We start from the raw sequence: 57,671 nt of genomic DNA, 5'->3' as shown, positions 1-57,671 counted from the left end.
TTAAATAAATCCGATCATCTAGTTGTATTGGTTCTTTGGATTGCATATGAATTCCTCCTTTGTACTAAAGTAACTATTTCCATGATAGCATACTAACTATTAATCCTATACTCCGTAATAGAACCTCATTTTTTGAATGGAATAAATCTCAAAACAAAATTTACAAAATCATCATAGGAAGAAAAATAAGCATCCCTCTTGTTATACCATTTTCGAATTGTATCTAATAACCAAAATGGAACTGACTTCCCAGCAATGATATGGTAATACTCTTCATATGCTTCTTTTAAATGTTCCCACCGAAAATCATTCCCTGGTTGTATATACTCCGTAACATCAATTATTTTCGCTCGATTGTCTTGAAGTAAAATATTTTTCAAATGCATATCACGGGGATTCAACCCTTTTTGACGTACATATTTTCTAGCATCCTCCACATCTTGTATCACCTGTTTTGGTATATGAATACCTTGTAATAGGCAATCAAAGAGAGTTACGCCATCTTCATAGCTTAAAACAAGGTATTTATCCTTTGCAGAAAAGCATGTAGGAAAAAATGGAGAATCTCCGATCATCTTATAAATCTTTTGTTCAATTTTAATCTTGTATAATTTGTCTTCTGCAAAAAGTTTGAATGCATAAGCTGGAGCAGATGGTGATTGGAACACAGCTGCATCTGTACCTATTCCAATACAATGCAGTCCATCTGTATCACCACTTATTGTTACAGGTTCGTTATTGGGATTGGAATAGATAGTAATTTTTGAAAGTGAGTCCCCAATTTTTTCCCATTCGGCTGCCATATCATCTCTCCGTTTCTTCGTATTTACTACTATATTTATGCGAGATATAAAGATCCATTAACTAAATTGTACTCCGATTTAAAAACACATGACAAGTAACGATGAACTGTCATGTGTTTAGATAGATATTCATTTTCTAAAAGAATAGCGATACAAGCCAAGGTGCTGCATATAGTGTCATAAACTGCACCCCGTAGTTAACTCCTTTTCGATGTAAAAATCCTGCTACCAACCCAACAAGAAGGACACCAAGTATATTAATAACTCCTGCATCCATATATGAAAGCATTAACACTAGACCAATGAACAGGCCAAGCATTGCTTCGTGTGGGACATATTTAAATACAAAAGCACATATTTGTTGCGCATATTTAATCGTAATATAAAACGTAATACTAATTGCCACAACTGCACCAATGATGGTTGCTAAAACAAACTCTCCCATTGACAGCAAATGATGGATATTATGATCCGGTGTAAATACTGGAGGTGCATTGAAAAGTGCTCCACCTGGCCCAATTGCTGTTGGCGATAAAGGTAGTCCAATCGCAATTAGTGGAATGAGTGTTCCAGCAATATAACCGGCATTTGTTAAACCATCCATACTAGAAACAGCTCTTGCAGCCCGTTTCACAGGATCCTTTATTTTACTTGTTAATGTTTCCCCAAGGAAAATTGTCATACCAACCGGACTCATAAAAAAGGTTAACACACCTAAAAATGATGCTAGTGAAGAAGTTCCAACTTCTTTTTTATCTAATATTTTAAAAGGATTCGGGAACCCTTTTTCTGCTTTTCTTTTTATTAGTTTAATTTCCTTAATACCATATTTAGGTAGTCGTTCCCTTACTTTTCTACTTAGTAATTCTACTAATTTTAAAATAACCGGTCCTAACGTAATACCTAAGAAAAATGATGTAAATACAGTTGTACCCTCAGGAACAACTCCAATCTCCCAGTATAATTGCCGTAATCCTTGTATTAGAAATGCAAAGGGAATTATCGATAAAAGGGCAAACCAACGATTTTTAGTCATTAAAGCTAGAAAAATTGCTCCACCTAGGAATACTTGATTTGCATATTGTGATAACGTGTCACCAAACGGGAGAAGAAAGTTAGCTAACAGTAAACTTAGCGGTACTGCAATAATAGTACCTATTACAGAACCGGATGCCATTTTCCGTATACTTACTTCTGGCATACCATGCTTTTTCAATATCATGGCATGCTCTACCATCGGAGCTGACATAACTCCTCCAGGAATACCAGCTATGGCAACCGGTATCGAGTCTGTTAACTTTTTTGCAATAATAGCAGATATAAAAAATGTTAAAATGACAATTGGTTCAAACCCAGTTAATACCAAAACCATCGTAACAGGAGCTAATACAGCAGTCTCATCCGTACCTGGTGCAATACCAATAATTGTGTATAACACGGTTCCCACTAAGGAGGCTAATACCATTTGAAGAATTAATAATAAATCTAATTCCATGGTTTATTCCTCCTCTTCCACGTATTGAAATGTTCGTTTCGGTTTAATGGCAATACTACTAATCACAAAACCAATCACAGCTCCTACCAAACCATATATAAGTGGTTTCGGTGGTTCATTTGGAGCAATCAAGTAAGCTCCTAAAGTAGTAATACTACATATGATAAGACTTAAAACTAAATCTTTAATATGAACTAGATCTTCCCAAACCTCTATATTTTCATCATCTTTCACATGACTTTTATTAATCTCTTTACCAGACATAGCCCTCTCCCTTTAACCTTATGTAATTAACTGCTTATAATTATACAATGACACATAATATTACTAAAGAATTTTGTGAAATAAATTACAAAGTAATGGAAAGTTTTAGGATGTTCCTGATGCATAATTTATGTACTTAGGATAAAAATATTTATGACTAACATTAACTAGGAGGTAATCAAGTGAATAATCAACAACAAAATATGCAGGATTCTTCTCAAATGCCTGCACAGCAAAGTCATGGTGGTCATGAGCTATTTGATGCGCATGAAGCAATTAGTGGATTAGTAGGTGGAATGGAACAGTACCTGTTATACGATCAACATGTACAGGATCCAGAATTAAAAACGATGCTTCAACAGCATAAAACATTTTTGAATCAGCTTTATAATACATTAGTGGAAACATTAAAAACCGGTCAGGAACCAACTGTTCCAACTCAAACTTATAACATGACACAAAGCAATGATGTGGTGTATGGCATGCAACCATCACAACCAAAAACTCCTGCACAAACCGTAAACGAGTTAAATGATCAATGTATTTCTAGCTTTATGATGGGTTGCTTAAAATCTGCTGCATCATCATTTACAATGGCTGCTCTCGAGTCAACAAACCCAGTTATGCGAAGAGTATTTCAGGATAGTATTCCAAACTTAATCGAGATGGCTTATGAAGTATTCTTGTATCAAAATAAAAACCAATATTATCAGGTTCCTCAATTAAAACAACAGGATATGCAAAATTATATGAACAGCTTTGCACCACTCCAAGGTAACATGCCACACTAATTAGTAAAGGGTGCCCTTATTATGGGCATCCTTTACTTTTATTTTTTTGAAGCTCCTGCTTCTGTGTCCGATGTTCCGCTCCTGTGTCCGATGTTCCGCTCCTGTGTCCGATGTTCCGCTCCCGTGTCCGATGTTTCCGCTCTCGTGTCCGATGTTCACGCACTCGTGTCCGATGTCCACACTCTCGTGTCCGATGTCCACGCTCTCGTGTCCGATGTTTCCGCTCCCGTGTCCGATGTTCACGCTCTCGTGTCCGATGTTCACGCTTCTGTGTCCGATGTTTCCGCTCCCGTGTCCGATGTTCACGCTTCTGTGTCCGATGTTCTACCGCAAGTGTCCGATGTTCACCCCCCTGTGTCCGATATTCACGCTCCTGTGTCCGATATTCTACCGCGCCTCCCTCCCGATCTTGCAGCCGATGCCCTCGCTACCCTAAAACCTACATAAAAAACAAAAGGTGTCCCTATAGGAACACCCATTTATAAGTCAGTCTAACAATCGATTGTTTTCATCTACATCCATTACACGTGAAGTGGTTGCAGCGTCACTTTGGTTATATATTCCATCTCCGTTACAAACACTGCATCGATATTGCCATCCTTCTTGGTCAGCTAAAATACCACTACCATCACAAGCCTTACACCTTTGTTTTCCATCAACCATGAATTAATCCTCCTTACGATTAAGATTTAACTCTTCTGTCTTTCACCCAATTAATGATTCCGCCTTTTAACATAATGTCAATTTGGCGTTCGGATAATGCGTGTCTTACTTTAATTTCTTGATTTTTACCCTTCACACTCATATTAAATTCTGTTCCCTGTTTTATTTTTTCCCTAAGACCAGTAGCTTCGAGCACATCTCCTTGTTCCAGTAAGTCAAAGTCTTCTTCATTTACAAATGTTAAAGGTAATACTCCAAAATTTACTAGGTTTTGCCAATGGATTCGGGCAAAATCCTTTACCAAAGCTACTCGTAAACCAAGATATCGAGGTGCAAGTGCTGCATGCTCTCTACTTGACCCCTGACCATAGTTGAAACCAGCTACAACCGCATGCCCACCTTTATCTACCGTATCTTTTCCTCTTTGATAATACGTTTCATCAATAATTTCGAAGGTAAACTTACTAATTTCAGGTAGATTACTACGATAAGGAAGCACACGTGCCCCACCTGCTAGTATTTCATCGGTAGATATATTGTCACCCATTTTAAGAAGAATAGGTATTTCAATATGATCTGGCATTTCATCCATTTCAGGAATCGATGCAATATTTGGTCCTTTTTCCAGTTTTACATTTTTTGCTTCCTCATATGGTAATGGCTCATCTAACAAATTAACATCAATAGTAGGATTCTTCGGATCGTTTACTTTTGGATATTTCATATCTAATGTTCTAGGATCTGTTATTTTCCCAGTTAAAGCAGATGCTGCAGCTGTTTCTGGACTACATAGAAAAACACTATCTTCTCTCGTACCAGATCTTCCTGGGAAATTTCGTGGCGTTGTCCGTAAACTATTTCTACCTGATGCTGGCGCTTGCCCCATTCCAATACATCCATTACACCCAGCTTGATGTAACCGTGCTCCAGCTGAAAGCAAGCTAGCAATATGACTCTCCTTAACAAGATCGGTTAGCATTTGCCTAGAAGTCGGATTAATATCAAATGAAACTCCATGTGCAATATGCTTTCCTTTTACAATTTCAGCTGCGATTGCAAAATCACGGTATCCTGGATTAGCAGAAGAACCAACATAGGATTGATAGATAGGGGTACCCGCTACTTCACTAACAGGAACAACATTACCTGGACTAGAAGGTTTAGCTATCATTGGTTCAATCTCTGATAAATTTAACTCCTCATTAATGTCATACGTAGCACCGTCATCTGGAACCAGCTCTATCCAGTCATCTTCACGTCCTTGCTCTTTCAAGAAACGTTTAATCTCCTTATCGGAAGGAAAAACAGTTCCAGTCGCACCAAGCTCTGCTCCCATATTTGCAATTACATGACGATCCATTGCACTTAAGGATTCTAACCCTGGCCCATAATATTCAATAACTTTTCCAACGCCACCTTTTACATCATGGCGACGTAGAAGTTCTAAGATAACATCCTTTGCACTTACCCAATCAGGAAGCTCTCCAGTTAACTTAATTCCCCAAACCTTAGGCATCTTTACATAGAATGGTTCACCAGCGATAGCCATTGCCACATCAATTCCGCCAGCCCCCATTGCTAACATACCCATACAGCCATTTGCACAAGTATGGCTATCTGATCCAAGTAGCGTTTTACCCGGCTTAGCCAATCGTTGCATATGCACAGGATGACTTACACCATTACCGGGGCGGCTATGGTATAGACCAAACCTCCTTGTAGCACTATGTAGGAATAAGTGATCATCAGGATTTTTACTATCCTCCTGAATGAGATTATGGTCCACATATTGGGCTGATGCTTCTGTTCTCGCTCTATCCAATTCCATAGCTTCTAACTCAAGCATCACCAACGTACCGGTTGCATCCTGGGTCAACGTCTGGTCAATTTTCAACCCAATTTCTCGACCAGGTGTCATCTCCCCTGAGACAAGGTGATCCTTGATCAGTTTTTGGGTAATATTTAACGCCATCAAATTTCCTCCTTTATAAGAACATATTTATTCTCCTTATTATTCTATGGAGAAAAGCGAATAATTATTTGGAACTATATATAATTAACATGAATCTTTTCGGAAACCTTATTCGTACTATTAGAAAACGAGTGAGAGGATTGAGAAAATTGAATAATCATGAGATTGACTACAAACTTTATGGTGACGACATGCAATTTGTAGAAGTAGAGCTTGACCCTGAGGAAACAGTTATAGCTGAAGCAGGGAGCCTTATGATGATGGATGAACATATTCGTATGGAAACCATTTTTGGAGATGGTTCTAACCAAAGCGGAGGACTTATGGGAAAACTACTTGGGGCAGGAAAACGTGTACTTACTGGGGAAAGTCTATTTATGACCGCTTTTACCAATGAAGGTTCAGGCAAAAAGCACGTATCGTTTGCTTCTCCCTATCCAGGAAAAATAATTCCAATGGACTTAAGCGAAATTAACGGTAAATTGATCTGCCAAAAAGATGCGTTTTTAGCTGCAGCAAAAGGAGTTTCTGTTGGAATTGAATTTCAGCGAAAAATTGGTACTGGTTTTTTTGGTGGAGAAGGATTTATTATGCAAAAGCTTGAAGGAGATGGAATGTCTTTTGTACATGCTGGAGGCACAATTCATAAACGAGAGCTTGGTGTTGGTGAAACCATACGAGTTGACACAGGCTGTCTAGTAGCCATGACGGGTGATATTGACTACAACATTGAGTATGTTGGTGGTGTTAAAACAGCTCTATTTGGCGGTGAGGGTCTATTTTTTGCTACGCTACGTGGACCAGGTAGCGTATGGATTCAATCTTTACCTTTCAGTAGACTGGCCAGCAGAGTATTTGCAGCTGCACCTGAAAAAGATGTTTCTAAAGGAGAGGGTAGTGTCGCTGGCGGTTTATTCGATCTGTTAGGTGGCGATCGACGTTAACTACCAAATAAAAAAATCGCACCCACTTAGGTGCGATTTATCTTTAAAGTTTTTGACCATAGTATTTATCCAATGAAAATCCTCTTCCTAGAATTTCAGATGCATTAATAAATACAACAAATGAATCTGGTTCCTCTTGTTGGAGTATTTTTTTTAGGTGTACTGCTTCTTGTTGTTCTGCGACGCATAAAATCATCGTCTTATCTTTATTGGAATAGCCACCAACAGAACGTATTTTGGTTAAACCACGATCAATTCCGTCACGAATAAGCGTTTGAATTTTTTCTTCATTCTCTGTAATGATTAGTATTAATTTTGAAGAAGATGTACGTAATTGAACAACATCAATTGCTTTACTACTAATATAAATAGTCATAAGTGCAAATAACGTTAACTCGAGATTAAAAACAATAATTGAACCAATTACAACGATTCCATCGACGATTAGCTGAGAATATCCACTGGATATACCAGTAAATCTCTTAACTATTTGAGCAATCGCTGCTGTACCACCAGTTGAACCGTTACCTTTATAGACAATTCCAAGACCAACTCCAAGAACAATCCCACCATAGATTGCACCTAGAATGGGATTGGTTATCGTATATGGGATATTTGCAGTTAATCCAATAACAAAAGGAACCCAAAATGTACCAACTAATGTTTTCCCACTAAAATCTTTTCCCATCGCAATCCAACCAATTATAAAAATTGGTACATTTATCATAAATTGTGTAAAAGCAGGACTCATTTCGTACAGTTCAAATAATATTGTACTTATCCCTGAAATCCCTCCCGCGGCTAGCTTAGAAGGTAATAAAAATATATTATAAGATAACGCTACTAAAGTAGCTCCAATTAGAATATACATATACTCTTTGGTTGTTTTGTTTAACCTATGCATTAATTTTCCCATGATGTAAAAATTCCTTTCACATAAAAAATACACACAAATTATATTTTAACATAGGAAATAACGTTTTAGGTCTTTTTATTTAGAAAGATAAACTAGATTCATAATCACCAATGGTAAATAATGTAAAAACACTTGCGTTAGGGGTAAAAATAGGTTAAAATGATAACTTGATAATTTAATATTACAAGCAAAATTATGGGGTGAATACGATGAAAAAGATCTTTACAACAAAAATGAGTTTCTTTTTCGTGGCAGTTATTTTACTTTGGATAAAATCGTATTTTATATATTCAATTGAATTTAGACTAGATATAAAAGGTGGGATACAAGAATTTCTATTATTCTTTAATCCATTAAGTTCCGCATTAATCTTTCTCGGACTAGCATTATTTGCTAAGGGAAAGCGAGCTGGTATATGGATCATTGTAATCGATACGATTATGACTATTCTCTTATATGCCAATGTAGTATATTATCGAGTTAATAACGACTACATCACGCTACCTACCCTTACCCAAACAAGCAATTTCGGTAGTCTTGGTGGAAGTATCGCAAGTTTAGTTACTTGGACGGATATACTATATGCAGTCGATATAATTATTCTGATTGCGTTATTCATGTGGAGCAAACGTTTTTGGTCAACTAGTAGAATGAGCTTTAAAAAGCCATTACTAGTACTAATTGCAGGAGCAATTGCTTTTTCTGTTAACTTAAGTATGGCAGAAGCAGATCGACCTCAATTATTAAAAAGAACATTTGACCGAAACTATATCGTCAAATATCTTGGAATATACAATTTTGCAGTATACGATGCAATTCAAAACGTAAAAACTTCATCACAACGTGTCCTTGCGGATAGTGATGATATTACAGAAGTAGAAAACTATACGAAAAATAAATTTGCTGAACCGAATGATGAATTATTCGGCACAGCGGCTGGAAAAAACATTATTAAAATCCATTTAGAGTCCTTTCAAACATTTCTAATTGATTATGAACTTCATGGTGAGGAAGTAACACCATTCTTAAATTCATTAGTTCATGACCAAGAGGAAGACTTTACGTATTTTGATAATATCTTCCATCAAACAGAACAAGGTAAAACAGCAGATGCAGAGTTCTTATTAGCTAACTCTATTTATGGGTTACCACAAGGTGCAGCATTTGTAACTCGTGGAAATAATACGTACCAAGCTTTTCCAGCAATTCTAAATCAAGAATTAGACTATACGTCAGCAGTATTCCACGGTGATTATAAATCATTCTGGAACCGCGATGAAATCTATAAGCAATTTGGTATCGACACGTATTTTGATGCAAGCTATTACAATATGATCGAAGAAAATGTTATTAACTATGGATTGAAGGATAAACCTTTCTTTGAAGAATCCATGCCATTATTAGAATCAATTGATCAACCATTTTACGCACATTTACAAACATTAACACATCATCATCCTTACTTAATTAGTGAAGAGGATGCAACAATCGCTCCCGCTGAAACTGGAGATGCTTCTGTTGACCGATATTTCCAAACAGCTCGTTATTTGGATGAAGCGTTAGAACAGTTCTTTACGGACTTAAAAGAAGCAGGTATGTATGATGATTCCGTTATTATCCTTTATGGGGACCATTATGGAATATCTCAAAACCATAACCGTGCAATGAAAGAGTTACTTGGAGAAGAAATTACAGCATTTAAAAATGCTCAATTACAACGAGTACCACTCTTCATAAAAATCCCTGGAGTAGATGGCCAAGGCACAAACCACAATTATGGTGGACTAATTGATGTAATGCCAACTCTAATGCACTTAATAGGAATTAATGGTCAAGACTATATTCAATTTGGTACGGATCTATTCTCTGATGAGCATAATCAAGTAGTTCCATTCCGTAATGGAGATGTTGTTACTCCTGAATTCAGCTATGTTTCAGGAACCTATTACGATACAACAACTGGTGAAGAACTTGAACCTACTGAGGAAATGGAAGAAATAAAAAATACCGCACAACATGAGCTAGAGCTTTCCGATAAATTATTAAATGGAGATTTATTACGCTTCTACCAACCAACGGAGGCATGGGAACCTGTTGATCCTTCCATTTATAAATATGGAAAAGAAGCTTATGATCCATTCGAATCTGAATATGAAGAACCATTTGATGATGTTATCGAGTATGAAGATTATAATAAAGAAAAAGAAGAAACAAACGAAAATTAAAGTTGAAGTAATCAGTGGAGTGATTCCATTGATTACTTCTTTTTTACATCTTTCATGCTAATTGGGTACATACTAATGAAGAAAAATCATGAAAAGAGGTGCTTACATTGGGTGGAAGAGATGATCATAACAAATCAAAAGGCCATAATTATCTTGCACAAACTCCTAAGAATCAAAAATCTGATGGTAGAGATATCGAGTTTTCTGAAGAGTTGGCTGACCATAATGATAAAGAGGCACAAGCTAGGAGTCGTGCAGCAGACCAACGTGCAAAAAGAAAATAATGATCTCAAGGTGGCGGTTCTTATAAGAATCGCCCTTAAAAGTAACGTTACAATTGCACCAATTCCCTTTCCTACATACAATGAAGGTATATCATTATAAAGTGAGGAATACATATGGCTAATAAAAACGTCGAGGACTACCTTACAGAGGGCATTCATGGTACTCGCCTACCCAAACAAGGAGAACGCGATTATTTTCTAGGAACCCTTCGAGAACGGATCGTATTAGCTCTAAAGATTGGGCAAATTATGACAAACAAGGGATTAGGAAAGTTAGAAGAAGAGATGCAAAAACATAAGGATGCAAAGCTTATTTTTAATGGTCATGTAGCTAGTAAATTTTTAAAAGCTGAAAAAGAATTGGCTGATCAATACAACATCCCCTACACTGTTGTAACAAATGAAGAAACGGATACCGATATTGGTGCAGTACTAACCTATGACTACGCGATTGACAAAGAGGATATTTTTCTCGATGAGGAAGAGGAATTAGATAGTGAGGAGGAAGCAAACGAAGCACCTACATCTTTTCTATCAAAAATAAAACAATGGTTCGACCCTTCCTAAAATGAGTTATAATCCATCCTATTCTAACCAATAATAATGGTGGAGGTGTTTGAAATGACTCGACCATATCGATGTCCTAATTGTAAAACAAACAGTTCACGATTTAATCTTATTGAACAAGTAGCAAAGCCCGTAAAAATAGATTCAAAAACCGGTGAGGTACTTAACGATTATACAAACGATTCTGTTGAGGTTTACCATGTAACATACAAAGGACCTGAATACAGAATCCAATGTGGTTCATGCGGTCTAGTTGAAGACGAAAACGCATTTGCAAAATTTGCCGAACACTATCAGAACAAAATATAGCTTCTACTTCAGCATCATTTTCCTAAACATCACTTACCATAAGTGATGTTTTTTTGTTTACATCCATGATTTATGTTATTTCAAACATCAAATATGATATGTTATTCATTCTTTGCGAAATAGGCGGATAGTTGTTGTCATACTAAAGAAAAAAAGGAAGGTGTATTCGTTGTTAAATATATCAAATGTATCAAAGCATTATGAAAAAACAAAGGCATTAGATGACGTTTCCTTTCATATTTCAAAAGGTAGTTGTTTTGGATTAGTTGGCCCAAACGGAGCTGGCAAGTCAACATTAATGAAAATTCTTGCTTCCATTATTCATGATTACACAGGAGATGTATTCATTGATAACAAAATACTTACTCCAGAACAGAAAGAAAAAATCGGATATGTCCCACAAGATATTTGTTTGGAAGAAGGACTTTCAGCAATCGGGAATCTATCCTTATTTGGAAAACTATACGGCCTTACTGGAAAGAAATTAAAACTTCGAGCAATAGAGGTATTAAAGCAGATTAACTTAGAAAAGCGAGCGAATGATAAAGTTTCTACATTTTCTGGAGGAATGAAACGACGTTTAAATATTGGCTGTTCCCTAATGCATAACCCGGATATCCTCATTATGGATGAAGCCACTGTAGGTATTGATCCACAATCACGGAATTACATTTTTCAAATGATTAATAGAATCAAAAATGATGGGCGTACGATTATATACGCTAGCCATTATATCGAAGAAGTAGAACTACTTTGTGATGAGGTTGTATTTATAGATAGTGGAGTTGTTGTAGAAAAGGGGGCTGTTAATGATTTGTTAAAACAATATGCCACCCCCTCTATTTTCATTAAAGGAACTCCTATAAATCTCGATAAGATGAAACAATATGGTGACGTTGTCTCTAAAAAAGGTGGATATATACTATCAACGAATGAACCATTACAAGTAATGGAAAATATGATTGCCTATTGCCGTGAGCACGTGATTGAACTAGAACAATTAGAGCTTGTCCAACCCCGACTAGAGGATATATTTTTTTCATTAACTGGTAGTGAACTTAGAGAATAAATTCTTATAATTGGAGGAAAACACATGCGTGCCATAATGATTACGGAATTAAAGAAAAATTTACAGGATAAAGGTCTATTATTCTGGATGGTCATTTTACCAATCCTATTTACCGTATTATTTATTGCAATCTTCACAGGAAATACAGATGAAACAACTCGCAAGCAGGTAATTGTATCCATCATACCCGGATATGTTGTCATGTTTGTATTTTTTATCATCATCTCGATGGTTTCTACTTTTAATAAAGACAGAGATAAAGGGATGACTGCTAGATTTGCTAGTACTCCTTTACGTCCTTATTTCTATATGTTAGGAAAATGGCTCCCATATATGTTTATTGTTTTTATTCAGATTTTTGTGTTACTTTTATTTGGGAAGATAGTTTATAATGTTCCATTAGAGCAACCTATGGTACTTCTCATCCTTTCTATCTTTTTAACCTTTACTGTTACAGCTATTGGCTTAGCTACTGCTGTCATGGTAAAAACAGAAAATATGGGATTAGCTATAACTCAGATTATTGCTTTAGGTGGGGCCATGTTAAGTGGCCTATGGATTCCACATGATATGATGCCTGACTTTATGCAGACAATTAGTTACTTCTTACCACAATTCTGGGCTCATCAAGCATTCCAAGATGCAATGGCTGGTAACATAAACTATTCCGATCTTTTTCAAACGCTGCTTATACTGTTTTGCATTGGTGTCGCCGGATTTGTGCTTGCAATCTTCCGGTATCCTGTATTTTTAAAGCGTTCTGTAACCTAAGAGTAAAGACATGTTTATATGGGGGTCCCTAGATGAAAGTAAACATAGACATTGACGAAATGTACACAGAAACACAGGTAACGATTCAAACAAATGAATGGTCAGAGGAACTCGAGGAAATTGTTAATGTTATAAAAAGAAGAAAGCCCCAACGCTTATTTGGTGTTGAGGAAGAACAAACAATTATTCTTGATCCAAAAACGATCGATTATATATACGCTGAAAAAAGAAAAATATTTGCTGCTCAAAAAAACCGTAGCTTTGAAATAAGAATGAAGCTATATGAAATCGAAAAAATATTAATCCCTCATGATTTTATGCGGTTTTCAAAATCAGTAATTGGGAACATCAATCAAATACAGCGATTTGAATTATCGTTTAATGGGAACCTTTGTGTTTATTTTCATTCTGGTAATAAAGAATATATTACACGAAATTATGTTGCTGCAATTAAAGAAAGACTGGCTATGGGAGGGCAATCAGATGTTAAATGACGTAATCAAACGAAGTATAAGCGGAATTGCTGTTGGCGGTATCCTCACCTTTATTGCCCTTACCATCTTAATCATTTTTGATATAGAATCATCCGTGAAAGAAATTTGGATGCATATGCTGGCAAGTTTTCTGATGGGTATCTATTTTGGATTAAGCTCATTTATTTATGAAAACGAAACTTGGAGCCCTTTGAAAAAAACCATCATACATTTTACTCTTTCTATTGGATTTTATTTTATTGTTGCCCTTTCCGTTGGATGGGTACCTATGAATATGAAAGCCATCATCTTCAGTTTTTTCCTATTCATTCTCATATATGCAATATTTTGGACTGGTTACTATATTTATTTTAAGAAGATTGAGGCTACACTTAATAAAGATTTGGAAGGTAGGAATTAAAAGATAACTCTTATCGAAAAATATGGATACATTCGAATTTATTTCTATCTTTTGATACACTTAAAAAAATGGAGGGTTTATATGCGATTAAAAGATAAAAAAGTTATTGCTTTAGTTGATGAAGATTTTGAAGATCTTGAACTTTGGTACCCAGTATTGCGTTTACAAGAAGAAGGTGCCCAAGTTGACCTCATAGGTAAAGAGGCAAATCAGAAATATATTGGTAAATATGGTGTACCTGCTGAATCGAAGTATGCTTTTAGTGATATCAATTCTGATGACTACGATGCTATACTAGTCCCAGGTGGGTGGGCACCAGATAAATTACGACGCTTTCCAGAAGTCTTGGCATTTATTAAAGAAATGGATCAAGCGAAAAAGCCAATAGGTCAAATCTGTCATGCTGGATGGGTTCTAATTTCTGCGAATATTTTACAAGGAAGAACAGTAACTAGTACTCCTGGCATTAAGGACGATATGACCAATGCTGGTGCAACATGGGTAGATGAAGCTGTAACCGTTGATGGTCATATTATTTCTAGTCGTAGACCACCGGATCTACCGGAATATGTAAAAGTTTTTGCCGATGAATTAGCTAAAAATTAATCTTTATTTTTTAATCAGCTAGGTGCTTCTTTCCTGACACCTAGCTTTTTTGATATAATAAAATAATTGAATCATAGATCCTTTACACATAGAAAGCGTTTCCATATAATAAAATTAATTATTGCTATAATTCAGGGAGTGATTACGTGGAACGAATCGAAGAAGGTACACTACTATGGGAACCAAATGAAGACCGTAAAACTAGATCCAATATCTATAAATATATGAACTGGTTAAAAAACCATAAGGGACTTACCTTTTCGGATTATCATTCACTATGGAAATGGTCTGTCAATGAGTTGGAAAGCTTTTGGGAATCGATATGGGAGTACTTTAATATTCAATCAAACCAACCCTATCAAACCATTTTAACAGGTAAGCAAATGCCTGGTGCTAAATGGTTTAAAGAGGCAACAATTAACTACACCGAGCACATCTTTCGTAATCGCAATCAAAATAAGACCGCAATTATACACACCTCCGAGCTGCGTCAAACAGCTGAAGTTACATGGGAAAAGCTGTACCAGGATACGGCTGCATTACAGCAAACCTTAAGAAATTTAGGTGTACAAAAAGGGGATCGAGTAGTTGCTTATACAGCTAACATCTATGAATCTACGGTTGCATTTTTAGCAACCGCTAGCCTTGGAGCCATTTGGTCAAGTGCCTCTCCTGATTTTGGGACGCAAAGTGTAATAGATCGTTTTAAACAGATTGAACCCAAAGTAATGATTACTGTGGATGGCTATAGCTATGGTGGAAAAGAATTTGATCGGACAACCATTATAGAAAATATCCAGTCCCAACTTCCAACATTAGAAGCTACTATTGGAATTCCTTATTTAAATGAACAAGAAGATTTTACAAATCTGAAAAATGTAACCTTATGGAACGATGCGATTCGGTCTACTGAAAATGTAGAATTAACCTATGAATATGTTTCTTTCAATGATCCATTATGGGTATTGTTTTCATCGGGAACGACTGGAAAACCAAAACCAATCGTCCAAAGCCAAGGTGGAATCTTGCTAGAACATTTAAAAGCACTTACCTTCCATGTAGACCTAGATGAAGATGATCGCTTTTTCTGGTTTACAACAACCGGATGGATGATGTGGAACTTCTTAGTAGGTGGATTATTAACCGGTAGTACCATTATCTTATATGACGGCAATCCAGCCTACCCCGATAAGAAAATGCTGTGGAAGCTTGCGGAAAATACTAAAATGACTGTATTTGGAACAAGTGCAAGCTTTATAACTGCTTGTATGAAAGATGACTTTTCACCTAAAAATGCATTTAATTTAACCCATCTGAAAAATATTAGTTCAACTGGTTCACCTCTCCCACCTGAAGGGTTTAAATGGTGCTACGACCATGTAAAAGATGATTTATGGATTGCATCAGCCAGTGGTGGAACTGATGTATGTACCGCATTTATTTTAGGGGTACCGACTTTACCTGTTTATGCTGGTGAACTACAATGTCGCGGACTAGGTGCGAAAATTGAAAGCTTTAATGATCATGGCCAGCCTCGTATGGAAGAAGTCGGTGAGCTTGTACTTACAGAACCATTTCCTTCCATGCCTATTTATTTTTGGAATGATAGAGACGGATCTAGATTACATGATAGCTATTTTGATATGTTCCCTGGAATATGGAGACATGGGGATTACTTAAAAATAACAAAACGAGGAACATGTGTTATATATGGTCGTTCTGATGCAACCATTAACCGAGGGGGCATACGAATCGGTACAAGTGAAATTTATCGTGCAGTGGATCAAGTAAAGGAAGTGTCCGATAGTTTAATTGTTGATATCCCAAGGAAAAATGGGGATTCCTTTGTTCCGTTATTTGTGATCATGAAGGATGGCAATGAATTAACAGAAGATATTAAACAAGCTATTAGGCATCAAATTAAAACACAATGCTCTCCTAGGCATGTTCCGACTGGAATCTATGAAGCTCCTGATCTTCCAAGAACATTGAATGGGAAAAAATTAGAAATTCCTGTTAAAAAAATCTTAATGGGCAAGCCATTAAATCAAGTGGTAAATAAAGGATCCTTGAGTAATGAAGGATCTTTGGAGTACTTCGTTGAATTTACAAAAAGCTTAATAAATTAGTTTGAACGGTGTCTCATGGAAACGAGACACCGTTTTATATAGCGTATATCATTGCTACCAAGCCTTTAGCCATCATACATGGTTATAAAGCAGGGTTTCATTTAGTAAATAAACGTTTGTTCAACCTGTGAATCACGCAATAACAAACTCATAAGAACCTGTTCCGTACTTCTGCAGAAGGAAGCATACAGCTATCTTTCTTTCCAAACCATTTATATCGATTTTTAGCTAAAATATTATAGAATAGATCCCTGATAGGTTTAGGAACAATTAACAACCCGTATAACAACTTCCAATAGCCACTAAGTTTTTTACAAACACGTAGAGCAGCAGACGATTTGGTAAAATACGTATCGCCTTCAATTAATATCATACTATCTAAATTCTTGGGAATTCCAAACTCTTTTATTAGCTCTTTTCCAGCATCACTTTGTAAGGAAGAAAAGTGATAGTACGGTTCGGACTCTTTTTTTAGGATAAATTGAACACTACGATCACAAAAATTACACTCACCATCAAATAGGATGATACCATTCATTTTATACATCCCCCCTCTTAATGACACTATAGCATGAATAACACGTTTTTTGAAAACCTGGCATTCGCCCATGGCAGAAAGTAAGGACTAGACCTGCGCTTAATAGTCTTTCTCTTGAGATTCAGCATTTTCGAGAATAATTCAGCATTTCAAGTGATTATTTCAGCATTTTCTAGATTAATTCAGTATTTCAAGCGATTGATTCAGCATTTTCGAGAATAATTCAGCATTTCAAGCGATTATTTCAGCATTTTCGAGAATAATTCAGTATTTCAAGTGATTATTCAGCATTTTCAAGATTAATTCAGCACACCTTGGCAATCAATCCGAATTTCATATAATACCGATTTGCACTCATGCAGGATAGGAAAGTTTACACTTTCCTATCCAGTATAAAAAAAGTGTTCCACTTTTAATGGAACACTTTCTTCGTTTAGTTATATTTTCATCTCATTTGTTCCCTTACTTTGCGTTGCTAAGCTAACTAATACATAGGCAAAAAAGGCTACCACGACAGGTAATACAACTGCATGCATACCAAATGGTTGTGTGAACAGATTAAAATCAGAAAGGATGTATAAGCCTACACCTACTAGCATGGAAGCTAAAGCTCCATATTTATTCCCTTTTTTCCAATATAATCCCATTACTACTGGCCAAATAAATGCAGCTTCTAGCCCGCCAAATGCAAACAAGTTTAACCAAATAATTAATTCTGGTGGATTTAATGACATTAAAAACACAATAACACCTAAAACAGCTGTAATTCCAATACTCAAGGCTTTAACTCGATTAGGAGAAGCCTTTGGTTGTATATAGTTTAGATATACATCTTTTACAATTGATGAACTAACCAATAATAACAATGAATCTACGGTAGACATGATTGCCGCCATTGGTGCCGCTAGGACAATACCCGCCAACCAAGCTGGCATTACTTCAAGCGCAATTAAAGGCATCACTGTATCTGGTACATCGATTCCGGGTAGTATTGGTCTAGCAAAGACTCCAATTAAGTGCATATTCAACATAATAAATCCAACAACAATTGTCCCAATAATCAAGGCACGATGCATGGAACGAGCATTTTTATATGACATAGCACGAGTTGCAATTTGTGGTAAAGCCACCACCCCAACACCTACAAGAATCCAAAAGGAAGATACATATGCAGGTGATAAACTACCATCTTTACCAAACGGTGTTACCAAATTGGGGTTTTCTGCCATAAGATCCGCCATGATCGAGGATATTCCTCCTCCAGCAATAATTACAGCAATAAGTAAAACGAGTGTTCCGACAAACATAACAGTACCCTGAATAGCATCTGTCAGAGCTACTGCACGAAATCCGCCAATTGTAACATAAATCAAAACAGATAAGGCAAAAATGAATAGTGCGGTTGTATAGGATAACCCTGTAAGGGATTCTATTAATCTAGCCCCACCAATCCACTGAGCAGCCATTGCAGAAAATAAAAAAATAATAATGCTAATCGCAGAAAAAAGAACAACCCATTTCGACTGGTAACGTTTACGTAAAAAATCAACCAATGTTACAGCTTTATATTTCCTCGTTACGATAGCAAATTTTTTTCCTAATACCATTAACACAAAATATCCAGTTGCAACCTGTGACATGGCAAGCAAAACCCATCCTAATCCTTGGGTATACGCTGTACCAGGACCTCCAATAAAACTACTAGCACTTCCGTATGTAGCAGTCATTGTCATCGCTAGCACAAAGCCACCTAAGCTTCGCCCACCTAAAAAATATTCATCTAAGAAATTATTGGAAGACCTAACAAATTTTCCTGCATACATCCCAATTCCAAAAATGATGATTAGAAACCCAATTAAGGGAATAATCGCTTCCCAATTCATTCCTTTTCAGTCCCTTCTACTTCTTCTTCAAAGGGAACCTCAACAAAGAACTTTTTCACAATAAATGCCACCAGAACAGCCATCACGATAAATCCTAATACACAACTATAAAAGAACCAATCTGGTAGTCCAAATATATATGAATATTCTTCAGGATCTTTGCTCCCCATACCATATGCAAAAGCAAACCACCATATAAAATTAAAAATAACCAATCCAACACCAATCAGTGCTTCCCGATTTGCAATTTTAAACCGGTAATCATCTTGCATGTAAAGACCCCCTCGTTTAGAAAACTTGGCTTTTGTAATTCTTTTTAGCAAAACTTTCTTGCCCATTTATACAGGAAAGGAATACTTTATTCTTTCTCCTATTAAAAAAATCTACTTATATAATATATAGTAAAGATATGACAAAAGAAATAATTAAATTCTATAAGTTATCCTTCTCGGCACTTATTGTAGCAATAATCTAAATTATTCAAAACATATTTTAAAAAGATTAAAATTAATGTAATGTTTTTTTATTTGCTCCGTCTAATTTAGTGAATCAGGGAGGTGGTCAATTGTGTCGCATAACGATATTATATCGGATTGGTTTGAAGAATATGGAAATGATATATACCATTTTTTGATTTATAGAATTGGTCCATCCGATGCAGAAGATTTGTTACAAGAAGTGTTTATTAAAGCACTGAAGGGTTATAAGAGCTTCAAACAAAATTCTAGCCCGAAAACATGGCTTTTAAGTATTGCTCGTAACGTTGCAATCGATGAATCACGAAAGCGAAAGTCCCGTAAATGGGGAAACACGATTCCTCTTGAAAAAGCAAATGAACCCAAAACAGATATATCTCCTGAAACAATTATGGATTTAAATGAAGAAACTAAAATTATTTACCAATGTATTCAGCGTTTAAAAGCAAATTATCAGGACGTTTTAATATTGCGCGGCATTAAAGAATTATCTGTTCGAGAATCTGCCAAAATATTGAAGTGGAGTGAGAATAAAGTTAAAACGACACATTATCGAGCAAAAATTGCTTTAAATGAGGAATTAAGGAGGTGTTCTTATGAAGGGGCACAATCATCTCGAGCAGTTAGATGAAAAGCTAAAGTCCATGCCAAAACCTGAATTAAACCAACATACAAAACTGGAAATTAAACAAGCGATTAGGAACACAAAGCCCACTCGATTTCGATCATTTCAAAAGTTAACGGTTACCCTTGGGACTGTATTTGCATTGTTTATCTTTTCCGTTTTACTCATTACAAATCTTGATGTCACGGAAGAACAGTCACATACCCAAGTGGCTTTTAATGAACTAATTGATGAAGAAATCGGAAAAATCACAGGATATGAAGCTACCAATCAAGATGTTATATATTCTTCTAGCAATGAGGAAGTCATCCAAGTATTTCAAGACTCTATAGGTTCTATGGAATTTACAGAAACAAAAGAAAACAGCTCTTCCGATGAAACAACTACTATTGAACTATATGATTATGAAATGAAAAAAATCGAGACGCTTACCTTTACTGGAAAAAGTATCGTAACGATTAACGGTATGAATTATAAAATGAGTGACGATAATCTCGAACAATTCACTTCCATCTTTTTTACGGATCAATATATAGTTGAAGATACTGATGAGGTAGAATCAACAGATGATGAAAAAGTGTTTGAAGAAGAACTAACCAAAGCACCAGGAGAACGAGATTGGGATATAATACTAGAAGCTGTTCAAAATGGAGCAGATCCTAACATTGCACTTCTAGCGGCAGCTAAGGATAACCAGAGCACTGCTGTTATTGAGCTGTTAAATCTAAATGCAAGTGTTGATGCTACTGGGGATGATTCAAATACACCATTAATGCTAACTACTAGCATTGATACCGTAGAAATACTATTAGAACATGGGGCTGATCATTCTGCCACGAATCATTTGGGACACACACCACTCATACTTGCAATCTACAGACATCAAAGCCAAATCGTAGAACGATTACTTGATACTGGAGCTAATCCGAATACTGTATTGCCAGATAGCGAAATGACCGTATTACAATTAGCACAATTTTTCGAGGACCAACAAACGATTGACATGCTTCTTGAGTACGGTGCAGAGAATGGTGCAGAGGATGATGAAGAATTTATTAATTCCTGGATGACTTCACAAATTCCATCGCTCTCAGAAATGTTAAATACAGAACTACTTGAACATGCAGCTATTGGTAGGTTACCTGGCCAGAGTGCCATACAAATCCCTGCTGATTCAAGGACATTCCCTAAAAGATTTGGGCAACCATTTGAAACATATCCAGCAGGCGACGGAATGGCTCACGTATATGGGGATCACATATTCTTTAAGCACAACGAAGAGGATTTATTCACTTCTTATCGATTTGAATTAAATCCTGATGATCACGTTACCGTAAGGGAGCTTTTTCAGGCAATCGGAGAGCCATCTAGCATTTCAACAGTGAATCAAACAATAGGTAGCCAAACTAATTTACTCTATGATCTAACTTACTATCAGATACAGTTTGTAATGGAAGGAGAAGTAGAAGCTAATTCAGAAGGTGAGATTACATCCTATTACGAGGACAGTCCAATTACCTCACTAGAACTAATCTATAAGCAACCAGGTATTGTTGAACATGCTAATGATGTACTAGAAATGCTTATTGCTGAGGATATGGACGCATTAGCGGATGCCGTTCACCCTGAAAAAGGATTGGTATTTGGACCATTTTTACAGGTGGATCACTCGCCAGTAGTTGATGACCATGAACCTATACAATTTACAGCAGCAGAAATTCCAACTCTTTTAGATAACCAAGAAATGCTTAATTGGGGATATCATGCAGCAAGTGGTTTACCAATAGAAATGACAGCTCAAGAATTTTATGATTCGTATGTGAAACCGACAAATTACGTGGAACCAGATGGAATATTTGTTAATGAGCTAAACATACGAGATGACTATTTAAATTATGTTGGAGAAAGATTCCCAGAGTCGCAGCTCGTAGAATTCTTTCATGACACAGAAGATATAGACACCCTTGATTGGAGCGGACTTGCGCTTGTTTTTGAGAAATACGAAGGTAACTGGAAGCTAGTTGCAATTATGCATGATGAATGGACACCTTAAAAATAAAATATTGAACCATATTCTGCGTTTTGGTTAAATGCGGAATATGGTTTTTTTGGTGAGAAATTGGATATTTGTTTCGATTACCGGCCTTCGTTTGGAAATATCGGCTTTCATTCTGAATTATCGGCCCTCGGCTCCATTTTATCAGCTTTCATAAAAATTAGGGCATCCTCACAGGAGGATACCCTAAAATGTTAATCTTCTAAACTAACCTTCAATACTTTCTCTGTTACATTAACCATTTCAATCGTTCTTGACACAATGCCATTTGTTACCACTAATGTAGCTTCTTTTTCTTTCAGTAAATCAACTTGCTGTTTATTTAACAAAAGACTTCTAGGTTTTTTCTCATTGTAAATGTTAATAACAACTTGAACACCTTGTTCAAGATCCTCCAAGTCTTTTGTATGAACAGTTGCTGTGCCATTGTTTTGCTTAGGAGATACTTCCACAACTGGTTGCTCTTCCCCTTCTCCAGGTACCTCATCTGTTACTGCAATTCGTCCTTCTGGTCCGTACATGATTGGATTAGATTCCGAGCTATTCAAACTACGAACAAATTCAACGGTTGCATCAATGTCTTCAGGTCCCATAACAGGATTTTGACCTAAATCCTTAATCGGTCCATCTGAAGTTCCCATATAGTTATTCACTGTTAATGTATATACAGCGTTCTCATCAATTGGTGTACCATCTGGGAATGTGATATCTACGACCTCTTGTAAATCCGGATTAAACGTATAATGGAATCCTGCAATACTATAATCTGATCCATAACCTGAAAGCTGTTCGTTTAGAATAGGATACAGATCAGCTCCTGTAATTTCAACTGTCATTAATGTATTTCCGAATGGTTGAATATTGTATAATTCGCCCCAAGTAATTGGACCTTCAAGTAAAACATCGCGTATTCCTCCACCATTCATCATCGCAAAATCGCTATCCATCGCAACGTTCATACCATCAGCAATTAAGTTTCCAAGCCCATGGTCACTGTCATTAGTATAACTACCTGTTAGCTCTTGCCCATTATATCCTACTACCTCATTGACAATAGGAGCAATTGCTTCTTCATAGTAAGATAGTGTTGTTGCTACTGTTTCATCTGGCGTGTAATCATTTTGTTTTACAAAAACAATTTCCGCTTCTTTATGAACAATATCTCCTGTAGTGCGATCAATTTCAAGATCTACATCAGCGAATGCTTTACCATATTCTGATGCTTGAACTATTAATTTGTTATCAACAATTACGTTATTGACTTGATGGTTATGTGCTGCGAAAATGACATCCACTGCATCATCAACACCATGAGCCAATTCAGCTGCATCACCTGTTGCGCTATCACCAGATTGATATGCAGGCATATGTGCTAATACAATAATTGCTTCAATACCTTGAGAAGTTAAATCTTCTACAGCATCATTCACTGCATCTACTTCATCAGTAAATGCTACATTTTCTAAAGAAGAAGGCATAACCATATTTACTGTTTCCGTTGTGTTGACACCAACGAATCCAATTTCAACACCATCCACCTCTTCTACATGATATGGAGGTAAGAATAACTCCCCAGTATCCTCATATACACAATTTGCACATAAAACCGGGAAATTCATTCCATCATAATCTTCCGTACCTTTACCCTCAGGATGATCTCCACCATTCACCATGCGTAGTAATTCATCAAGTCCTTCATCAAACTCATGGTTACCTACCGTTCCTACATCAAAGCCAATTTCCTCCATAATTTCAACAGTAGGTTCATCCTGTAAGAGACCAGATACTGGAGAACTTCCACCAATCATATCACCTGCATGAACGATTAATGTATTTGGATTTTCTTGTTCACGTTCTTTTATCGCTGCCGCCGTATAATCCATACGACCATACATATCAAAAGTACCATCCCCATCAGGGTCAAGACTATATTCCTGATCAATTTTCCCATGCAGATCATTCATACTTATCAATTGTAATTCAAGGATATTCGGATCTGCTTCGCCACCTCCATCAACTGGAGTATATCCATAGGATTCCGCTTCTTCTGCACTAGAGAAGAAGACACGTTTTTCAACTGGAACATCTGACCAATCAACAGGATCTACATACTCCATTGTGTCAGAATTACCAACATATCGCTGCAATCCTTTTTGATCATCAAATGCACGGAATACAAATGGTAACTCCAATAATGGATCTTCTGGATTCCAAATCCCTAATCCGGCATCTTTTGCTTCCTTCACTGCTTCTTGATAAACAGGATACGCTTCTTCATCAATAGGTGCTAAGAAATATGTAGATGCATACCCTTGAGCTACCATTTCTAAGTTAATATTTAGACCATCTTCCTTACGAATTACTTCCGCTAAAATTCGACCATAATCATCCGTAGGTTCTGAGCCTACCTTTAAATAAATTTCATCACCTGGTTGAATTAGCTCACTAATATAATCTGTTGCTAGGTCACCATAGTATTTTTGATTTTCATTTATCTCTGCTCTTTGTGGATCCTTATTATGCGCCGCATACGTTTCCGGTGTATCCATATTTAGAAAACGCACTCTTGTTTCTCCAAAAACTGGATCAGCAACACGGATGGTATCCCCATCTGTCACTCTCTCAACCGTAGTTTCATAGAGTCCTTCTGCAGAAGGAGGTTCTGGTTGCTCCTCTGCTACCTGGATATCTGCTTGCTCCGTTGGAATTAACTGATAATCATTATATTGGCTCACAATAGCTGTGATATCGTACCACATATTAGATTCAACTAATGATAGATCTAGTGCATTTTCCATTACTCGTAGCGTTGTTCCGTTAAAATCTGCATCAATTAATGATACATTATATCCACCACCAGCAGGACTACTTGGAATATTATTAATAAACCCATTTACTTGTACGAGCTCCCCTTCAAATGATTCTGCAATTGCTGGATCTTGAAGGTCTTCAAGAGTTATCGTTTGTGCTTCTGGTAATGCTTGATCTTGCTCTAAAATTTCTATCGATTGTGGAATAATTTCTTTTAACCCATTATAGGAGTCTAGTTCACCTGTTACTTGAACTCTATCTCCTTTAACAAGGTCCGGTAATTGTCCTTGTTGATAAGCAAATAAATTAATTCCACCCGTTTCATCTTGTATGTAAGTTGTAAATTGAGACCCATTGCTAATAGCAGCATTATCTGCTGTTACAATCCCCTCAACTGTTACGACTGTACCATCACTTAAATTACGAGCATCTCCGATAGCGTATTCATCACCGGGTTCTTCCGGGTCACCAGGATCACCTGGCTCTTCTGGATCTATACCATCCATTGTATGGCTGCCAAGATATGCAAAGGTATTACTTGGATAATCTGTCCATTCTGTTTCATTATATGTTGTACTAGGTGCTGCAATTGAAGCATTTCTAACGAGTGTTACGTCCGCTGCAAAATTAGTCCTTTCACCAATCACACCTATTACATCTATTAAGTTATCATTTTTTACTAAGGTAAATGCGTCATCCCCGTTAAAATTAATGATACTACCATTTGTAAGATCAGCAACTTCAAGAATTGCTGGATCTGCACTACTATGTGCCATTACAAATACATCACCATGCTCCAACACACCATCTAAGGTTAGTGTTTGACTTGGTGACTCTGCCCCATTGCTGTACAGTTCAACTTGGTAATCTGATAAATCAACTGTTTCCCCAGTTCCATTAAATATTTCAATTGCTTTATTAAACGAACTTCCTTCAATATACTCTGAAATGAATAAATCCTCTGCCAGTTCTTCGTTACTTTCCGCAGATGCTTTCATAGCAAAAACTGATGAATAATTCATGAAAACAATAGCGAAAATTAGAACTAGATTAAAAACCTTACGAACAGTTGAGTGTTTCATTAGTACCCTCCATTTGACATATTATTATGTTACATTCCCTCGAATCTAACACACTATTAATATGGCATATAATTTGGACAGATACCATTAACTATTTGTAAAATCTCTTAAATTTCATACTATATAACTAGCCTTTATAGCAAAACAGTTATATTATCCTATTACTTTCAACTGAGTAAATATAACTATAATAAGCAATTGCAAAAAATAAATGATAAGAATATAATAAAAGTGACCGACGGGGCATTAGCTCAGCTGGGAGAGCGTTTGTCTGGCAGACAAAAGGTCAGCGGTTCGATCCCGCTATGCTCCATTAAACACGTTCAGCTCCATTTTCTATCTGAAAATGGAGCTGATTTTTTTCATTAAATTAATACCTTCTCATATGATACTGTTTTACTCTATCTGCAAGCTCTTACATCCGGTTATCAGCATAGATAAAAAACTGCTTATAACTTTCACAAAAATACTCAACAGTAGTATCATTAAAAATTCTGAACTCGGTTTCTTGGACATCCTCCATGACAAATCTTTAGAAACTCACAAGATTTACACTGTTCAGGTAGGTTAGGTTTCACTGCTAAAAAATTTTCCCATTTCTCAGATTGGATAATTTGTTCTAATGAATCTACCCGAATGATGCCTAAACGATAATCCTCATGAATATAAAAGTCACATGGGTACGCATCACCATATTGTTCCTAAAATCAAAGTCTTTGGACATACTTCTTGATGAATACATAATTCAGCCTGATAATTTAAATAGCTTGACAATACGTTATCAAAAAAGCGAACCGAAATAATTGGATTTCCATCATTGTACCAAGCATCAAATACTTCGTATAAAAAATCTCCGTACTGTATCCCATTTGTTTGAATGGAATTACTAATAATGGTATTTCTAGGAGCATAAGTTGCCTAAAGAGCAACTACTTTTTTGAAAAAGTCTAAACCTGCTAATAGTAGTTCACCACCCTGCCACGAAAATGGAACAACTCCATGTTTAAATGCCATGTACTCTTTCATAAATTTCTCCAAAATTTCTTCGTCTATTTTTTCAATTTTTTCTGGTCTACCATTACAACGACTATAATAGCAATAGTCACAAGCAAGGTTGCATGCTTCGGAAACAGTTTTCCACATAACTCCCGCGATATCTTGATTCATTACACGTTGCATCTAACGAACTCCTCTACATGACGTTTGTATCTGTATCATTATACAATTAAGTCGCCCGTGCATTCTGTGATAACATTCACAAATATATAAATAGAAAGGAAGTAACAGCTACTTCCCTTTAAATTAAGCTTGAATTGGTAATTCGACAGCTTTTCCTTGTTCTAACGTTACAGACTTCCCATGATGAGTAATCGACAGATCTTCACCTTCTGTTATGGTATATGTTATTGTCTCTGTCTCCATCCGAACCTGTATTAATCTACCTTGATATTGCAAATGAAACTGAAGTGATTTCCACTTTTTCGGTAACGTTGGCTGCAAGGAAATCCCGCTTTCTTTTATACGTAATCCAGCAAATCCGAATACAATTGCTAACCAAGTTCCACCCATATTAGCCATATGGAGACCGTCTTTTGTATTCCCGTGGGTATTATCCAAGTCTAAACGTGCTGTCTCGTTAAAATACTCATATGCCTTCTCATCATATCCTAGCTTAGAGGCCATAATACTAAATACACAATAAGAAAGTGAAGAATCATGTGTAGTTATTTTCTCATAATAGTTATATGAGTTTCGGATTGTTTCCTCATCCTGTTCATCCTCTAGTAGAAAATGAGCAAGTACGGTGTCAGCTTGCTTACATACTTGATAACGATATAAAGTTAATGGATGATAGTTAAGTAACAGTGGGAACTTCTCTTTTGGTGTATTTTCTATATCCCAGCGACCTTTCCTCAAAAAGCTATCATCTTGTGCATTGATTTTCAGAGTTTCGTCATACGGAAGATACATATTTTCTCCAGCAACTTGCCATTCTTTAGCTTCTTGTTCAGTTAGCTGTAGCTTATTTGCCAGTTCAGATAACGAATTACTTTTTTCTAATTGATGATAGACCTTAGCAGCCCATAATAAATTATGCTTCGCCATAGCGTTGGTATAGTAATTATTATTTACTATACATGTATACTCATCTGGTCCTGTAACATCATCAATTCTAAATTTTCCATCTAACATGTGTCCTGTATCAATCCAAAGTCGAGCTGTTTCAAACAAAACTTCTGCCATATACTCTTCTAAAAACACTTCATCCTTCGTTACTAAATAGTATTGGATGTAGCTATATGCTATGTCTGCACTAATATGATACTGAGCTGTTCCTGCTGGGAAAAACGCAGAGCTTTCCCCACCAGTTATTGTACGCCAAGGGAATAAAGCACCCTGCTTATGTCCCATTTCTTTCGCCCGTTCTCGAGCGCTATCTAAAACCGAATAACGATGTAGCAATAATTTTTTTGCAATTCCTGGATTTGTCATTAAGAATACTGGGAACATATAAATCTCAGTATCCCAGAAATAATGTCCCTCATACCCTTCTCCCGATAACCCTTTTGCCGCAATATTACTTACAGAATCTTTTCCGGCAGATTGTAAGAGATGATATAGATTAAAACGAATTCCTTCTTGTAATTCATCATCTCCGTCAATTTCTATATCTGATATGCTCCAGAAATTATCTAAATATTCCTTTTGTAATAGTATAAGATCTTCAAATGTTTTGTCTGCAAGGTCTCTTTGAATTGCCAATGCTTTCTCTACGACCTCATTACCATGCCTGAGTGTATCTGTATATACATTAAATTTGGTAAAGTGTATTGGCATATTACCCTCACAAACATAAACCTCTTTTACGCCAGTATCCGTAATATTGCTCTCGTATGAAGTTTTAGATGTGATTATTGTTGACGTTACGCATGCAACTTCTAAATTGGTAACATATGTTGTATCCTTAACAATACTATACGCATCCTGTTTTCTGACATCAGAAACTTGGAGACGTTTCGCATGTCCTGATGCTACTCTTGGATCGCTCTTATCAACAAAATTTGTTACATCTCCTTCAACAGTAGATACTATTTTCACTTGATTAATATGTTGAATTGGTTCTATTTTAATATCAACTGCAAATAGCTCTTTTGTATGAAAAGAAACCACTCTTCTAAAGTGAAGCTTAACCTCTTTTCCATTAGGAGATCTCCAGTGGATCATACGCTCAGCAAAACCATGATCCACATGTAAATTTCGTTCAAAATCGATAACTTCACCATCAAATAAGGAAAAAATCTCATCATCAATATAAATAGTAATACCTTGTGCATCCATTATATTAACTAGCTTTTGCTGCTTTTCTGGAAAGGCGTACAACTTCTCGCCATATGTTATTTCTGTTTCGTCGTGGAAAGCATTAATATATGTACCACGAATCGATTTAAACTCTTTTGGATATCCTTCTTCAAAATTCCCTCTAACACCTAGATAACCATTCCCCAGTGAAAGTAGACTTTCATTCACTAACAGGTTTTGATTATCTAATTCCGACTTTGTTAGTTTCCATGTCATTTTAAGAACACTCCTGCTTGTCTTTTGTCACTTATTTTTTCCAGTTCGAAAAGTGCTGTACAATTTCTTCAAAATCCAATTTAGATGTGTCATGCACAACAAAATTCGCTTTTGCTAAATGATCCATTGAACCAACACCAACTGAAAACATATTGGCATCATTAATAGCATGAACACCAGCTGCTGCATCCTCAATTCCTACACAGTCTGGATAAGCTATAGACAATGCATCTGCTGCAGTTGTAAATGTTTCTGGATCTGGTTTTCCTTTTTTCACCTTTGCAGCATCTACAATGTAATCAAAATAATTTGTTAATCCCAACTTTTCCAGTACCATGGACGCATTTTTACTCGCTGAGCCTAGTGCTATTTTAATATTGTTTTCTTTGATGGTTTGAAGTAACACCTCAACCCCAGGTAACGTTTGTTCCTCGTTAACGGTCTCGATTAATTGCTTATAATATTCATTTTTATCCGTTGCTAATATTTCTTTTTCTTCTTCGGATAAAGATAGAGATGGATCTAAAGCAAGTATACGTTCTAACGATTCCATTCTACTAATACCCTTTAATTGTTCATTAAAATTTCTATCTATAGAAACTCCTAGTTTTTCACCTAGCTTTTTCCAAGCTAAATAGTGAAATTCTGCCGTGTCGGTAATAACTCCATCCAAATCAAAAATAAATAATTTCGGTAAATGTTTCATGCTAATCCCTTTCTCATCAGTAATTGCTCGTTGTTATGTTTTTGTTACTACGCATCTAAAACCAATATTTCCAGTAGAACTATCAGGAGTGTTTGATGTCCTTGCTGCTACTCGATATCTATTGCAATAAGAATGGTGACATAGGTAAGAACCTCCACGCATGACACGTGACACTCCGGTTCTCGGTCCTGTTGGATTTTGATTGTCTTTTAGGCTCTGAACATCGCTAGTAAACCAATCGGAACACCATTCCCACACATTTCCTGAAATATTATAGAGACCATAACCATTAGGAGGAAATGATTTTGCTGGTGCTGTACCTACATAACCATCATCTTTCGTATTCTGACGCGGAAAATCCCCTTGCCATATATTACAATAATGATTTCCGTCTGGATAAAGCTCGTCTCCCCATGGATATAATCTCTGTTCCAATCCCCCTCGGGCAGCAAATTCCCACTCTGCCTCTGTAGGTAGTCTTTTTCCAGCCCATTTGCAATAAGCTTGGGCATCATTCCAGGAAACATGAATCACGGGATGGTCTAAACGGTTAGCTATTGTAGAATCGGGTCCCTCTGGATGATTCCACGTTGCTCCTTCAACTACCAACCACCATGGAGTTTGTTGTACGCGTTGACGAACTTTCTTTGCCGTGTGAGAACTTATAAATTGATAAAATACAAATGACCAACCAAATTGTTCAGCTTCGGTTATATATCCTGTATCATCAACAAATTCTTTAAAATCACCATTTGTTACTGTTTGAGAATCTATATAAAAGGGGTCTACTACCACTTCTCTTACTGGTCCCTCACCATCAGCTGGAAAACCTTCCTCTAAATTAGTCCCCATTAAGAACCTTCCTCCAGGAATATGCACCATTTCATCCTGATTAAAAATCTTTGCAGAGGACACAGATGAATTATTCAAAAGTTCATTTGGAGGTGTTGTATTTACTTCTTTCAATATACGACTAGGTCCACAGCAACTTGATTTATTTTCTTTCATTTTGTCATCTCCATTAGAGCTTAGTAAATGTTCGCCTATTCCATTCTGTTCTACGTTGAATAGATCAATAAAAATTTTTACCTTTGTGGTAACCCAATATAAGAAACAGGACTGGTTTCAATATTAGAGTCACCAGCCCTAGCATTGGTCCCATAAGTTGTTGAGATTAGTCCGATTTCCCGTCGATCGTATTATCACTTAAAACGTCTATTCTTTTGAACCTTTATAAACATTTCCTAATTCAATCTCTTCTTTCCACTCCGTAGCCTCTACACCAGGGATTGGCCCTTCTAGTAATGGATCATTCGAATCCTTCATCCACTTTTCAACCTTTGAGCGTAAATCAAGAAGAACTTGCTTATAATTTTCATCATCCGCAAGATTATGTTCTTCTAAAGGATCTTTTTCAAGGTCGTATAACTCTTCTTCAGAATTCGAAACATAATATCCTTCTCGAACATCTTGTCCTGATAAACTTTCATGAATATCAAATGGAAGATACACCTTTGGTCCATCTTCAAAATTTCGTATATATTTATACTTAGTCGTACGTATTCCTCGCATTGGGTGATAACGATCATGCCAAGATAACTCACAGAAGAAGCTCTCTCGACCATCGAAGGAATCTTCCTTCAATAATGGTAAGAAGCTTGCTCCATCAATACCTTCAGGAATATTACCACCTGCAATTTCGACTAGTGTTGGCAGTAAATCAATATTACACAGCAGCTCATCATGAACTCTTCCACCATTATTCATTCCCTTTGGTAGCCTCATGATTAAAGCTGTCTCTAATCCCGCATCAAATAAGGTACCTTTTGCTCTAGGGAACGCAATACCATGATCGGTTGTATAGATTAAGAGAGTATTGTCCGCTAACCCATTTTCTTCAAGCGATTTTTTTATTCTTCCCACATTCCTATCAAGTTCTTTTATCGAGCCATAGAAATATGCTAAATCCTCTCGAACCTTTTTTGTATCAGGTAAATAAGGAGGAACTTCTACAGATTCTAGGGGGACTGGCTCAAAGTCATCAAATGGTCGATGAGTTTCTTCAAATCCAACCGAGGCATAAAACGGAGAGTGATTAGATGATTTTGATCGTTCTTCTAAAAATGCCTCCACTTTATCTGTTACATTCTTTGCTGCATTTCCTGGCACTTCTACTACATGCTGATACCCAAGTTTTTCTCCGTCCAATTGCCCATCAATCGATTCATGGAAAAATCCAAACAAATACGTATCATATCCAGCCTTATTCATTTCAGATGGAATGGTATCGACGTCCTTATTCATAGAGTGTCCCATGTGGGCTAAACCTAGCATGCCGTGGTTATGTCCATACATCCCGGTTAAAATACTTCCTCTACTAGGACTACATTGTGGCTGTGAGCAAAAATAATTATCAAATCGCACACCATTTTCCGCTAGTTCATTTAACTCAGGTGTTTCAACATTATGATCATAAGCTCCTAAATATCTACCCGTATCATGTGATATAATCATTAGAATATTCGGTTTGTCCATTGCTGTATTCATCCTTTCTCTGCTTCTCGTTACAATACCTAACACTATCTCGTTCCATAAATTCATTTTCTACATAAACTAACTTTTTTCCCTCTTTGCTTTCCATCATCTGTTGAAGTAATAGCGCAGATTGCTTACCCATTTCAAAAAAGTCCTGTCTAACAGTTGTAAGCCGTGGTTGGGTAAAATTGCTTATTAATAAATCATCAAATCCTGTAATAGAAACATCCTCAGGTATTCGTAATCCTTTTTCTTTTACTGCTCTCATTACGCCATAGGCCATTAAATCGCTATAACATATAAAGGCAGTAGGTTGTTTATATTCTAAATACGTTTTGGTTAAATAATATGCTTTTTCCTCAGCGAATTCACCGTACATAACATCCTCATCAGAAAGCTCTAGACCAAACTCTTCAAATGCTTTCTTCGTCCCTTTGAATCGTTCTGAGTTAACATACGTTTCCCTTGTTCCGGCAACTACTGCAATTTTTCGGTGATTATGTTCAAGCAAGTGTTTGGCAACCTTTTTACTAGCTCCATAGTTATCACTAGTTACACTACCAATTAATCGATTCTCTATGTCTGATACGACATCAACCATGACGCAGGGAATATCCGTATTCATTAGTTCCTTAAAGTAACGATCATCCGTACGTATCCCTTGTAGAATAATTCCACCTATTTTCCGATCTCTACAAAACTGCGTATAACTCTTTTGTTCTTGTTTTAAAGAATCGATTAGAAATATGGATAATTCATATTCCTTTTCTTGTGCACCAGTATAAACACCTTTCAATACCTCAAATGATATGGTATCTTTTGTATTTTCTGTGAATATCCCAGACGCTATTAATCCGATTGTTTTTTGCTTTTTAGAAGATAGATTTTTAGCCACAATATTGGGAGTATAATTTAATTCTTTGGCAACATCAAAAATCTTTTGCCTCGTTTTTTCACTTATATCCGGATAGTTATTAAATGCTCTGGATACAACACTATTGGATACACCTGCTCTTTTCGCAACATCTTTAATTGTTGCCATACATAAGTCACCCTCTTACAGATATAAATTAAGCTGATTTTATCACAATTTAGCGGCTTTTTAGCTTTGCTGCCTTTCCCTCTACCCTAAGGGTGAAACGGAAAAATGCAAAGAATGTTAAAAATGCGCTTACAGATATTGTGAAAAACAAAAACAGAAACCAAATTCTAAAACTCAGATAATACAGCAATGAGTTACCTAGTAAAACGGAAAAAAATAATAATGGATTTCCTATCGTAATTAGAAGCGCGTTTTTAAACAACTCTTTTTTTGACATTACATAATGGACACTTAGTGATACGTAATTCATGATGTAAACGTATAGTGCTACACCCACTATAAACATCAATAGCCCTAGTAAGAAATCTAGTTCTTTAAAATAGTTGAAGTCAATGACCCAAATAATGATAGCTAAAGTCAATATTGCACCAGAAAAAAAGCTATTCTTGTAGTTTCTCGTTAAATGTTTCCAATATGCTTTTACTAAAGATGGCTGTTCTTTATCAAGTATCCAATCTCTAACTGTTGCGAAAACAGCGGTTAGGCTCGGAAAAAATAATATAGGTAACAGAATCGCAAGCGGTACCGCTTGAACAACTATAGCTAAATTAGATGGAGTTAAAATCATCATAAAGACGATTAGTAATATAGGAAGATTGGTCACGATCCAAAGCATATTGATCACCGAAAAACGCATGATCCATTCTGCAAGAGCAAACAATCCTCCCATAAAACCAGAGTAATTCATACTACATTCCTCCTGTTAAAAACGCGGAGATTCATCGACAAATTCCGACAAGTGACAGGCACCTATTTAACTGCTCCTTCGCCGATTCCTTTTATGATGTGTTTTTGTGCGAACACATAGAATATCACGACAGGTATTACAGTTAGAGTTAATCCAGCCATTGCCATATTCCACTGGATGGTAAATTCACCAAAGAAGTAGAATGTGGATAGAGGGATCGTACGTAATGCCGTGTCTGTTAATGTTAGAGATGGTAATAGGAAGTCATTCCATATGGCTATTACATTTAAGATTATTACTGTTACAGTAATTGGTTTTAAGATTGGAAATACTATTTTCCAAAATAGGCCAAGTTTGGAACATCCATCAATTGTTGCTGCTTCTTCAAGTGATATAGGTACAGTGGATCGAACAAAACCATGATATAGAAATACAGCCATTCCTGCATTAAACCCTATATGCATATAAATTAATCCGCCACGTGTGTTTAGCATTTGAATATTTAGCGTACTAGAAATGGTATCCATGAATTGCATTAACGGCATCATTAATGTTTGAAACGGAATAAGCATTGTCGCAATAAAGGTCATAAAAATAAATTTACTTAGCTTGTTATCCGTTCTTGCAAGCATCCATGCTGTCATTGAAGATAATGCTACAATAAAGATCACTGATGTAATGGTGATAAACAATGAGTTTCCTAGTGCTGTTAGGAAATTCATTTTATCCATTGCATCAATATAATATTGAAGACTAAACTGTTCTGGTAGTGCCATTACATTTTCATATAATTCCTGTCTATTCTTAAATGAATTGACAACCATTATATATACAGGAGATAGGAATACTAATGAAAATAATAAGAGTAACAATTCTTTAATAATTTTGCTTATATTCATTACATTTCTACCTCCCTCTTCTTCGTAATATAAACTTGTGTTAATGTTACCACAGCTACAACAATAAAGAAGATTACAGCCTTCGCTTGACCGAACCCATAATTTCCATATCCAAAAATTTCATTATATATATGCAATGCGAATAACTCCGTAGAGTTAATTGGACCTCCACCAGTTAAGGATAAGTTCACATCATAAATTTTAAATGCAAAAGAAAGCGTTAAGAACATGCTGATGGTAATAGAAGGCATTAATAAAGGAAGCGTGATTTTTCTAAGCTTTTGCCAGTAGCTTGCACCATCAATTTTCGCCGCTTCGATTATTTCATTTGAAATACCTTGGATACCAGCGATATAAATAATCATCATATACCCTGCCATTTGCCATGTAAAAACGAATACAAGAGCATATAAAGCATAATCAGGATCTAAAAGCCAATTAAAGAAGACCCCACCAAAACCTGTAGATTCTCCTATAATTTTAAATGCGTCTGTAAAAATAAACTGCCAAATATAACCTAAAATAAGACCACCAATTAAATTAGGCATAAATAACATTGCTCGTGCTGCGTTTACAGTTCTTAACGCAGAAGTCACAAGTAGTGCGAAAGTGATTCCTAAAATATTTACAGATATAAGCGCTAAAATAGTAAATTTTACTGTTAGCCATGCAGAATCCAAAAAGCGTTGATCACTAAATAATTGAGTGTAATTTTCAAGGCCAACAAAAACCATCGGATTTGCTCCAATTCCATCCCAATCAAAGAATGAATAATAGATACCCATTAAGAATGGAATGATGACTACCGTAACAAAAATTACTAATAGCGGGACAGTAAATAAAGCGAACCAACCCTTGGTCATTTTATTTGCCACGTTAATCCCTTCTTTCCTTACATGAATAATGTTTCAAAACATACCATAACGATCAATGTTTCAAAGATGATAAATAATACTTAAAGTAGATCAAGTAAATCTTGAATCAGTGGAGTTCATACTAACTATTGTATGGTAAATAAGAAATTGATAGGGAGATAATCATTGTAGAGTAATACTCTATATTATCTCCCTATCCAAAAATTAAATAGTCTTATGATTATTTAGTAGCGTTTTGCCATGCTGAATCTAGACTGTCAATAAGCTCTTCACCTGTTACATCCTCTGATAAGAAGAAGTTTTGTGTTGCAGGTACAAAGTCATTTACAATAACGTTAGCTGGGAAATAATTATGTGACCAAGGAATTGTTTCCCCACTATTTGTAGCATCTAGAACAGCTTGAGATAATGGATCCAAGTCATTTGTTTCAATATTCGTAAATGCTGGTACAAATCCAAATTCCTCTACTAAATATCTCATTCCTGTTTCACTAGTGTGCATCCAATCTAAAAAGTCTGCTGCTGCTTGAACTTCTTCTTCATCTTTAGTTCCGTTGATCCCCCAGTTACTACCTACACCAACTTCTAATTTATCGTTATCTAATAAAGGTAGTGGAGCCATACCGATTTCAAAATCTAACTCATAATCCTCAAACATACCATACGCCCAGTTACCTTGGTGGATCATAGCAGTTTTACCTGTTGCAAAATCACCAATTTGCTCATCATATGTTATATCAAGTGGATTAGGAATATTTGCTCTTAAATCTTCCATCATTTGACCAAATGCTTGGAATTCTTCTGTTTCTGCCATCGTTACTTCTCCAGCATTCATTCGCTGAATAAATTCATAATTATCTTCTTGTAGTGAGAATGGGTAGTTACTTAAGTGTCCAATTAAGAAGTATGCTTCTTGTGCAAGACTAAGTCCAGCAACATCTTCTCCATTAAATTTCTCTAACGTATTTATAAAAGAATCGTAGTCTGCAATATCTTCTGGACTTACTAAATCTTTGTTATATACTAAACCAAAACCTTCAACACCATATGGTACACCGACAACTTTTCCATCATGCTCTAAAGCCATATTAGGAGCAATATGCTCAACAAATGGCTCATCACTCATATCATATAAATAAGATGCAAGTTTCTCAGCTTCTGTAATATGACGAACACTGAATATAGATGGACCTTGATTACTGTTTAGGCGAATTTGTAATTGCTGAAAGTAATCATCACCAGTTGTTCCCCAAACTTCTACCTCGACACCTGTTTCTTCTTCATATTCCTTAGCTAAAGCTTCTAACTGCTCTGAAATTTCTACTTTACTTTGGAAAATAGTTATCTTTTGACCTGATGATTCGTTATTCCCTTGAGTACCTTCTTCATTTTCTCCATCATTGCCACCACATGCAGCTAAGAATAAAACGAATGAAATTGCTATTAATACCAAAATACTTTTACGGAATTTCATGTGTATTCCTCCTTGAAATGTTATATGTTTTTATATTAAGGGTGAGTGAATCACCCAGTTAATATCATTCATTAGCACTGCTAATTGGTATCTCCATGTGATCCTCACAAGTATATACTTTTCCAAATACCTCTAACTCAACTAACTCCTTGTTTACAGCTACCACAGATAATGTTTCTTGCGTAATCGTTATGAACAACGGCTGACCATGCCAATAAATTGTGAATTTCATTTTGTTCCAATGCTTAGGAATACATGGATTCAACTTGAGCCTTCCATTGCAGCTAATTCTCACTCCAGCAAAACCAAATACAGCTGCAGACCAAATCCCCCCAATAGATGCTGCATGTACTCCATCATCCGATGTTTGCATCGATGGGCCAAGATCAATTTCACTAGCTTCTTTAAATAAAGAATACGCTAATTCACCTTTTTCAATATCATTAGCTAGGATTGCATGTGTTGCTAAGCTTAATGAAGAATCATGCAATGTTTTCGGTTCATAGAAATTAAAATTACTTTCCTTTACTTCATATGAGAAACGTTGATCTTCATTTAAAAATGTTTGCTCTAAGAGATAGAGTAAAACTAAAACATCTGCTTGCTTTGTTACTTGTAATTGGTTAATCTGCTCTGGATTATAATCCTTATAAATACCTCTAACCTGTTTTTGATTCTTGTATCTTGATAAATCAATTTGTTTTAAGCTCAAGTACGTATCATCCTGTGGAATAATTAAATCTTCTTTTCTAGGAGACGGCAAATATAGGTTTTCTGCTTTTAATTTCCAATCCCTATAGTTTGGATCTAATCTCAACAATTCATTTAATTGCTTAAACCTCGCTGGATTTTCAGTTTGTAATAATTCATAAAATTGAATAGCTAAACGCAAATTAAAATAGGTCATGTGATTCGTATAAGCATTGTTGTTCACATGCTCCTTATATTCATCTGGACCTATAACATCATTGATATGATATTCTTGATTATCATCGTTCCATTCTAAGCGACTAGCCCAAAAGTTCGCTGTATCAAAGATCATTTCATATCCGTAATCATCCATAAAATCTTGGTCATTCGTAACGACGTAATATTGATAAATCGCAAACGCAATATCTGATGTAATATGTTGCTCAATCAGTCCTGACCAGATTTTTGTCTGTTCTCCAGTGACGATGTCGACATCCCCCCACGCTGGAGTAACTTCTCCATCAGTTGGCCAAGCAGCTTCCCAAGGATACATTGCACCTTTATATCCGTTTTCTATAGCTTTTTTTCGAGCACCTGCTAAACCGCGATATCGATAAGTTAATAGGGACCTGGCAATTTGCGGATTAGAGTACGTAAAGAATGGTAAAATAAATATTTCTGTATCCCAAAATGAATGGCCTTTATATCCCTGTCCGCTTAATGCTTTAGCACCAATTCCCATTCTGTCATCATGTGCTGGCGTCATTATCGTCAAATGATATAATGCAAATCTAATTGCTAACTGATCAAATGTATGTTTACTATCAACTTCAAAATCATATGCTTCCCAGACCTTTTCTTGCCATACCCGCACATGTGAATCAAAGAGTTTATCATACCCTTTTAAAGCGCTTTCTTTTAATTCGTTATGAGCAAAATCTCTTAGTTTACCTATCTCATAGCCCGGCTTATCGAATTCCTTATCTCGACTGGTATGAATTGTTGTTATTTTTTCAGAAGTAAAAACGTCCCCCGGCTCTAATGACACATTGAATGTAAGCCATACTTTGCGTCGCCCCATATCCATATCAGGATCTAGGCTTAGTTCTTTGTCATTTAGCATTAGTTTATGTGTTGTATTGATGGCGATATCAACATTAGATTGATTTGTGGTTTGAATTAATTCAATAAAACGTCGATTATAAATCCTTCTTTCACCCTCTAGAAAATGCTGTGCTCCCGAATTACTCATTTGTGCATTTACTCCAGAATCAAATGATAATTGAACCGGATCGTTTAATGCTTCAACTTCCATTTTCATACCAATGAGGTGCAAATTGTCTAAAGAAACGAATCTTCTAAAATAAAATCGAAGTTCTTTCCCTTTCGGAGAGACCCATTCTACTTCCCTTGTCAGTTCAGCAGTCTTTAGGTTCAATTGACGAAGGTAACTACTGGTTTGACCTAATTCTAAACTAAACCGCTCTCCGTCTACACGTATATCTAATCTGGTAATATCAGCAAGATTCGGTAATTCCGTTACTTCATTTTTTGCTGCTTTATTGAACGTTCCACTAACCAATAAATTCCTAGTTTCTTTGAGATATGGTTCTTCCGTTACAGACCTAAGTCCCATGTATCCGTTTCCAAGATACATAATAGATTCACATTTCCCTAAAGAATCTGGAGAAAACTCAACTTCTGATACAAGCCAGTCCTTGAATTCATCTTTCCCCAAAGAATACTCTATCATCTGAATGCCCCCTGCAAAATTCGAAAACGTTTTCGTAAAAAGGCTTTTAAAAACTAAAACGTTTTAGTTTTTCGCTAAAAAAAATGAAAACGCTTTAGTTTTAATTGAAAAAAATATAAAAGTTTAAAAAGTTTATATTCGAAGTATAAATCGAAAAACAAAAAAAGTCAATCTAGAACCTAAAATACCATTTGTTTCCTATAGTTATCTACCAACTATCATTTTTTTCATTGTTTTAAGCGGATATAAAGGAAAACCATCAATAAATGTCGAAATCTAATATACAGAATAAAAGGAGGAATTATCTTGATTACATTTAAAAAAGATAATATTATAGAAGATTTCCACGGAACCAAAGTGGCTGACCCATATCGCTGGTTAGAAAATCCCGCTTCTAAAGAATCCATTGAATGGAGTAATTTGATGAAGGAAGAATGCGATACATATTTTTCTAAAACAACATCAAGAGAAGTTGATAAAAATAGGTTAGAGGAACTTTGGAACTTCCCCAAATATTTTGTTCCGAAAAAGGTAAAAAGTAAGCTATACTTTCAGAAGAACGACGGGCTACAAAACCAAGCGATTCTTTATAATGAGGATGACCAAGTTCTCATCGACCCAAACCAATTAAGTGATGACGGTACCGTAGCTATGACTAATTTTGCCTTTAGCAACGATGGTCAGTTTGTAGCTTATGCCACCTCTACTCACGGTAGCGACTGGCAAGAGATTCGGATACGTAAGGTTGATCGTGGGGAGGATTTGGACGATCAAATACAGCATGTGAAATTTACTAATATTGCTTGGTCGCCTGATAACTCAGGGTTTTATTATAGTAAGTTCCCTGAGCCTGGAAGTGTAGCTAAAGAGGATGAGAGTAACTTTAACAAAGTTTACTTCCACAAATTAGGGACGAACCAAGAAGAGGATATACTTATTCATGAACAACCTGAGGAAAAAGAATTAATGTTCTCGCCAACAATAAGTGAAGACGAAAAATACCTTTGCTTATACGTCATGCTTGGTACTGCTACGGAAAATAGATTTTACCTAAAGAAGCTAGATTCAAATGGTGAGATGATCCATTTGTTAGATGATCAAGATGCGGAGTATATTTATGTTACGAACAAAGATAATATATTCTATTTTAAAACAGACCTAGATGCACCTAACGGAAAAATCATTGCAATTGATTTAGATAACCCAGCACGTGAAAATTGGCGTGACATTGTACCAGAACAAACCGATGTAATCGACCACGTTCAATATATTAATGACAAGCTAGTCATTGCCTTCTTACACGATGCCCATCACCAATTACATGTTTATTCGATTAATGGGGAGTACTTACATCAAATAAATCTACCTGTTCTAGGATCCCTTACGAACATGACACGGAGTAAAGAAGATAATGAAATTTATTTTGGCATTACATCATTTTTACATCCAACAATCGTGTATCAATATCAGTTAGGTGACCAAAATCTATCGGTGTTTGCAGAATCACAACTACCTATAGAGACTTCTGCATTTGAAACAAAACAAGTATTCTATACGTCAAAAGATGGAACAAAGGTACCAATGTATATTACTCACCATAAGGAAGTACAGCTTGATGGTGAAAATCCAGTTATTCTTTACGGGTACGGTGGATTCAACATTAGTATGACTCCTTCTTTTAACCCGGCTATTCTTCGTTGGCTGGAAAAAGGCGGAGTTTATGCCGTAGCAAACCTTCGTGGTGGAACAGAATATGGCGAGGACTGGCATAAATCTGGAATGCTAGAAAATAAACAGAATGTATTTGATGATTTTATTTCGGCTGGTGAATGGCTCATCGACAATAACTATACAAAGAAAGAAAAACTTTCCATCATGGGTGGATCTAACGGTGGCTTATTGGTGGCAGCCTGTATGGTACAACGGCCAGATCTATTCGGCGCAGTAATCTGTAGGGTTCCAGTTATCGACATGCTACGTTATCATAAATTCACCATTGGACGCTATTGGATACCTGAATATGGAAGTGCGGATAATCCCGAACAGTTCCCTTATCTTTATGCCTATTCTCCATTGCATAATATTAAAGAAGGTCAAAAGTATCCGCCTGTGCTTATAGCAACTGCAGAAAGTGATGACCGTGTTGTACCAGCACACGCTAAAAAGTTTGCTGCGACATTGCTAGAAAAAGCAGACAAAGAATCTACTATTATCCTCAGACTAGAGTCGAAAGCTGGACATGGATTAGGAAAGCCTACTTCAAAAATCATCGATGAATGGGTAGACTTCTATGCATTTTTGGATAAAGAACTAAACTAATAGATATATGGTAGCCCATCAAACTACTATTTGATGTGCTATCTTTTACGAAGTGGGGATGCAAAATGAAACAAAAATATTTCCTATTAATAGGATTGCTTTTAATCGTCTTAGCAGGATGTCAAGGACAGGGAGCAACAATGGTTTTGTTAGATGAAGAAATCTCATTCATTTCCATTTCTGAATCCAATGGGTATGGTGACATCAATGAGGATATCCTGTATCAGTTTAATCAGCAGGATCAGGTTCTTTTCTTCAAACATGTCATAACAACAGCTTCACAACAAGATAGTAATGTAGAGCTTAGTCATCCTGACTTCGATATAATGGTCAATTATGGAGAAGATTTTCCTGTTCATGCAATCCATTTATGGCTAGGGGAGGAAGATGAATCTAGCACTCTCATGTATATGGTTGATGACGATAAAACAACGTACATTACCACACCAAAAGATACGAATGAATTAAGAAACTTGTTCCAAAAATAGGTTTTTAAAAGGTGAAGCCTTGTGCGTTAGAAAGTTATACTTTCTATCTGCTAACAAGACTTCACCTTTTTAATCATCCATTTCTCTTTTACGATATACAAAGATGGTTAAAATAGTAGCTACAATTACCCAAGTAAGAATGATTGCTAAATGACTCCAAAGAGAACCAAATCCTAAACCACTTTCAATCTTATAGGCTAGCTCTACTAGCTGAGTGTTTGGCAAATATTCAACAAAACCTAATATAGCATAATCATCAACTAGTGGTTTAAGCATAGAACCAAAACCAAATAAAAACATAAACGGCAATATAACAACCGAAGCTTCTACAACTGTCTTTGTTAGAAGACCTAAAAGCGTTCCTAAAGCAAGATAAAATAAACATGAAAGTAAGATTACAAAAGAAATTAATACAAGGTTTGCCGGTTCATAACCAGTAATCATCATACAAACTACTAATGTAACAATCGTTAATATTAAGCTAACTAAGCTTTTGCCTGTTAATATTTCAGGTAGTGTTGCAGGAGACAACATTAATCCACGCAATGTATGTTTTTCTTTTTCCTCTGCAATTACTGCACATTGAATAAACGCAGTTACAGATGCTAACGTCAAATTAATGATAAGATAATGTAAATCTAAAATGTCCCCCATTCTACTATACATAAACGCCATTAGTACTGGTAAAATAACAATTGAACTAACGAATAGATTTTTCGATAAATCTTTTAAATCCTTTTGAAAGATGGCATATATACGTTTCATTGATACAGTCATACGAGTTCCCTCCCTGTTATATCCACAAAAATATCCCCTAAAGTAGGTTCATTGGAATGTACGGAGACTACTTGATCAGTAGATAGATAGTTATAGATTGTGTCAGCTCCTTCAGAACCACCAGGTAACACAATTTCTCTTCCATCTTTTAATTCAACAGTAATAGTTGAATCTGAATACTGCCTGCGTAATTTTTTTGGTTCGTCTAGTAGTTGTACCTTTCCTTTATGCAAAAAGGCAACACGATCACACAATGTTTCCGCTTCAGACATATCATGTGTAGTTAAGAAAATGGTTGTTCCTTGGTCATTTAAACGACGTAATCCTTCATGAATATGCTTTGAATTTGCTGGGTCTAATGCAGAAGTCGGCTCATCCAAAAATAACAGCTCTGGGTCGTGTAGTAAGGTACGCGCTAATAATACACGCTGAAGCATACCTTTTGATAACTTAGAAACAACCTTCTTCTGATCGTCAGTTAAATTCACCAGACGAAGCACTTCATCAATTTTAGCTGTCGGTACATTGTATAAATCGCAATATAATTTAAGATTGTCGTAAATTGAAAGCCGGTTATATAATCCACTATTATCTGTAAGGACACCAATACGCTTTCGGAAATCCTTGTTCTTTAAAGAGGAGGTTGATAGACCAAATACATGCGCCTCGCCCGATGTAGGACGTAATTGTCCGGTTAGAATTTTTATTGTAGTCGTTTTACCTGATCCACTTGGTCCAAGAAATCCTAAAGTTTCTCCTTTTTTTACATTAAAACTTACATTTTCCAATGCAGTTTGATTACCAAATATTTTGGCTAACGAATTTACTTCTATTACATTTTCCACTGATTATCTCCTCCTGTTAGTTTGGTGTGTTACCTATAGAATAGATAAAGAAACAGACAAAAACAGTATTTTTACCATGAAAAGAGTAAAATTAAGGTTGAATGGATCCTATTTAAGTCCCAACATTTCCTTTAATTGAGCCATTTTTGTCTTAGACAGTGGAATAGATGACTTTGGTTGGTCATCTAATACGAGACTATAACTATTTCTTGTCCAAGTAATTACTTCTCGGACCTTTTGTAAGTTAACAATATACGATCGATGACATCTGAAGAAACCATACGGCTTTAAACGCTCCTCTAAATCATTTAACGTAAATACACTCGGAAAAGCTTCTCCTTTTATATAAACATTGGATTGTCCTTCATTACTCTCAATATAATCGATTTCTGGAGGATCAAAAAGTACAATCTTCTCGTTAATTTTTGTGGGTATCTTGTTAAATTGGAACACTTCTTCTCGATCATTTTCTGTTTCACTTGGATCCGAATTCAGTTCCTCAGCATCTTTTTCTACTACATATGGTTGTAACCCAGCTTCATGTAAACGGTAGACACGATCTGAAATAATGAGTGCACTCTCTATATTCCCAGTTAACACTAGGATACTTTTTCCTGCTTCTAGAAGTTTTTTAGTAATATTTATAAAAATACTTCTTGTTTCTATATCCACGTTTAGGTCCGGTTCCTCAAATAAATAAAAGGATGGATTTTGGAATAAAACACGAGCAAATTGAACTCTCCTCTTTTGAGAATGAGTTAGATTTTTTATCTTGTTATGTTTTATTTCGTCTAACTGAGTAATATGTAGAATGTTATCAAACGGTTGATTAAATCCATATAATTGCTTATATAATTTAAAATGATCTAGTATGGATAATCGTTCATACAACCCTTCTTCATAAAAGGAAATACACACTTGTTTTAAATAAATTTGTTTATTCTCTGAAATACTACTCCCGTTAATAAGAATGTCCCCATTAGGAATCACTGTTTTTCTTAGAAACATGTCCATTAAAGCCAACCTTACATTTAAATTAGAATGAACTGCAACAACTTGTCCTTTATCAATTGTTAAATTAAATGGTGGAAATAGAATCATATCTTTGGTGTGCTTTTCAACATTTTGGATAGATAATACTGCCAATCATATCACCTTTCTTCATAAATTCCGTTAAACCGATACTATATTTTAGCATTTTTAACGAAATAAAACTTATTATTTTTTCAAATTACTAGGTCTTTTTTCGCTTTTCGCTTTTTTTGAGTGACAATTTGAATTATTTTTGTTATGGTAAATTTGAACAATTGAATACTAATACATTACTACTAGGGGTGCCCAAAAATTCGTGGGCTGAGAGGAAAGCACGAAAGCTTTCCGACTCTTATGGACCTGATCTGGTTAATACCAGCGGAGGGAAGTAGTCTGACGATATATGTCTATTCTATTTCAGCTTATGAAAGCCAGGTCCCTCTTGTGGATCTGGTTTTTTTTGGTCTCCCTATAAGACAGGAGGGAAAAAATGAATCGAACCCGATTATTAACAACAATGGCTATCTTTATAGCTATTGGAACATTAGGGGCACAGTTACTTTGGTTTCCAGCAGGAATTGCAAAAGCATATCCTGTCCAACACGCCGTTAATGTAATGGCAGCAGTTACACTAGGACCAGGACCTGCAGTAATTATTGCATTTATGATTGGTTTACTGCGTAACTTACTTGGTTTAGGTACATTGCTCGCATTTCCAGGCGGAATGATTGGAGCATTCCTTGCAGGCTATCTCTATCAAAAGTTTAGAAAAAATATCTTAGCTGTAATTGGAGAAGCAGTAGGAACTGGAATTATTGGGTCACTTTTTGCAGTCCCATTCGCTATGCTGCTCATGGGAAGCTCCGTTGGGGCATTTGCTTTTCTACCATCATTTCTCGTAAGTAGTATGACTGGTGCACTTATGGGCTGGTTTATCTTGTCACGAGTAAATCAAGATAGCCTAGTTCAAAACACATAATGTGAGTTTCTTAGAATCTAAATTTTATAGGGAGGAATTTTGATGACTTTTACCGATCAATTAAGAAAAGAGAATGATGATATTTTTCAAATGATATTTAATCATCCATTTGTAGAAGGTATTGGAAGAGGAGATATAGATAAAAAGGCAATAGAACATTATATTAAGGCTGACTTCGAATACTTAAATGCATTTATGAAAATCTATGGAATCGCTCTAGCAAAATCTACGAACCGTACGGATATTGCTTATTTTCACGATAAAATCAACTTCATCCTCAACGATGAAATTCACCCACATCATAATTTTTGTGATTATATAGGGGTAGGATACGAGGAACTTCAGGGCCACCCTCTTCCCCCAACAGCTGATCACTATATAAAACACATGATGTATCATGCACAGCTAGGATCATTAGGGGAAATAGTAGGGGCCTTACTTCCTTGTCCTTGGACTTATTTGGAAATTGGTAAAGAGCTAATCCAAACATATCGCCCAACAGAAGAACATCCTTTTTATCCTTGGATCAGCTTTTATGCGGATTCTAGGGTTGAAAAAACAACAAACGACATGCGTAATCTTTTAGATCAATATGCAACACATATATCACCGGAGGAAAAATTACGTATCAAAGATGCATTTCGAAAAAGCTGTCAATTGGAACTGAAATTTTGGGAAATGGCCTATACACTCGAAGAATGGCCATCACAAGAGAAGGTGAACTTCACATGACAAATGTTTCATGCGCACTAACAATAGCTGGAACTGATCCTAGTGGTGGAGCAGGAATTCATGCGGACCTTAAAACATTTCAGGAATTAAAATGCTATGGTATGTCTATTATCACCTCCGTTGTTGCCCAAAATACTACTGGAGTTCAAGCAGTACATCACCTACCAAAGGAAATGATTAGTCAGCAATTAGACTCTGTACTGTCAGATATACCTGTTCATGCATTTAAAACAGGTATGATTGCAAATATTGAAATGATGCAGGTAATAAAACAAAAAATAGAAACTATAAGCGCACCATATGTAATGGATCCTGTCATGGTAGCAACGAGCGGGGATGCATTGATCGATGTAGAAGCTCGGAGTTACTTACGAGAACATCTATTACCTTTAACATCCATCGTTACTCCTAATATTCCAGAGGCTGAATTCATTACTGGCAAGCCTATCCATACGATTACTGATATGCAAGATGCAGCAAATGAGATCGTCCATAACTATGGTGCAGGCGCTGCTCTAGTTAAAGGTGGTCACTTGTCTGGAGAGGCAATAGATTTTCTCTATGACGGCGAAACAATGCATACATTCACAGCAAAACGAATTGATACCAAAAACACTCATGGTACCGGATGTACGTATTCGGCTGCCATAACCGCTTATTTAAGTCAAGGAACACCACTACCTAAAGCCGTAGAAAAAGCAAAGTATTTTGTGACGAAGGCAATAGAACGATCTTTTGCTCTTGGAAGTGGAAATGGACCAACTAATCACTTTGCTATAAGGATGAATGAGGTGGAGCAATGAATTATTCCATCATAAAAGATGTAGGGAAAAAACAGCCACTAATCCATCATTTAACCAATCAAGTAGTTATGAACTTTACTGCGAATGGCCTCCTTGCTTTTGGCGGAGCACCGATAATGGCTAAAGCAGAAGAAGAAGCGAAAGATATGGCAACAGTAGCAGATGGCGTATTAATTAACATTGGAACCTTAAACCTATCAGAAGTTTCAGCTATGATTCTAGCAGGCAAAACGGCGAATGATAGAAACATACCAGTAGTTCTTGACCCTGTAGGTGTTGTGGCGACTCCTTTTCGATCTTCTATGATGAAAAAGATACTAAACGAAGTTCAGCCAACGGCAATCAAGGGAAATGCTAGTGAGCTTGCTCATTTAGTAGACATTCCATGGAAATCAAAAGGTGTGGAATCTATTGGAGATGGAGATGCAGAGGAAGTGGCAATTAAAATAGCTAAAACCTATAAAACTACGGCAGTACTAACAGGAAAAACCGATATCATTTGCACTAGTTCAAAGCTTATTCACAATCAATTGGGTAACGAGCTTCTAACAAAGATTACTGGTGCTGGATGCTTATTAGGTTCCATTTTAACCGCATGCTTAACAACGAAGCATTCGATTGACCAACAAGCATTAGCAGCTGTTTCATTTTACGGTTTAGCTGCCGATTATGCCGCCTCTAAGCCAGAGGTAAAGGGGCCCGGAACCTTTATTCCCCATTTCATTGACGCACTATCAATGAATATAGAAGAGTTTGAAAGGAGATAATCCATGCATCAATCACTTAGAAAATCATTACGAAAATACTTCGTTATGGGATCGCAAAACTGTCAAACAGATCCTGTAGCAACCTTAGAGTTAGCTGCAAAAGCAGGAATCACTTCCTTTCAATATAGAGAAAAAGAAAAAGGGGCACTTATTGGAAAAGAGAAACTCGAGTTAGGTAAAGAGCTACGGAAGATCTGTAAAGAGCATGACATACTTTTTATCGTTAATGATGATATCGACTTAGTAGAACCCTTAGATGCAGATGGAATTCATGTAGGTCAAGACGATATATCCGTCCAAAAGATTCGTGAACTATTTCCTAATAAAATGATTGGTCTTTCTGTCTCCAACGTCCGTGAGGTTGATCAAAGCCCAATACAATTAGTAGATTATCTTGGTGCTGGGCCAATATTCGGTACTACTACGAAGCAGGATGCTAAACAACCTGTAGGTGTAGATTGGATTCAATCATTACGAGCTCAGTTTCCTAACATGCCACTCGTAGGTATTGGTGGCATTAATACCGAAAATGCACATAGCGTAATTGAGGCAGGGGCTGATGGAGTAGCTGTCATATCTGCAATTACAAATGCACAAAATATTCAAGGTGCTGTAGAACAACTGTAACCTGCTCACTAGGTATTTTAGTCCCTTGGATACTGAAGGATCCTTATTCCACAACAAAATCTTAAGAAAAAGTAAAAAAAGTGGCATTGTACACTCATGCCACTTTTTCCATGTTTTACAAATAAAAAACACCTGCTACCCCGTAGCTATTCCAGTTGATAAAATATGTATAATCCTGTCAATTTCTTCCTCATCATTCCAGTTCGCTTCAGGTATTAACACATACCTAGGAACAATATACGATAAAATAGAAGCTCCTGTCATACGTATAATTGTATCTGGATGCATATCTATGATCTGCCCTTTTGCTTGGTAATGCTTAACTATTTGCCTAAAACGTCCTAAGACCTCTTTTCCTATATGTTCAATGAATTGCTCCTTTAAATCCGAATGAAAAGGAAGTTCTTGAATAAGGATACGAATTAGTGGTAGGTTACTTTGTACAAATTCAATTCTATTTTCAATCATCGCTCGAATAAATTCTTGGTACGTTTCAAATTCTTGATCAAGCACCTTATTTAGATCCCTTTTTATAATTGGAGCAAGTACTTTTACCATAACTGGGGAAACTACGGAAAGAAGTAATTCCTTTTTCGTTTTATAATGTCTAAAAATCGTTCCTTCAGCTACGCCAGCTTTTTTAGCAATTTCACTTGTAGAAGTAGCAGCATAACCTTTTTCAGCAAATAACTCTGTTGCTGCAGCGAGAATTCCTTTTTGTTTTTCGGTTAGTTTTTGATCATCAGTAAACAACTTTCTTCTCCTCGAATCCTAATTAGACATATATTTTATAATAATGCATTTCAGACAAAAGATGCAACAGACGAATCATTATATTTTTCTGTACTTCCGAAGTGCAATCACATTTAAAAATATAAACAACAGCGAGAATCCAAAAAGAACAATAATTTCTATGTATATATCTCCCCAGCCATATCCTCTAACCATTACATCTCGTAGGGCTTGTGCAGCATAGTATAATGGCGTAATTGGTCCAACCCAGCTTAACCAATCTGAAATAGTCTCCAAGTTAAATAAACCAGAGAAGAAAACTTGAGGTACAATAATAACTGGGATAAATTGAATCATTTGTAATTCGTTGTTTGCAAAAGTTGAAATTAAAATACCTAGAGTAAGTGCAGTAAAAGCAAGTGCTAGAATAATGATTAATAAATAGAAAAACGCTCCCTCCATCATCATATCAAGAACATAAATAGAAAATGTAGCAACCAATGTTGATTGAATCATCGCAAATATTCCAAAACCAAGAACATATCCCAATACAATTTCCCACTTACGTAGTGGAGTAGATAGTAGCCTTTCTAGTGTTCCAGTTGTTCGTTCTCGTATAAAGGATACACCAGCTATAATAAAAACAAAAAAGAAAACGAAAAAACCAAGTAAAACTGGCCCAAAATAATCAAACTGCCCCATCTCACTAGATCCATGTAGATACGTAACCTCTAAATCTATATTTACTCCTGTATTTTGTAGTGGTTTAAATACAGATTGTAACCAACGCATTGTTTCCCCATTCACCGTTGGATCACTTCCCTCAAGATAAATAAACGGCTCCTGATTCTTAAATAGAATGTATCCATCTAACTCTTGTTTGGATAAAGCTTCCTTTGCAGTATCTTCTGATTCATATTCAGAGATTTCTGCACTTGATAAGTCTAATTCAGATAGAACTGGTTGTGGAACATCGACAAGCCCTACTTTTGGAACATAATCGTCTCCATTAAAAACGAAGTGAAGCATCGTAAGCACGAGCATAGGAGCAAATATTAACATCGCAACTGTTCGTTTATCACGAATTATCTGCCTTAATATACGAATAGTTAATGCCTTAATTCTCATCAGAAACACCCCCATATACTAGAAATGCTTTTTCAATTGTGTCAGAATTAGTTTTTTCTTTTAATTCATTAGGTGTACCAACTGCAATAAGTGAACCATCACGCATAAGTCCAAGGCGATCACATTTTTCTGCTTCATCCATTACATGGGTTGTAATAATAATTGTCGTACCTTTTTTATTCAATTCATAAAATGAATCCCATATGCTTTTACGTAACAACGGATCAATCCCAACTGTTGGTTCATCAAGAATTAGAATTTCTGGATCATGAAGCAATGCAATTGCTAGAGATAGTCTTCTTTTCATTCCACCCGAATAATCTCCTACCAATTTATCAAGGTGTTCAGCTAGATTAACCATTTCCATCACTTCTTGTATCCTTTGTTTTTGCTTATTTCTTTTTAATCCATATAAACTTGCAAAGAACTCTATGTTCTCTTTTGCTGACAGCTCTAAATATAATGCATCCGATTGAGCCATATACCCAATTCGATTTATTAATTCAAGCGATGGCATTTTCTCATTAAATAGGTAATTTTCACCTGAAGTTGGTTGATCCAGTCCCGAAAGCTCTTTTACTAATGTTGTCTTACCAGCACCTGATGGTCCTAACAAACCAAAAATTTCTCCCCGCAAGATTTCAAGATTAATCTCTTTTAACACTTGCTGCTTCCCAAAATATTTGGATACATTTTGAACAGAAACACATGGAGTTAGATTAGACATCCTCTTCATCCCTTCTATTTTTGTTATTCATACCAAGTCACCACGTCAAAATGAGTGATTACTCACTTTCAATATACACGTGTGCGTTTTACTTGTAAAGTGAGTAATCACTTATAATAAGATTTAAAAAAGAAGACAGTCTCAGACTGCCTTCTTCATTCTTTAGTCTTTATTTTTATCCGCATAAACTGCCATTGCATCTCTCATAAATACAGCTAATCCTTCTCCATATTTATCAATGTTTTTGGTAAAACGTACATCATCTACATACATTTGACCAAGTCCTTTGAACGCATCCAATGAGTAGTTACCTATTCTGTTCAAGTAATTATACCAGCGTTTAATCCCTTCCTGTGCTACATCAGAATCTGCTGGTTCATGTCGGATCGATGCCAATTCTTTATAAAGCAAATCAAATTCTTCTTCTAAGGCTTTTTGTTGCTCTTTAGACATCTTACCAATCTTGGCATTAGATTCATCAACTGCTGTATCTCCCCAACGTTCACGAGCTTCTTGCTCATAAGGGTTATGACTAAAGTCAAAGCCTTCAAACTTCTCTTCATTACTCATTTCAATTTCTCCTTTCGTGTGTCGCATCGTTTTATCAATCGTTCGTATCATTTGATCTAGCCGCTTTCGTTTTTCTAAAAGCATTTTCCGATGTAGTTCTAATGCTTCATTTCGATCAAACGATGGACTGGTGATAATTTCCTTTATTTTTTTCAAAGGGAAGCCTAATTCTTTAAAAAACAAAATCTGTTGTAACGTTTCCAAATTGGCTTGAGAATAAATTCGGTATCCGGACTCAGTTGTCTGATCAGGGGATAATAATCCTATTTCATCATAATGATGAAGTGTGCGCACACTAATCCCAACCAAATCTGCTACCTCTTTTACTTTCATCTTTAAACCTCCCTTACCATTTACTATAGAGTATCACGTAACGTCAGGGTCAAGTAAATATTTAAATTATTTTTTAAAATCCCTATACACTAATGCCTATTTTTTAAAATCGAATCCCAATATAGACTATTTCCCCATATATTAAATGGAAGACTTTATGAGGAGGAAATTTAATGAATCATTATGAAGTGCCGTATTATCCGTATAATGATGAACGACAATTTAACCTACCTGGTTATCTATTAGGACAATTTACTGGATATCCTGGGTATCCATATCAAAGTCAATTTCCATGGCAACCAGGGGGACAATTCCCAGGTGGCCCAGGACAGTTCCCTGGAGGAGGACAAACAGGTGGACAATTTCCAGGCGGAGGTCAGTTTCCTGGACAACCAGGTGGGCCTCAGCAACAAGGAGCACCTACTAGCCCACCACCAGGATTCACACCACAACAGCCACAATTCCAAACTTTTGCTGTTGATCCAGGAGCAATCAGAGGATGCCTATTTAGATTTACCTATATCTGGTTAGAAGGAAGAACTTCTTTCTGGTTCTACCCGATTTTTGTAGGTAGAAATTCCGTAGCTGGATTTAGATGGCGTCGTAATAGATGGGTATACTTTGGAATTGATTTAGATAGAATTGAATCCTTCCAATGCTATTAGGCAAGCAAACTATTTTTACTAGGCAATATCCCTATTTTTTGTAGTCTACTTTTAATAAAGTGAAACTTCATTCAGTGGGGGTTTTCTTCATCCCCCACTGAATGTTAGTTGAACCAATCGGACATTTACGGGCAGTTGATCCCCCACTTATCCTTCTTCACTTCAACGTCTTGAAGTGGGGGTCTTACTGCCCGTTTACATGCGGGATAAACACAATCCCTCCTTCGCACATATAATATAGTGAAAAGGAGGGATTATTATGGATAGACTCGTATATTTATATCTAGCAAGTATTTTGGCTGGCTTCGCAATGGCTTTTGTGCCAACTTCCTCTTTAGTAACAGAGCCTATCGCTAACTTCTTTGAAATTGTAGGCGGAGTGGTCATTCTTGTATTTTCTTTAGCATTAGTTCACCTTGGGTTAAAAGCACTCTTTACTAAACATTTTAATTAATAGATAACCAAAGTCGGTGAAGCCAATTCTAACAACTTACACTTAGCATTAGAAAACTGGGCTTTTGCCAACCCTTTATGGCAAAAGCCTCAGTTGCACTTATGCAAGATAGGAAAGTTTATACTTTCTTATCTGCAAAAAAAGAGTTACTTATTAATCCCTTTTTGTGCTTTCGCCTTATTTATTTTTACTTTTTTGATCTATAATAGGGACAAGCACTGCACAAATAATTGCTGTCAAATATGGCAGGTATTTGATTCCCATTGCTTGATTAAAGACTACCATTCCAAATATCCCTATGAAGCTAGACAATGCTATACCCAAAATAAATCCTCCAATAATACCAACAATAACTCCAATAAATGCTCTCATGCTTATTTCTCACCTTTCTGAATATCAGTTTGTTTTAACCAGTTCATTGTTACAGCTATATTTCGATAAGCAACGGCAATCAGTATCATTGCTATTACCGGATGCAAGGAACCGATCCAAGAAACTTGCATATTTGCAGTGAAGTACATCAAAAACACTAAAACTAATAAGCTAAATAGATGCCAATAGACGAATCGCGGTAAATCACCTAAATAAGCAAATAACAACATAAACACCGGTGCATTAAAACCAAAAAGATGAATAAGAGTTACATGCTTCAACCAATAACCTGCACTTTCAAATATTGCTAGCCCTGCTAATAAAACCTGTAACATCAGACATAAGAAAAATATAATTGCTAGTCCTACATACAAATACTGTGAAATTTTTATTGCTTTCTTCAAACGTATTCCCCCTTAATATAGTCATTCCTTTTCAAGCACTGTTTACATCATACAAAGCTTTTCTAAACAGACTCTTATCAAATTCTTAAATAATTATTAAGAAATAATGATATGACTAGATTTAGGGTAAATAAAAAAGTGTAAAAGTATTAACACCTTTACACTCATGATTTAAAACGATAACCTACACCCCAAATGGTTTCAATAAAATCAGGGTTAGAAGGGTTATTCTCTATTTTTTCTCTAATTTTTCTAATATGAACCGTTACAGTGGTAATATCCCCCATCGAGTCAAAGCCCCATATTCGTTCAAATAAATGCTCTTTACTAAATACTCTATTTGGATGTGTTGCTAAAAAAGTTAGCAGGTCGAATTCCTTTGCTGTAAATATTTTCTCCTCTTCATTAATAAAAACTCTTCTAGAATCTTGATCAATTCGTAATCCTCTAATTTGAATATCCTGTACTGGACGGTCGCGATTTACTAAACGATCATATCTTGCAATGTGCGCTTTTACTCGTGCAATTAATTCATTTGGATTAAATGGCTTCTCAATATAATCATCAGCACCACGGTCAAACCCACGTATTTTGTCAATATCGTCTTTTCTTGCTGTGACCATAAGAATTGGTATATCCTTACTTTTTCTAATTTCTTTACAGAGCTCAAAGCCATCAATCCCTGGAAGCATTAAGTCCAATAAGATTAAATCATACGTCTGGGAAATCGCTTTTTTCAAACCTTCTTCACCGGTAGTCGCTATGGTGCTAGAAAAGCCATTCACTTCTAAATAATCTCTCTCTAGTTCAGCAATGCTTCGCTCATCTTCTATAATCAGGATTTTTTTCATTTACATCACCAACTTTCGGCAGGGTAAAGGAAATACTTGTACCTATTCCTTGTTTACTCTCTGCCCAAATTTCACCTTCATGCTGTTCTATAATACGCCTTACGATCGCTAACCCTAACCCACTTCCTCCTGTAGCAGTGTTTCGGGAAGTATCGGTACGATAAAACCGTTCAAATATAAACGGAATTGCTTCTTCTGAAATCCCAATTCCATTATCTTTGATGGTAACTGTTACTTGATCTGCATTAGCTGTTAAAATTACTCGAATTTCTTTTTCATCTTTATCCATATATTTTAAGCTATTTTGGATAATGTTTAACAAAACACGTTTCAATTGTTCTCGGTCAGCTTGAACGATAAATGTATCTTGATTATTAACAAAAAGAGATACATTGCAGTCATTCTCTTCTAAATCAAATGCTAATTCTTCTATAAAATCACTTAAGTACGACCACAAATCAATATGTTCAAAATGGTAGTGAACCTGATTTAAGTCTAATTTGGAGTATAGGAAAAGTTCATCAATCAATTGATCCATATCATTTGTCTTCGCATAGATGGTTTCTATATAACGCTCCATTTTCTCTGGCGTATTCGCAATACCATCACGAATTCCCTCTATATATCCTTTAATGGATGTCATTGGTGTCTTTAAATCATGCGAAATACTAGCGATTAATTCCTTACGATTTTCTGCGTACCTAGTTTGCAATTCTTCAGACTCTTTAAGCCTTTTACGCATTAGTTCAAACGTCTCCGATAGTTGACCCAACTCATCCCTACTTGAACTTTCAATAGTAAATTCAAGATTTCCATTACTAATTTCTTTTGCCGCCTGTTGCAGTCGTTTAACTGGTTGAATTATACTTTTAGCAACAAAATAAGTTAACAACCCATTGGTAATAATTAAGACTGTTAATAAACCTATAAACCTAATCGAAAGAAATAATCCCATCCGATCTTCCATTAGGTCACCTTCAAACAGAATGAATAATACATAACCTAACATAATTTCAATAACAAAGAATGCTATAACCGGGATGACAATCATGGCTATATTGGAAAGTAATAGTCGTTTTTTTATTGTCACATCGTCACCTACTTCTACTAAATGATCCCACTCTTAGTATGACAGGTATTTCTTAAACATTTCTATAGAATTTATTAAATATTTATTAAAGGACAAAAGCGCAAGCGCCCGATTAACGACGTACGAACTGCGCCTGGCCATGCCAGGTGGCTCCATGTTGCCACGCAAAGTGGCGGTTTTAATGGAGCATTTCCCGTAGGAGATAAAGGAAACATGGCTACCGAGAGAGTCGATGTTGACCTGATCGTACAAGAGATAAGGGAAGTTATGTGCCTGCGCATACTCGGCACAAAGGCAATGTAGAATTCACATGAAATACCTTCGCTAGTCGTTGGTCGCTGGAACTGGACGTGGCTGTTCCTATATAATGGATCAAATGTAGCCGTATTTTTATCCTCTTAACTAATGAAAAGGACCTATTGAAAAGCAGATTAGCCGTTCAATAGGTCCTTTCTATTTATTCTTTCTTTTTATCAACTTTCCGTTGTAATTCCCTTTGCCATAT

General features: G+C 36.1%; 59 protein-coding genes, 1 tRNA gene and 1 riboswitch (2 of these 61 cut by a window edge). Of the genes, 25 read left to right on the top strand and 35 right to left on the bottom strand.

Annotated features, from left to right (window positions below; all coding sequences use genetic code 11):
* From GMD78_RS13995 to GMD78_RS13980, 4 genes are all read right to left on the bottom strand, one after another.
* Positions 1 to 46 carry the 5' end (the start) of an MBL fold metallo-hydrolase gene (locus tag GMD78_RS13995; RefSeq protein WP_155669419.1) on the bottom strand. The gene continues 902 nt to the left of window position 1, outside the view, so 46 of the gene's 948 nt are visible here — the first part of the coding sequence; it begins with the start codon at positions 44 to 46; its stop codon lies beyond the left edge, outside the window.
* A gap of 79 nt (positions 47 to 125) precedes the next feature.
* Positions 126 to 803, bottom strand: coding sequence for a serine/threonine protein kinase (locus GMD78_RS13990; protein ID WP_155669418.1), 678 nt, complete (start codon positions 801 to 803; stop codon positions 126 to 128).
* A gap of 136 nt (positions 804 to 939) precedes the next feature.
* Complete coding sequence (locus GMD78_RS13985) at positions 940 to 2,298, bottom strand: tripartite tricarboxylate transporter permease (protein WP_155669417.1); 1,359 nt, start codon at positions 2,296 to 2,298, stop codon at positions 940 to 942.
* A 3-nt stretch (positions 2,299 to 2,301) separates the two neighbouring features.
* Positions 2,302 to 2,562: a hypothetical protein gene (locus GMD78_RS13980; protein ID WP_155669416.1), complete on the bottom strand. Its 261-nt coding sequence runs from the start codon at positions 2,560 to 2,562 to the stop codon at positions 2,302 to 2,304.
* Between the two features lie 182 nt (positions 2,563 to 2,744).
* Here GMD78_RS13980 and GMD78_RS13975 point away from each other — a divergent pair, with 182 nt between their 5' ends.
* Both GMD78_RS13975 and GMD78_RS21405 read left to right on the top strand, forming a co-directional pair.
* Positions 2,745 to 3,353: a spore coat protein gene (locus GMD78_RS13975; protein WP_343042325.1), complete on the top strand. Its 609-nt coding sequence runs from the start codon at positions 2,745 to 2,747 to the stop codon at positions 3,351 to 3,353.
* A 21-nt stretch (positions 3,354 to 3,374) separates the two neighbouring features.
* Complete coding sequence (locus GMD78_RS21405; protein WP_196493829.1) at positions 3,375 to 3,800, top strand: hypothetical protein; 426 nt, start codon at positions 3,375 to 3,377, stop codon at positions 3,798 to 3,800.
* Positions 3,801 to 3,839: 39 nt separating this feature from the next.
* Here the strand turns inward: GMD78_RS21405 and GMD78_RS21400 are convergent, their stop codons facing one another.
* On the bottom strand, positions 3,840 to 4,016 hold the full coding sequence (locus GMD78_RS21400; RefSeq protein WP_196493828.1) for a hypothetical protein: 177 nt from the start codon (positions 4,014 to 4,016) through the stop codon (positions 3,840 to 3,842).
* A gap of 19 nt (positions 4,017 to 4,035) precedes the next feature.
* Positions 4,036 to 5,988 (bottom strand): aconitate hydratase, encoded by a 1,953-nt coding sequence (locus GMD78_RS13960; RefSeq protein ID WP_155669413.1) that lies wholly within the window; start codon positions 5,986 to 5,988, stop codon positions 4,036 to 4,038.
* Positions 5,989 to 6,137: 149 nt separating this feature from the next.
* Here GMD78_RS13960 and GMD78_RS13955 point away from each other — a divergent pair, with 149 nt between their 5' ends.
* Positions 6,138 to 6,932 carry a TIGR00266 family protein gene (locus GMD78_RS13955; protein WP_155669412.1) on the top strand — a complete coding sequence of 265 codons (795 nt, stop codon included), beginning with the start codon at positions 6,138 to 6,140 and terminating at the stop codon, positions 6,930 to 6,932.
* 43 nt (positions 6,933 to 6,975) lie between these two features.
* Here the strand turns inward: GMD78_RS13955 and GMD78_RS13950 are convergent, their stop codons facing one another.
* Positions 6,976 to 7,848, bottom strand: coding sequence for a YitT family protein (locus tag GMD78_RS13950; protein ID WP_246187665.1), 873 nt, complete (start codon positions 7,846 to 7,848; stop codon positions 6,976 to 6,978).
* 209 nt (positions 7,849 to 8,057) lie between these two features.
* Here GMD78_RS13950 and ltaS point away from each other — a divergent pair, with 209 nt between their 5' ends.
* From ltaS to GMD78_RS13900, 10 genes are all read left to right on the top strand, one after another.
* Entirely contained in the window at positions 8,058 to 10,073 is a 2,016-nt protein-coding gene (gene ltaS, locus GMD78_RS13945) for a lipoteichoic acid synthase (RefSeq protein WP_155669411.1), read from the top strand.
* 107 nt (positions 10,074 to 10,180) lie between these two features.
* Positions 10,181 to 10,357 (top strand): YfhD family protein, encoded by a 177-nt coding sequence (locus GMD78_RS13940; RefSeq protein ID WP_155669410.1) that lies wholly within the window; start codon positions 10,181 to 10,183, stop codon positions 10,355 to 10,357.
* A gap of 114 nt (positions 10,358 to 10,471) precedes the next feature.
* On the top strand, positions 10,472 to 10,924 hold the full coding sequence (locus GMD78_RS13935) for a YueI family protein (protein WP_155669409.1): 453 nt from the start codon (positions 10,472 to 10,474) through the stop codon (positions 10,922 to 10,924).
* A gap of 54 nt (positions 10,925 to 10,978) precedes the next feature.
* Positions 10,979 to 11,233 carry a DNA alkylation repair protein gene (locus tag GMD78_RS13930; RefSeq protein WP_155669441.1) on the top strand — a complete coding sequence of 85 codons (255 nt, stop codon included), beginning with the start codon at positions 10,979 to 10,981 and terminating at the stop codon, positions 11,231 to 11,233.
* 169 nt (positions 11,234 to 11,402) lie between these two features.
* The gene (locus GMD78_RS13925) at positions 11,403 to 12,302 is read left to right on the top strand and encodes an ABC transporter ATP-binding protein (RefSeq protein WP_155669408.1); all 900 of its coding nucleotides are present in this window, start codon (positions 11,403 to 11,405) and stop codon (positions 12,300 to 12,302) included.
* 24 nt (positions 12,303 to 12,326) lie between these two features.
* Positions 12,327 to 13,073, top strand: a complete 747-nt coding sequence (locus tag GMD78_RS13920; protein WP_155669407.1) for an ABC transporter permease — start codon at positions 12,327 to 12,329, stop codon at positions 13,071 to 13,073.
* A gap of 32 nt (positions 13,074 to 13,105) precedes the next feature.
* A complete protein-coding gene (locus GMD78_RS13915; protein ID WP_155669406.1) occupies positions 13,106 to 13,567 on the top strand; it encodes a LytTR family DNA-binding domain-containing protein in 462 nt (153 codons plus the stop codon).
* Positions 13,557 to 13,967: a DUF3021 domain-containing protein gene (locus GMD78_RS13910; protein ID WP_155669405.1), complete on the top strand. Its 411-nt coding sequence runs from the start codon at positions 13,557 to 13,559 to the stop codon at positions 13,965 to 13,967. Before GMD78_RS13915 ends, GMD78_RS13910 begins: the two co-directional genes overlap by 11 nt.
* Positions 13,968 to 14,048: 81 nt before the next feature.
* Positions 14,049 to 14,573: a type 1 glutamine amidotransferase domain-containing protein gene (locus tag GMD78_RS13905; protein ID WP_155669404.1), complete on the top strand. Its 525-nt coding sequence runs from the start codon at positions 14,049 to 14,051 to the stop codon at positions 14,571 to 14,573.
* 146 nt (positions 14,574 to 14,719) lie between these two features.
* Positions 14,720 to 16,702, top strand: a complete 1,983-nt coding sequence (locus GMD78_RS13900) for an acetoacetate--CoA ligase (protein ID WP_343042324.1) — start codon at positions 14,720 to 14,722, stop codon at positions 16,700 to 16,702.
* A 148-nt stretch (positions 16,703 to 16,850) separates the two neighbouring features.
* On the opposite strand, the gene GMD78_RS13895 is transcribed toward GMD78_RS13900, so the two are convergent.
* The 3 genes from GMD78_RS13895 to GMD78_RS13885 all read right to left on the bottom strand — a co-directional run bounded on the left by GMD78_RS13895 (position 16,851) and on the right by GMD78_RS13885 (position 19,395).
* On the bottom strand, positions 16,851 to 17,240 hold the full coding sequence (locus GMD78_RS13895; RefSeq protein WP_155669403.1) for a thiol-disulfide oxidoreductase DCC family protein: 390 nt from the start codon (positions 17,238 to 17,240) through the stop codon (positions 16,851 to 16,853).
* 437 nt (positions 17,241 to 17,677) lie between these two features.
* Positions 17,678 to 19,123, bottom strand: coding sequence for a sodium/pantothenate symporter (panF, locus tag GMD78_RS13890; protein WP_155669402.1), 1,446 nt, complete (start codon positions 19,121 to 19,123; stop codon positions 17,678 to 17,680).
* On the bottom strand, positions 19,120 to 19,395 hold the full coding sequence (locus GMD78_RS13885; protein ID WP_155669401.1) for a YhdT family protein: 276 nt from the start codon (positions 19,393 to 19,395) through the stop codon (positions 19,120 to 19,122). Before GMD78_RS13885 ends, panF begins: the two co-directional genes overlap by 4 nt.
* Positions 19,396 to 19,690: 295 nt before the next feature.
* Here GMD78_RS13885 and GMD78_RS13880 point away from each other — a divergent pair, with 295 nt between their 5' ends.
* Both GMD78_RS13880 and GMD78_RS13875 read left to right on the top strand, forming a co-directional pair.
* Entirely contained in the window at positions 19,691 to 20,230 is a 540-nt protein-coding gene (locus GMD78_RS13880) for an RNA polymerase sigma factor (protein WP_343042323.1), read from the top strand.
* A complete protein-coding gene (locus tag GMD78_RS13875) occupies positions 20,196 to 22,277 on the top strand; it encodes an ankyrin repeat domain-containing protein (RefSeq protein WP_155669400.1) in 2,082 nt (693 codons plus the stop codon). The genes GMD78_RS13880 and GMD78_RS13875 overlap by 35 nt, the downstream gene beginning before the upstream one ends.
* 197 nt (positions 22,278 to 22,474) lie before the next feature.
* On the opposite strand, the gene GMD78_RS13870 is transcribed toward GMD78_RS13875, so the two are convergent.
* Positions 22,475 to 26,173, bottom strand: a complete 3,699-nt coding sequence (locus tag GMD78_RS13870) for a 5'-nucleotidase C-terminal domain-containing protein (protein WP_155669399.1) — start codon at positions 26,171 to 26,173, stop codon at positions 22,475 to 22,477.
* A gap of 240 nt (positions 26,174 to 26,413) precedes the next feature.
* Between GMD78_RS13870 and GMD78_RS13865 the strand changes: the two genes are divergently transcribed.
* Positions 26,414 to 26,486 (top strand) — tRNA-Ala (locus GMD78_RS13865).
* A 172-nt stretch (positions 26,487 to 26,658) separates the two neighbouring features.
* On the opposite strand, the gene GMD78_RS21985 is transcribed toward GMD78_RS13865, so the two are convergent.
* The 12 genes from GMD78_RS21985 to GMD78_RS13805 all read right to left on the bottom strand — a co-directional run bounded on the left by GMD78_RS21985 (position 26,659) and on the right by GMD78_RS13805 (position 40,471).
* Positions 26,659 to 26,811: an SPASM domain-containing protein gene (locus GMD78_RS21985; protein WP_425495058.1), complete on the bottom strand. Its 153-nt coding sequence runs from the start codon at positions 26,809 to 26,811 to the stop codon at positions 26,659 to 26,661.
* A 280-nt stretch (positions 26,812 to 27,091) separates the two neighbouring features.
* Positions 27,092 to 27,352: a hypothetical protein gene (locus tag GMD78_RS13855; protein WP_155669398.1), complete on the bottom strand. Its 261-nt coding sequence runs from the start codon at positions 27,350 to 27,352 to the stop codon at positions 27,092 to 27,094.
* Positions 27,353 to 27,475: 123 nt separating this feature from the next.
* Positions 27,476 to 29,749 (bottom strand): glycoside hydrolase family 65 protein, encoded by a 2,274-nt coding sequence (locus GMD78_RS13850; RefSeq protein ID WP_155669397.1) that lies wholly within the window; start codon positions 29,747 to 29,749, stop codon positions 27,476 to 27,478.
* Positions 29,750 to 29,780: 31 nt separating this feature from the next.
* Entirely contained in the window at positions 29,781 to 30,455 is a 675-nt protein-coding gene (gene pgmB / locus GMD78_RS13845) for a beta-phosphoglucomutase (RefSeq protein WP_155669396.1), read from the bottom strand.
* Between the two features lie 33 nt (positions 30,456 to 30,488).
* Positions 30,489 to 31,463, bottom strand: a complete 975-nt coding sequence (locus tag GMD78_RS13840) for a formylglycine-generating enzyme family protein (protein ID WP_155669395.1) — start codon at positions 31,461 to 31,463, stop codon at positions 30,489 to 30,491.
* 207 nt (positions 31,464 to 31,670) lie between these two features.
* The gene (locus GMD78_RS13835; protein WP_155669439.1) at positions 31,671 to 32,990 is read right to left on the bottom strand and encodes a sulfatase family protein; all 1,320 of its coding nucleotides are present in this window, start codon (positions 32,988 to 32,990) and stop codon (positions 31,671 to 31,673) included.
* On the bottom strand, positions 32,953 to 34,032 hold the full coding sequence (locus GMD78_RS13830) for a LacI family DNA-binding transcriptional regulator (RefSeq protein WP_155669394.1): 1,080 nt from the start codon (positions 34,030 to 34,032) through the stop codon (positions 32,953 to 32,955). Before GMD78_RS13830 ends, GMD78_RS13835 begins: the two co-directional genes overlap by 38 nt.
* Before the next feature lie 49 nt (positions 34,033 to 34,081).
* The gene (locus GMD78_RS13825) at positions 34,082 to 34,780 is read right to left on the bottom strand and encodes a YesL family protein (protein ID WP_155669393.1); all 699 of its coding nucleotides are present in this window, start codon (positions 34,778 to 34,780) and stop codon (positions 34,082 to 34,084) included.
* A gap of 62 nt (positions 34,781 to 34,842) precedes the next feature.
* Entirely contained in the window at positions 34,843 to 35,679 is an 837-nt protein-coding gene (locus GMD78_RS13820) for a carbohydrate ABC transporter permease (RefSeq protein ID WP_155669392.1), read from the bottom strand.
* On the bottom strand, positions 35,679 to 36,542 hold the full coding sequence (locus tag GMD78_RS13815; RefSeq protein ID WP_155669438.1) for a carbohydrate ABC transporter permease: 864 nt from the start codon (positions 36,540 to 36,542) through the stop codon (positions 35,679 to 35,681). Before GMD78_RS13815 ends, GMD78_RS13820 begins: the two co-directional genes overlap by 1 nt.
* A gap of 232 nt (positions 36,543 to 36,774) precedes the next feature.
* Entirely contained in the window at positions 36,775 to 38,028 is a 1,254-nt protein-coding gene (locus tag GMD78_RS13810; RefSeq protein WP_155669391.1) for a sugar ABC transporter substrate-binding protein, read from the bottom strand.
* Positions 38,029 to 38,092: 64 nt separating this feature from the next.
* On the bottom strand, positions 38,093 to 40,471 hold the full coding sequence (locus GMD78_RS13805; RefSeq protein WP_155669390.1) for a glycoside hydrolase family 65 protein: 2,379 nt from the start codon (positions 40,469 to 40,471) through the stop codon (positions 38,093 to 38,095).
* 306 nt (positions 40,472 to 40,777) lie between these two features.
* On the opposite strand from GMD78_RS13805, the gene GMD78_RS13800 reads away from it, so the two are divergent.
* Positions 40,778 to 42,790 (top strand): prolyl oligopeptidase family serine peptidase, encoded by a 2,013-nt coding sequence (locus GMD78_RS13800; protein WP_155669389.1) that lies wholly within the window; start codon positions 40,778 to 40,780, stop codon positions 42,788 to 42,790.
* Positions 42,791 to 42,855: 65 nt separating this feature from the next.
* Positions 42,856 to 43,278 carry a YhfM domain-containing protein gene (locus tag GMD78_RS13795; RefSeq protein WP_155669388.1) on the top strand — a complete coding sequence of 141 codons (423 nt, stop codon included), beginning with the start codon at positions 42,856 to 42,858 and terminating at the stop codon, positions 43,276 to 43,278.
* A 69-nt stretch (positions 43,279 to 43,347) separates the two neighbouring features.
* On the opposite strand, the gene GMD78_RS13790 is transcribed toward GMD78_RS13795, so the two are convergent.
* The 3 genes from GMD78_RS13790 to GMD78_RS13780 form a co-directional block, all read right to left on the bottom strand.
* Complete coding sequence (locus tag GMD78_RS13790; RefSeq protein WP_155669387.1) at positions 43,348 to 44,055, bottom strand: ABC transporter permease; 708 nt, start codon at positions 44,053 to 44,055, stop codon at positions 43,348 to 43,350.
* On the bottom strand, positions 44,052 to 44,900 hold the full coding sequence (locus tag GMD78_RS13785; RefSeq protein ID WP_343042321.1) for an ABC transporter ATP-binding protein: 849 nt from the start codon (positions 44,898 to 44,900) through the stop codon (positions 44,052 to 44,054). Before GMD78_RS13785 ends, GMD78_RS13790 begins: the two co-directional genes overlap by 4 nt.
* 108 nt (positions 44,901 to 45,008) lie before the next feature.
* A complete protein-coding gene (locus GMD78_RS13780) occupies positions 45,009 to 46,046 on the bottom strand; it encodes a LytTR family transcriptional regulator DNA-binding domain-containing protein (protein ID WP_155669386.1) in 1,038 nt (345 codons plus the stop codon).
* A gap of 174 nt (positions 46,047 to 46,220) precedes the next feature.
* Positions 46,221 to 46,336: riboswitch (TPP riboswitch) on the top strand.
* An 86-nt stretch (positions 46,337 to 46,422) separates the two neighbouring features.
* Here GMD78_RS13780 and thiW point away from each other — a divergent pair.
* Genes thiW through thiE form a run of 5 tightly spaced genes read left to right on the top strand, consistent with a single transcriptional unit; the run spans position 46,423 to position 49,840 of the window.
* Positions 46,423 to 46,911 (top strand): energy coupling factor transporter S component ThiW, encoded by a 489-nt coding sequence (gene thiW / locus GMD78_RS13775; RefSeq protein ID WP_155669385.1) that lies wholly within the window; start codon positions 46,423 to 46,425, stop codon positions 46,909 to 46,911.
* Positions 46,912 to 46,953: 42 nt separating this feature from the next.
* Complete coding sequence (gene tenA, locus GMD78_RS13770) at positions 46,954 to 47,643, top strand: thiaminase II (protein WP_155669384.1); 690 nt, start codon at positions 46,954 to 46,956, stop codon at positions 47,641 to 47,643.
* The gene (gene thiD, locus GMD78_RS13765; RefSeq protein WP_155669383.1) at positions 47,640 to 48,446 is read left to right on the top strand and encodes a bifunctional hydroxymethylpyrimidine kinase/phosphomethylpyrimidine kinase; all 807 of its coding nucleotides are present in this window, start codon (positions 47,640 to 47,642) and stop codon (positions 48,444 to 48,446) included. Before tenA ends, thiD begins: the two co-directional genes overlap by 4 nt.
* A complete protein-coding gene (gene thiM, locus GMD78_RS13760) occupies positions 48,443 to 49,213 on the top strand; it encodes a hydroxyethylthiazole kinase (RefSeq protein ID WP_155669382.1) in 771 nt (256 codons plus the stop codon). Before thiD ends, thiM begins: the two co-directional genes overlap by 4 nt.
* A 3-nt stretch (positions 49,214 to 49,216) precedes the next feature.
* On the top strand, positions 49,217 to 49,840 hold the full coding sequence (gene thiE / locus GMD78_RS13755) for a thiamine phosphate synthase (protein ID WP_155669381.1): 624 nt from the start codon (positions 49,217 to 49,219) through the stop codon (positions 49,838 to 49,840).
* A gap of 135 nt (positions 49,841 to 49,975) precedes the next feature.
* Here the strand turns inward: thiE and GMD78_RS13750 are convergent, their stop codons facing one another.
* From GMD78_RS13750 to GMD78_RS13735, 4 genes are all read right to left on the bottom strand, one after another.
* Positions 49,976 to 50,593: a TetR/AcrR family transcriptional regulator gene (locus GMD78_RS13750; protein WP_155669380.1), complete on the bottom strand. Its 618-nt coding sequence runs from the start codon at positions 50,591 to 50,593 to the stop codon at positions 49,976 to 49,978.
* 78 nt (positions 50,594 to 50,671) lie between these two features.
* The gene (locus GMD78_RS13745) at positions 50,672 to 51,700 is read right to left on the bottom strand and encodes an ABC transporter permease (RefSeq protein WP_155669379.1); all 1,029 of its coding nucleotides are present in this window, start codon (positions 51,698 to 51,700) and stop codon (positions 50,672 to 50,674) included.
* The gene (locus tag GMD78_RS13740) at positions 51,690 to 52,427 is read right to left on the bottom strand and encodes an ABC transporter ATP-binding protein (RefSeq protein ID WP_155669378.1); all 738 of its coding nucleotides are present in this window, start codon (positions 52,425 to 52,427) and stop codon (positions 51,690 to 51,692) included. Before GMD78_RS13740 ends, GMD78_RS13745 begins: the two co-directional genes overlap by 11 nt.
* 162 nt (positions 52,428 to 52,589) lie before the next feature.
* Complete coding sequence (locus tag GMD78_RS13735; RefSeq protein WP_155669377.1) at positions 52,590 to 53,330, bottom strand: MerR family transcriptional regulator; 741 nt, start codon at positions 53,328 to 53,330, stop codon at positions 52,590 to 52,592.
* 173 nt (positions 53,331 to 53,503) lie between these two features.
* Between GMD78_RS13735 and GMD78_RS21395 the strand changes: the two genes are divergently transcribed.
* Both GMD78_RS21395 and GMD78_RS13725 read left to right on the top strand, forming a co-directional pair.
* On the top strand, positions 53,504 to 53,995 hold the full coding sequence (locus tag GMD78_RS21395; RefSeq protein WP_196493827.1) for a hypothetical protein: 492 nt from the start codon (positions 53,504 to 53,506) through the stop codon (positions 53,993 to 53,995).
* A 259-nt stretch (positions 53,996 to 54,254) separates the two neighbouring features.
* Positions 54,255 to 54,449, top strand: coding sequence for a hypothetical protein (locus GMD78_RS13725; RefSeq protein WP_155669376.1), 195 nt, complete (start codon positions 54,255 to 54,257; stop codon positions 54,447 to 54,449).
* Between the two features lie 177 nt (positions 54,450 to 54,626).
* Here the strand turns inward: GMD78_RS13725 and GMD78_RS13720 are convergent, their stop codons facing one another.
* The 5 genes from GMD78_RS13720 to GMD78_RS13700 form a co-directional block, all read right to left on the bottom strand.
* Positions 54,627 to 54,821: a DUF5957 family protein gene (locus tag GMD78_RS13720; protein WP_155669375.1), complete on the bottom strand. Its 195-nt coding sequence runs from the start codon at positions 54,819 to 54,821 to the stop codon at positions 54,627 to 54,629.
* A 2-nt stretch (positions 54,822 to 54,823) separates the two neighbouring features.
* Positions 54,824 to 55,225 carry a DUF6220 domain-containing protein gene (locus tag GMD78_RS13715; protein ID WP_155669374.1) on the bottom strand — a complete coding sequence of 134 codons (402 nt, stop codon included), beginning with the start codon at positions 55,223 to 55,225 and terminating at the stop codon, positions 54,824 to 54,826.
* Positions 55,226 to 55,389: 164 nt separating this feature from the next.
* Positions 55,390 to 56,076: a response regulator transcription factor gene (locus GMD78_RS13710; RefSeq protein WP_155669373.1), complete on the bottom strand. Its 687-nt coding sequence runs from the start codon at positions 56,074 to 56,076 to the stop codon at positions 55,390 to 55,392.
* The gene (locus tag GMD78_RS13705; RefSeq protein WP_343042320.1) at positions 56,048 to 57,166 is read right to left on the bottom strand and encodes a sensor histidine kinase; all 1,119 of its coding nucleotides are present in this window, start codon (positions 57,164 to 57,166) and stop codon (positions 56,048 to 56,050) included. Before GMD78_RS13705 ends, GMD78_RS13710 begins: the two co-directional genes overlap by 29 nt.
* Positions 57,167 to 57,623: 457 nt before the next feature.
* A protein-coding gene (locus tag GMD78_RS13700; RefSeq protein WP_343042319.1) for a BCCT family transporter crosses the window boundary here: on the bottom strand, positions 57,624 to 57,671 show its 3' portion. Its footprint extends 1,509 nt past the window's final position; the window shows 48 of its 1,557 coding nt (coding positions 1,510-1,557); the start codon falls outside the window, past its right edge; its stop codon occupies positions 57,624 to 57,626.

Origin of the sequence: Ornithinibacillus caprae, assembly GCF_009728145.1 — a bacterium.
GTDB lineage: Bacteria > Bacillota > Bacilli > Bacillales > Amphibacillaceae > Ornithinibacillus > Ornithinibacillus caprae.
This window is presented reverse-complemented; position numbering and strand designations above follow the sequence as displayed.

What these genes read in the sequence shown, in the direction of transcription:
- GMD78_RS13985 (WP_155669417.1), bottom strand. Translation starts at nt 2,298, where the DNA reads ATGGAATTAGATTTATTATTAATTCTTCAAATGGTATTAGCCTCCTTA.
- GMD78_RS13710 (WP_155669373.1), bottom strand. Translation starts at nt 56,076, where the DNA reads ATGAAAAAAATCCTGATTATAGAAGATGAGCGAAGCATTGCTGAACTA.
- thiD (WP_155669383.1), top strand. Translation starts at nt 47,640, where the DNA reads ATGACAAATGTTTCATGCGCACTAACAATAGCTGGAACTGATCCTAGT.
- GMD78_RS21405 (WP_196493829.1), top strand. Translation starts at nt 3,375, where the DNA reads ATGGGCATCCTTTACTTTTATTTTTTTGAAGCTCCTGCTTCTGTGTCC.
- GMD78_RS13720 (WP_155669375.1), bottom strand. Translation starts at nt 54,821, where the DNA reads ATGAGAGCATTTATTGGAGTTATTGTTGGTATTATTGGAGGATTTATT.
- GMD78_RS13980 (WP_155669416.1), bottom strand. Translation starts at nt 2,562, where the DNA reads ATGTCTGGTAAAGAGATTAATAAAAGTCATGTGAAAGATGATGAAAAT.
- GMD78_RS13850 (WP_155669397.1), bottom strand. Translation starts at nt 29,749, where the DNA reads ATGACATGGAAACTAACAAAGTCGGAATTAGATAATCAAAACCTGTTA.
- GMD78_RS13835 (WP_155669439.1), bottom strand. Translation starts at nt 32,990, where the DNA reads ATGGACAAACCGAATATTCTAATGATTATATCACATGATACGGGTAGA.
- pgmB (WP_155669396.1), bottom strand. Translation starts at nt 30,455, where the DNA reads ATGAAACATTTACCGAAATTATTTATTTTTGATTTGGATGGAGTTATT.
- GMD78_RS13950 (WP_246187665.1), bottom strand. Translation starts at nt 7,848, where the DNA reads ATGGGAAAATTAATGCATAGGTTAAACAAAACAACCAAAGAGTATATG.
- GMD78_RS21395 (WP_196493827.1), top strand. Translation starts at nt 53,504, where the DNA reads ATGAATCATTATGAAGTGCCGTATTATCCGTATAATGATGAACGACAA.
- tenA (WP_155669384.1), top strand. Translation starts at nt 46,954, where the DNA reads ATGACTTTTACCGATCAATTAAGAAAAGAGAATGATGATATTTTTCAA.
- GMD78_RS13935 (WP_155669409.1), top strand. Translation starts at nt 10,472, where the DNA reads ATGGCTAATAAAAACGTCGAGGACTACCTTACAGAGGGCATTCATGGT.
- thiW (WP_155669385.1), top strand. Translation starts at nt 46,423, where the DNA reads ATGAATCGAACCCGATTATTAACAACAATGGCTATCTTTATAGCTATT.
- GMD78_RS13825 (WP_155669393.1), bottom strand. Translation starts at nt 34,780, where the DNA reads ATGAATTACTCTGGTTTTATGGGAGGATTGTTTGCTCTTGCAGAATGG.
- thiM (WP_155669382.1), top strand. Translation starts at nt 48,443, where the DNA reads ATGAATTATTCCATCATAAAAGATGTAGGGAAAAAACAGCCACTAATC.
- GMD78_RS13855 (WP_155669398.1), bottom strand. Translation starts at nt 27,352, where the DNA reads ATGCAACGTGTAATGAATCAAGATATCGCGGGAGTTATGTGGAAAACT.
- GMD78_RS13815 (WP_155669438.1), bottom strand. Translation starts at nt 36,542, where the DNA reads ATGACCAAGGGTTGGTTCGCTTTATTTACTGTCCCGCTATTAGTAATT.
- GMD78_RS13740 (WP_155669378.1), bottom strand. Translation starts at nt 52,427, where the DNA reads ATGTCTAATCTAACTCCATGTGTTTCTGTTCAAAATGTATCCAAATAT.
- GMD78_RS13930 (WP_155669441.1), top strand. Translation starts at nt 10,979, where the DNA reads ATGACTCGACCATATCGATGTCCTAATTGTAAAACAAACAGTTCACGA.
- GMD78_RS13960 (WP_155669413.1), bottom strand. Translation starts at nt 5,988, where the DNA reads ATGGCGTTAAATATTACCCAAAAACTGATCAAGGATCACCTTGTCTCA.
- GMD78_RS13820 (WP_155669392.1), bottom strand. Translation starts at nt 35,679, where the DNA reads ATGAATATAAGCAAAATTATTAAAGAATTGTTACTCTTATTATTTTCA.
- GMD78_RS13920 (WP_155669407.1), top strand. Translation starts at nt 12,327, where the DNA reads ATGCGTGCCATAATGATTACGGAATTAAAGAAAAATTTACAGGATAAA.
- GMD78_RS13795 (WP_155669388.1), top strand. Translation starts at nt 42,856, where the DNA reads ATGAAACAAAAATATTTCCTATTAATAGGATTGCTTTTAATCGTCTTA.
- GMD78_RS13805 (WP_155669390.1), bottom strand. Translation starts at nt 40,471, where the DNA reads ATGATAGAGTATTCTTTGGGGAAAGATGAATTCAAGGACTGGCTTGTA.
- GMD78_RS13885 (WP_155669401.1), bottom strand. Translation starts at nt 19,395, where the DNA reads ATGCAAGATGATTACCGGTTTAAAATTGCAAATCGGGAAGCACTGATT.
- GMD78_RS13745 (WP_155669379.1), bottom strand. Translation starts at nt 51,700, where the DNA reads ATGAGAATTAAGGCATTAACTATTCGTATATTAAGGCAGATAATTCGT.
- GMD78_RS13910 (WP_155669405.1), top strand. Translation starts at nt 13,557, where the DNA reads ATGTTAAATGACGTAATCAAACGAAGTATAAGCGGAATTGCTGTTGGC.
- GMD78_RS13830 (WP_155669394.1), bottom strand. Translation starts at nt 34,032, where the DNA reads ATGGCAACAATTAAAGATGTTGCGAAAAGAGCAGGTGTATCCAATAGT.
- GMD78_RS13870 (WP_155669399.1), bottom strand. Translation starts at nt 26,173, where the DNA reads ATGAAACACTCAACTGTTCGTAAGGTTTTTAATCTAGTTCTAATTTTC.
- GMD78_RS21400 (WP_196493828.1), bottom strand. Translation starts at nt 4,016, where the DNA reads ATGGTTGATGGAAAACAAAGGTGTAAGGCTTGTGATGGTAGTGGTATT.
- GMD78_RS13905 (WP_155669404.1), top strand. Translation starts at nt 14,049, where the DNA reads ATGCGATTAAAAGATAAAAAAGTTATTGCTTTAGTTGATGAAGATTTT.
- GMD78_RS13990 (WP_155669418.1), bottom strand. Translation starts at nt 803, where the DNA reads ATGGCAGCCGAATGGGAAAAAATTGGGGACTCACTTTCAAAAATTACT.
- panF (WP_155669402.1), bottom strand. Translation starts at nt 19,123, where the DNA reads ATGAATTGGGAAGCGATTATTCCCTTAATTGGGTTTCTAATCATCATT.
- ltaS (WP_155669411.1), top strand. Translation starts at nt 8,058, where the DNA reads ATGAAAAAGATCTTTACAACAAAAATGAGTTTCTTTTTCGTGGCAGTT.
- GMD78_RS13790 (WP_155669387.1), bottom strand. Translation starts at nt 44,055, where the DNA reads ATGACTGTATCAATGAAACGTATATATGCCATCTTTCAAAAGGATTTA.
- thiE (WP_155669381.1), top strand. Translation starts at nt 49,217, where the DNA reads ATGCATCAATCACTTAGAAAATCATTACGAAAATACTTCGTTATGGGA.
- GMD78_RS13875 (WP_155669400.1), top strand. Translation starts at nt 20,196, where the DNA reads ATGAAGGGGCACAATCATCTCGAGCAGTTAGATGAAAAGCTAAAGTCC.
- GMD78_RS13810 (WP_155669391.1), bottom strand. Translation starts at nt 38,028, where the DNA reads ATGAAATTCCGTAAAAGTATTTTGGTATTAATAGCAATTTCATTCGTT.
- GMD78_RS13735 (WP_155669377.1), bottom strand. Translation starts at nt 53,330, where the DNA reads ATGAAAGTAAAAGAGGTAGCAGATTTGGTTGGGATTAGTGTGCGCACA.
- GMD78_RS13840 (WP_155669395.1), bottom strand. Translation starts at nt 31,463, where the DNA reads ATGAAAGAAAATAAATCAAGTTGCTGTGGACCTAGTCGTATATTGAAA.
- GMD78_RS13915 (WP_155669406.1), top strand. Translation starts at nt 13,106, where the DNA reads ATGAAAGTAAACATAGACATTGACGAAATGTACACAGAAACACAGGTA.
- GMD78_RS13895 (WP_155669403.1), bottom strand. Translation starts at nt 17,240, where the DNA reads ATGAATGGTATCATCCTATTTGATGGTGAGTGTAATTTTTGTGATCGT.
- GMD78_RS13725 (WP_155669376.1), top strand. Translation starts at nt 54,255, where the DNA reads ATGGATAGACTCGTATATTTATATCTAGCAAGTATTTTGGCTGGCTTC.